Annotated in this window: 43 protein-coding genes (1 of these 43 running past the window's edge); 21 read left to right on the top strand and 22 right to left on the bottom strand. The window is 66.5% G+C overall.

Annotated elements, in window-relative coordinates; translation table 11 throughout:
* Window positions 1–179: 179 nt before the first annotated feature.
* From C6W92_RS07575 to C6W92_RS07540, 8 genes are all read right to left on the bottom strand, one after another.
* Window positions 180–452 carry a hypothetical protein gene (locus C6W92_RS07575; protein WP_129432397.1) on the bottom strand — a complete coding sequence of 91 codons (273 nt, stop codon included), beginning with the start codon at window positions 450–452 and terminating at the stop codon, window positions 180–182.
* Window positions 453–576: 124 nt separating this feature from the next.
* Entirely contained in the window at window positions 577–1,722 is a 1,146-nt protein-coding gene (locus C6W92_RS07570; RefSeq protein ID WP_129432396.1) for an iron-containing alcohol dehydrogenase, read from the bottom strand.
* Window positions 1,719–3,101, bottom strand: coding sequence for an aldehyde dehydrogenase family protein (locus C6W92_RS07565; protein ID WP_129432395.1), 1,383 nt, complete (start codon window positions 3,099–3,101; stop codon window positions 1,719–1,721). Before C6W92_RS07565 ends, C6W92_RS07570 begins: the two co-directional genes overlap by 4 nt.
* Before the next feature lie 10 nt (window positions 3,102–3,111).
* The gene (locus C6W92_RS07560) at window positions 3,112–4,476 is read right to left on the bottom strand and encodes a glutamine synthetase family protein (protein ID WP_129432394.1); all 1,365 of its coding nucleotides are present in this window, start codon (window positions 4,474–4,476) and stop codon (window positions 3,112–3,114) included.
* A 92-nt stretch (window positions 4,477–4,568) separates the two neighbouring features.
* Window positions 4,569–5,606, bottom strand: coding sequence for a TRAP transporter substrate-binding protein (locus C6W92_RS07555; protein WP_129432393.1), 1,038 nt, complete (start codon window positions 5,604–5,606; stop codon window positions 4,569–4,571).
* Window positions 5,607–5,652: 46 nt separating this feature from the next.
* Window positions 5,653–6,975, bottom strand: a complete 1,323-nt coding sequence (locus tag C6W92_RS07550) for a TRAP transporter large permease subunit (protein ID WP_129432392.1) — start codon at window positions 6,973–6,975, stop codon at window positions 5,653–5,655.
* Complete coding sequence (locus tag C6W92_RS07545; protein WP_129432391.1) at window positions 6,975–7,571, bottom strand: TRAP transporter small permease subunit; 597 nt, start codon at window positions 7,569–7,571, stop codon at window positions 6,975–6,977. Before C6W92_RS07545 ends, C6W92_RS07550 begins: the two co-directional genes overlap by 1 nt.
* Entirely contained in the window at window positions 7,564–8,355 is a 792-nt protein-coding gene (locus C6W92_RS07540; protein WP_206735511.1) for an N-formylglutamate amidohydrolase, read from the bottom strand. Before C6W92_RS07540 ends, C6W92_RS07545 begins: the two co-directional genes overlap by 8 nt.
* A gap of 151 nt (window positions 8,356–8,506) precedes the next feature.
* On the opposite strand from C6W92_RS07540, the gene C6W92_RS07535 reads away from it, so the two are divergent.
* Window positions 8,507–9,379, top strand: coding sequence for a MurR/RpiR family transcriptional regulator (locus tag C6W92_RS07535; protein ID WP_129432389.1), 873 nt, complete (start codon window positions 8,507–8,509; stop codon window positions 9,377–9,379).
* 112 nt (window positions 9,380–9,491) lie between these two features.
* Here the strand turns inward: C6W92_RS07535 and C6W92_RS07530 are convergent, their stop codons facing one another.
* Window positions 9,492–10,538, bottom strand: a complete 1,047-nt coding sequence (locus tag C6W92_RS07530) for a glycosyltransferase family 2 protein (RefSeq protein WP_241691099.1) — start codon at window positions 10,536–10,538, stop codon at window positions 9,492–9,494.
* Window positions 10,535–12,385 carry a hypothetical protein gene (locus C6W92_RS07525; RefSeq protein ID WP_129432388.1) on the bottom strand — a complete coding sequence of 617 codons (1,851 nt, stop codon included), beginning with the start codon at window positions 12,383–12,385 and terminating at the stop codon, window positions 10,535–10,537. Before C6W92_RS07525 ends, C6W92_RS07530 begins: the two co-directional genes overlap by 4 nt.
* Window positions 12,386–12,483: 98 nt before the next feature.
* Here C6W92_RS07525 and C6W92_RS07520 point away from each other — a divergent pair, with 98 nt between their 5' ends.
* The gene (locus tag C6W92_RS07520; RefSeq protein WP_129432387.1) at window positions 12,484–14,502 is read left to right on the top strand and encodes a tetratricopeptide repeat protein; all 2,019 of its coding nucleotides are present in this window, start codon (window positions 12,484–12,486) and stop codon (window positions 14,500–14,502) included.
* A gap of 2 nt (window positions 14,503–14,504) precedes the next feature.
* Here the strand turns inward: C6W92_RS07520 and C6W92_RS07515 are convergent, their stop codons facing one another.
* From C6W92_RS07515 to hutI, 6 genes are all read right to left on the bottom strand, one after another.
* Window positions 14,505–15,491 (bottom strand): hypothetical protein, encoded by a 987-nt coding sequence (locus C6W92_RS07515; protein ID WP_129432386.1) that lies wholly within the window; start codon window positions 15,489–15,491, stop codon window positions 14,505–14,507.
* 59 nt (window positions 15,492–15,550) lie between these two features.
* A complete protein-coding gene (locus tag C6W92_RS07510; protein ID WP_129432385.1) occupies window positions 15,551–17,212 on the bottom strand; it encodes a Na/Pi cotransporter family protein in 1,662 nt (553 codons plus the stop codon).
* 127 nt (window positions 17,213–17,339) lie between these two features.
* Window positions 17,340–19,010: a urocanate hydratase gene (hutU, locus tag C6W92_RS07505; RefSeq protein ID WP_129432384.1), complete on the bottom strand. Its 1,671-nt coding sequence runs from the start codon at window positions 19,008–19,010 to the stop codon at window positions 17,340–17,342.
* The gene (gene hutG / locus C6W92_RS07500) at window positions 19,010–19,789 is read right to left on the bottom strand and encodes an N-formylglutamate deformylase (protein ID WP_129432383.1); all 780 of its coding nucleotides are present in this window, start codon (window positions 19,787–19,789) and stop codon (window positions 19,010–19,012) included. The genes hutU and hutG overlap by 1 nt, the downstream gene beginning before the upstream one ends.
* On the bottom strand, window positions 19,786–21,312 hold the full coding sequence (gene hutH / locus C6W92_RS07495) for a histidine ammonia-lyase (protein ID WP_129432382.1): 1,527 nt from the start codon (window positions 21,310–21,312) through the stop codon (window positions 19,786–19,788). The genes hutG and hutH overlap by 4 nt, the downstream gene beginning before the upstream one ends.
* Window positions 21,309–22,511 (bottom strand): imidazolonepropionase, encoded by a 1,203-nt coding sequence (gene hutI, locus C6W92_RS07490; RefSeq protein ID WP_129432381.1) that lies wholly within the window; start codon window positions 22,509–22,511, stop codon window positions 21,309–21,311. Before hutI ends, hutH begins: the two co-directional genes overlap by 4 nt.
* A gap of 72 nt (window positions 22,512–22,583) precedes the next feature.
* Between hutI and C6W92_RS07485 the strand changes: the two genes are divergently transcribed.
* From C6W92_RS07485 to C6W92_RS07425, 13 genes are all read left to right on the top strand, one after another.
* Window positions 22,584–23,954, top strand: coding sequence for a formimidoylglutamate deiminase (locus C6W92_RS07485; protein ID WP_129432380.1), 1,371 nt, complete (start codon window positions 22,584–22,586; stop codon window positions 23,952–23,954).
* Entirely contained in the window at window positions 23,951–24,664 is a 714-nt protein-coding gene (locus tag C6W92_RS07480; RefSeq protein WP_129432379.1) for a GntR family transcriptional regulator, read from the top strand. The genes C6W92_RS07485 and C6W92_RS07480 overlap by 4 nt, the downstream gene beginning before the upstream one ends.
* Window positions 24,665–24,727: 63 nt before the next feature.
* Window positions 24,728–25,642, top strand: a complete 915-nt coding sequence (locus tag C6W92_RS07475; RefSeq protein WP_129432378.1) for a LysR family transcriptional regulator — start codon at window positions 24,728–24,730, stop codon at window positions 25,640–25,642.
* A gap of 86 nt (window positions 25,643–25,728) precedes the next feature.
* The gene (locus C6W92_RS07470) at window positions 25,729–26,550 is read left to right on the top strand and encodes a putative hydro-lyase (RefSeq protein WP_129432377.1); all 822 of its coding nucleotides are present in this window, start codon (window positions 25,729–25,731) and stop codon (window positions 26,548–26,550) included.
* A gap of 61 nt (window positions 26,551–26,611) precedes the next feature.
* Window positions 26,612–27,649: a TRAP transporter substrate-binding protein gene (locus C6W92_RS07465; RefSeq protein WP_129432376.1), complete on the top strand. Its 1,038-nt coding sequence runs from the start codon at window positions 26,612–26,614 to the stop codon at window positions 27,647–27,649.
* Window positions 27,650–27,651: 2 nt separating this feature from the next.
* Window positions 27,652–28,218 (top strand): TRAP transporter small permease subunit, encoded by a 567-nt coding sequence (locus C6W92_RS07460; protein WP_129432375.1) that lies wholly within the window; start codon window positions 27,652–27,654, stop codon window positions 28,216–28,218.
* Window positions 28,215–29,498 (top strand): TRAP transporter large permease, encoded by a 1,284-nt coding sequence (locus C6W92_RS07455; RefSeq protein ID WP_129432374.1) that lies wholly within the window; start codon window positions 28,215–28,217, stop codon window positions 29,496–29,498. The genes C6W92_RS07460 and C6W92_RS07455 overlap by 4 nt, the downstream gene beginning before the upstream one ends.
* Before the next feature lie 33 nt (window positions 29,499–29,531).
* Window positions 29,532–30,290 carry a carboxyltransferase domain-containing protein gene (locus C6W92_RS07450; RefSeq protein WP_129432373.1) on the top strand — a complete coding sequence of 253 codons (759 nt, stop codon included), beginning with the start codon at window positions 29,532–29,534 and terminating at the stop codon, window positions 30,288–30,290.
* Complete coding sequence (locus C6W92_RS07445) at window positions 30,287–31,300, top strand: biotin-dependent carboxyltransferase family protein (protein ID WP_129432372.1); 1,014 nt, start codon at window positions 30,287–30,289, stop codon at window positions 31,298–31,300. The genes C6W92_RS07450 and C6W92_RS07445 overlap by 4 nt, the downstream gene beginning before the upstream one ends.
* Before the next feature lie 3 nt (window positions 31,301–31,303).
* The gene (locus C6W92_RS07440; protein WP_129432371.1) at window positions 31,304–32,077 is read left to right on the top strand and encodes a 5-oxoprolinase subunit PxpA; all 774 of its coding nucleotides are present in this window, start codon (window positions 31,304–31,306) and stop codon (window positions 32,075–32,077) included.
* A 236-nt stretch (window positions 32,078–32,313) separates the two neighbouring features.
* The gene (locus tag C6W92_RS07435; protein ID WP_129432370.1) at window positions 32,314–33,027 is read left to right on the top strand and encodes a class I SAM-dependent methyltransferase; all 714 of its coding nucleotides are present in this window, start codon (window positions 32,314–32,316) and stop codon (window positions 33,025–33,027) included.
* Window positions 33,028–33,075: 48 nt separating this feature from the next.
* A complete protein-coding gene (locus C6W92_RS07430) occupies window positions 33,076–33,879 on the top strand; it encodes a hypothetical protein (protein ID WP_129432369.1) in 804 nt (267 codons plus the stop codon).
* A gap of 21 nt (window positions 33,880–33,900) precedes the next feature.
* Entirely contained in the window at window positions 33,901–34,869 is a 969-nt protein-coding gene (locus C6W92_RS07425) for a glycosyltransferase family 2 protein (RefSeq protein ID WP_241691098.1), read from the top strand.
* Between the two features lie 3 nt (window positions 34,870–34,872).
* On the opposite strand, the gene C6W92_RS07420 is transcribed toward C6W92_RS07425, so the two are convergent.
* The 4 genes from C6W92_RS07420 to C6W92_RS07405 all read right to left on the bottom strand — a co-directional run bounded on the left by C6W92_RS07420 (window position 34,873) and on the right by C6W92_RS07405 (window position 38,756).
* Entirely contained in the window at window positions 34,873–35,475 is a 603-nt protein-coding gene (locus C6W92_RS07420; RefSeq protein ID WP_129432368.1) for a hypothetical protein, read from the bottom strand.
* 220 nt (window positions 35,476–35,695) lie between these two features.
* The gene (locus C6W92_RS07415; RefSeq protein WP_129432367.1) at window positions 35,696–36,094 is read right to left on the bottom strand and encodes a PaaI family thioesterase; all 399 of its coding nucleotides are present in this window, start codon (window positions 36,092–36,094) and stop codon (window positions 35,696–35,698) included.
* On the bottom strand, window positions 36,091–37,116 hold the full coding sequence (locus C6W92_RS07410) for a phosphotransferase family protein (RefSeq protein WP_129432366.1): 1,026 nt from the start codon (window positions 37,114–37,116) through the stop codon (window positions 36,091–36,093). Before C6W92_RS07410 ends, C6W92_RS07415 begins: the two co-directional genes overlap by 4 nt.
* Window positions 37,113–38,756: a long-chain fatty acid--CoA ligase gene (locus tag C6W92_RS07405; RefSeq protein WP_129432365.1), complete on the bottom strand. Its 1,644-nt coding sequence runs from the start codon at window positions 38,754–38,756 to the stop codon at window positions 37,113–37,115. Before C6W92_RS07405 ends, C6W92_RS07410 begins: the two co-directional genes overlap by 4 nt.
* Before the next feature lie 130 nt (window positions 38,757–38,886).
* Here C6W92_RS07405 and rpe point away from each other — a divergent pair, with 130 nt between their 5' ends.
* From rpe to katG, 4 genes are all read left to right on the top strand, one after another.
* A complete protein-coding gene (gene rpe / locus C6W92_RS07400; RefSeq protein ID WP_129432364.1) occupies window positions 38,887–39,588 on the top strand; it encodes a ribulose-phosphate 3-epimerase in 702 nt (233 codons plus the stop codon).
* A complete protein-coding gene (gene gph / locus C6W92_RS07395) occupies window positions 39,585–40,241 on the top strand; it encodes a phosphoglycolate phosphatase (RefSeq protein ID WP_129432363.1) in 657 nt (218 codons plus the stop codon). Before rpe ends, gph begins: the two co-directional genes overlap by 4 nt.
* Window positions 40,238–41,200 (top strand): nitronate monooxygenase, encoded by a 963-nt coding sequence (locus tag C6W92_RS07390; RefSeq protein WP_129432362.1) that lies wholly within the window; start codon window positions 40,238–40,240, stop codon window positions 41,198–41,200. The genes gph and C6W92_RS07390 overlap by 4 nt, the downstream gene beginning before the upstream one ends.
* A gap of 124 nt (window positions 41,201–41,324) precedes the next feature.
* Window positions 41,325–43,490 (top strand): catalase/peroxidase HPI, encoded by a 2,166-nt coding sequence (gene katG, locus C6W92_RS07385; protein WP_129432361.1) that lies wholly within the window; start codon window positions 41,325–41,327, stop codon window positions 43,488–43,490.
* 55 nt (window positions 43,491–43,545) lie between these two features.
* Here the strand turns inward: katG and C6W92_RS07380 are convergent, their stop codons facing one another.
* Together C6W92_RS07380 and C6W92_RS07375 are read right to left on the bottom strand one after the other, a co-directional pair.
* Window positions 43,546–44,466 (bottom strand): glucokinase, encoded by a 921-nt coding sequence (locus tag C6W92_RS07380; RefSeq protein WP_129432360.1) that lies wholly within the window; start codon window positions 44,464–44,466, stop codon window positions 43,546–43,548.
* Window positions 44,459–45,229, bottom strand: coding sequence for an HpcH/HpaI aldolase/citrate lyase family protein (locus C6W92_RS07375; RefSeq protein WP_129432359.1), 771 nt, complete (start codon window positions 45,227–45,229; stop codon window positions 44,459–44,461). The genes C6W92_RS07380 and C6W92_RS07375 overlap by 8 nt, the downstream gene beginning before the upstream one ends.
* Before the next feature lie 119 nt (window positions 45,230–45,348).
* On the opposite strand from C6W92_RS07375, the gene C6W92_RS07370 reads away from it, so the two are divergent.
* On the top strand, window positions 45,349–45,765 hold the full coding sequence (locus tag C6W92_RS07370; RefSeq protein ID WP_129432358.1) for a VOC family protein: 417 nt from the start codon (window positions 45,349–45,351) through the stop codon (window positions 45,763–45,765).
* Window positions 45,762–46,018, top strand: the start of a protein-coding gene (locus C6W92_RS07365; protein WP_129432357.1) for a DMT family transporter. Its footprint extends 643 nt past the window's final position; the window shows 257 of its 900 coding nt (coding positions 1–257); its start codon is at window positions 45,762–45,764; the stop codon falls past the right edge of the window. Before C6W92_RS07370 ends, C6W92_RS07365 begins: the two co-directional genes overlap by 4 nt.

Here is a 46,018-nt window from a genome sequence, read left to right as displayed (position 1 = left end):
CAGAAAAATGAGCCTTCGACCCGGCTGCGGCTCATTTTTCTGAGGGTACGATCATAACACGATTCTTTCACGCTGAAGCAGGTCCGACTGGAAGTCGGAGGGTTTGCTCCAGGGCGTGGATACTGAATTCTGGTGTCAGCCTTTTGTGCTGTGTCCGGCTGGTGTCCGGAATTATTAACTCACTTCTTGTTGCTCGACAGTTCGAAGCTCATACCCTCCGCCATTTTCCGGATCAGGTGTTTGAAGATTTGGCTCAGGATGCCGGTAACGGGGCTGTCCGGGTAAAGTCGTTTTGGGCGCAACAGGCCTGCGCGCGAAAGCGCTTTTGGCTGAACCGACCAGTTTTCGTCGCCCTCCCGCACGCGCTTGCCTTCGGTCGAGATCACCCCGGATGCATACTTCGGTCCGAGGTCGGGGCGCTGGGCACCGACATGATACTGGTTCAACGCCATACCGATGTGCCTATCGCACGGGCGGGCTCCGTGTCGCAGGGCAACGGTCCAGACCACGGCATCACCGGAGCCGTGTCCCTGAGGGGACCTCGAAGGCTTTCGCTCAGACAGGCAATGTTCGGCGTCAGATAACCTTGTCGAACAGCGCCCGCACGTTCTCGCGCGTCAGTGTTACCGGGTTGCCGCCGCAGCTGGGATCCGTCAGCGCCAGGTCGGTCAGATCGTCGATCCGGTCGCGGCCCACGCCCATCTCTGACAGACGGCGGGGCACGTTCAAGCGGTCGTTCAGCCGCTGCACGAAATCGCGGAACCCGTCGAAGCCGCCTTCGATGCCGAGATAGGCGGCGGCCTTGTCGAACCGGTCCGCAATTTCCGTTGCGTTCAGCTCCAGAACCGCCGGCATGCAGACCGCGTTGGTGGTGCCATGATGGGTGCCGTAGATCGCGCCAATCGGGTGACTGAGGGCATGAATCGCGCCCAGGCCCTTCTGAAACGCAGTCGATCCCATCGCCGCTGCGCTCATCATGTGGGCGCGGGCCTCGATATCGGTGCCGTCGGCATAGGCGCGGGGCAGATATTCCTTGACCAGCCGCATCCCCTCGAGCGCGATGCCCTGGCTCATCGGGTGGTAATGCGGGCTGGAGAACGCCTCGACACAATGGGCGAAGGCGTCAAGGCCGGTGCCTGCGGTGATGAATTTGGGCATCCCCACGGTCAGTTCCGGGTCGCAAATCACCACGCGCGGCAGCACCTTCGGGTGAAAGATGATCTTCTTCACGTGGGTTTGCGAATTGGTGATGACGCTCGCTCGCCCGACCTCGGAGCCGGTTCCAGCGGTGGTCGGCACCGCGATGATCGGCGCTATGGCCTCTGCATCGGCGCGGGTCCACCAGTCGCCGATATCCTCGAAATCCCAGACCGGGCGGGTCTGCCCGGCCATGAAGGCGACCATCTTGCCCAGGTCCAGCCCCGAGCCGCCGCCGAAGGCGATCACCCCGTCATGGCCCCCGTCGCGGAACGCCGCGACGCCGTCGGCGAGGTTGATCTCGTTCGGATTGGGATCGACCTGCGCGAACAGCGCCACCTCGATGCCGGCCTGCGTGAGGATATTCAGCGCCTGGCGCGTGATCGGCAGGTCGGCCAACCCCTTGTCGGTGACCAGCAGCGGCCTGGTGATCCCCGCGTCGGCGCAGGCGCCGGGCAGTTCGTCAATGCGGCCGGCGCCGAACTTGATGACGGTGGGATAGGTCCAGTTGCCTGTCAGGTTCATGATGCCCCTTTCTTGAAATGATAGGATTTCGGTCTGGTCAGGTTGTGATAGCCAATCACGCTCAGCCCGCCGCCGCGCCCGGTATTCTTGCAGCCGGTCCAGCACAGCGCGGGATCGAGGTAATCGGCGCGGTTCATGAATACGGTGCCGGTTTGAAGCTGTCGACCGATCCGCGCCGCGCGCCCGGCGTCCGGGGTCCAGAGCGCGGCGGTCAACCCGAACTCGCTGTCGTTCATGAGCGCGATGGCGTGGGCGTCGTCGCGGACCGGCATGATGCCCACGACCGGTCCGAAGCTCTCCTCGCGCATCACGCGCATGTCGTGGGTGACGCCGGTCAATATCTGCGGTGTCAGGTAGGCACCGCCGTCATCCTCGGGGAAGGTGTCGATATGCGCGGTGGCGCCGGCGGCCACGGCCTCGGCGATCTGGGTGCGTACCAGATCGGCAAAGCGGCGGCTGGCCATCGGTCCGATGGTGGTTTCACTGTTCAGCGGATTGCCCAGCTTCATGGTGCGTACGATATCGACCGCTTGCGCGACGAACGCGTCATAAAGGCTTTCATGGACATAAATCCGCTCTATCCCGCAGCAGCACTGTCCCGAATTGAACATCGCCGCATCGATGAGTCCGGCCGCCGCCGCGGCCGGATCGGCGTCTTCCAGCACATAGCCGGGATCCTTGCCGCCCAGCTCCAGCCCCAGCGGGGTGAAGGTGCCCGCCGCGGCCCGTTCCATCGCCTGGCCGCCCCCGACCGAGCCGGTGAAGTTGACGAAGTCGAAGCTGCGCGCGGCAATCAGGGCACTGGTGGTGTCATGGTCGAGAAAGACGTTCTGGAACACGTCGGCAGGCACGCCCGCCTCGACAAAGGCGCGGACCATGCGTTCGCCCACTAGCAGCGTCTGCGTGGCGTGTTTCAGCATCACCGTGTTGCCGGCGATCAGCGCCGGGGCGACGGTGTTGATCGCCGTCATCCAAGGATAGTTCCAGGGGGCGATCACCAGCACCACGCCGTGCGGCTCGCGCTCGATCCGGCGCTCGAAGGCGTCGCTGGATTCGATCACGATGGGCGCCAGCGCCGCCTCGGCGATGTCCGCCATGTGGCTGCCGCGCTCCTCGAAGCCGCCGAATTCGCCGCCGTAGCGGACCGGGCGGCCCATCATCCGGGCCAGTTCCGGCACGATCTCGTCGTTCATCTCGCCCACGCGCGCGATGCCCTTGCGCACTAGGTCGACCCGATCGGCCAGTGGCCAGGCTGCCCAGTCGGCTTGTGCGGCGCGCGCCCGCGCCACCGCGCCGTCCGCCTCTGCGCGGCTCAGGACCGGGCGTTCGGCGAACACCGATCCGTCGATCGGCGAGATGCATGTCAGTGTTTGCGTCATGATATCCTCTTCAGGCGCGCTCAAAGCCGCGGGCGATCTCGTAATCGGTCACCACCCGGTCGAATTCCTCCTGCTCCCAGCGGGCGGCGCGAACATAGTGATCGACAACCGCATCGCCGAAGGCTTCGCGCAGCATGGCCGAGCCCTCCAGCGCGTCGGCGGCGTCGCGAAGGGTGCCGGGAATTTGGTTGCCATCCTTTGCCTCGTAGGCGTCGCCGGACAACGGCGGCTGCAGGTCCATCTCGTCTTCGATCCCCTTGATTCCGGCCGCGATCTGCGCGGCCATCGCGAGATAGGGGTTAAGGTCGGACCCACCGATCCGGCATTCGATCCGCACCGCCTTCGTGCCTTCGCCGCACAGGCGGAACCCGGCGGTGCGGTTGTCCACCGACCAGGCGGCACCGGTGGGGGCGAACGTGCCCTTCTGGAACCGCTTGTAGCTATTCACATAGGGCGCGAGGAACACGGTCATGTCGGGCGCGTGGGCGATCAGCCCGGCCAGGTAGTTGTGCATCAGCTGCGACATGCCATGCGAGCCCTCGGCGTCGTGAAAGGCGTTGTGGCCATCGGCCCACAAGGACTGATGCACATGGCTGGAGCTACCGACCCGGTCGGCGTGCCACTTGGGCAGGAAGCTGGCCGCGTGGCCCTGCGCCCAGGCGATTTCCTTGACCGCGTTCTTGGCGATCGCGTGATAATCGGCGCAGTCCAGCGCCGGGCCGTATTTGATGTTCAGTTCGGCCTGGCCGGTCTCGGCCTCGCCCTTGGTGTTCTCGACCGGAATCCCGGCCGCGCGAAGATGGTTGCGCACCGGGCGCAGCACATGCTCTTCCTTGGTGGTCTGGAGGATGTGGTAGTCCTCGTTATAGGCGCTGATCGGCTCCAGATCGCGAAAGCCCGACTTGCGGATCTCGTCATAGCCTTTCGCGAACAGGAAGAATTCCAGCTCGGTCGCCATCATCGGGGTCAGGCCCATGCCGGCCAGCCGCGCGATCTGGCGCTTGAGAATGGTGCGCGGGCTGTGCGGCACCTCTTCGTGGGTGTGGTGGTCCAGCACGTCGCACAGCACCATCGCCGTTCCCTCCAGCCACGGCACCGGGCGCAGCGTGTCGAGGTCTGGCCTCATCACGTAATCGCCATAGCCCGTGCGCCAGCTGGTGGCGGCATAGCCCTCGACGGTGAACATCTCGAGATCGGTGGCCAGCAGGTAGTTGCAGCAATGGGTTTCCTCCCACGCGCCTTCGATGAAATGCTCGGCCACGAAGCGCTTGCCCATCAGGCGGCCCTGCATGTCCACGAGGCAGACGAGAACGGTGTCGATCTCGCCGTGGGCGGTCTTTTCCTTGAGAGTTTCGAATGTCAGAGGCGCGGGCATGGGTCGGATCCTGTCCTGTCGGGTTCGATCATCTGTGCGGATGCCCCGGCATGGGGCCGGGGCATCCCTGGTTGGTGGGTGGCGCGAGGGCCTCAGCCGTAGCGATACGGCCGGCCGGCGAGGCGCATGACCTCGTTGTACTCGCGGATGATGCCGACCACCTTCTCGCGGACCGGGTCCCCTTCGGTGAGTTCGTTCCAGAACGTCTGGGCGGCGCTTTCCACGGTCTCCCATTCCTCGTCGGGGATCGTGGTCAGCTTCATCTTCTCGCCATTCACGCGAAGCCCTGCCTCGCCGCCCCAATACCACCACTGACGGTAGTAGTGCGACTGCTCCATGCAGACTGTCAGCAGCGTCTTGAGCCGGTCGGGCAGCTCCTCCCAACGCGACATGTTGGCAAAGAAGTGGCCGATCCAGGCCCCCGAGATATTGTTGGTCAGGAAATAATCGGTCACGTCGGCCCAGCCCACCGTGTAGTCCTCGGTGATGCCCGACCAGGCGATACCGTCGAGCTCGCCGGTCTGCACCGCGACCTCGATATCCTCCCATGGCAGGGTGACGGGCACCACGCCGAACTGCGACAGGAAGCGTCCGGCGGTCGGGAAGGTGAAGATGCGCTTGCCCTTCATGTCAGCCAGGCTGTGGATCGGATCCTTGGTCGCGAAATGGCAGGGATCCCAGGACCCGGCCGAGATATGCTTGACCCCGACCTTGGCGTATTCTTCTTCCCAGATTTCCTTCAGGCCATACTGGTTGAACAACACCGGCACATCCAGCGAATAGCGCGTGCCGAAGGGGAAGTAGCCACCGAAGACCCGCACCGCCGTGGGCGAGGCCATCGAATCGTCGTCCGACTGCACCGCGTCGATCGTGCCGCGCTGCATGGCGCTGAACAGCTCGCCCGTGGGCACCAGTTGGTCCGCGAAGTAGAGCTCGATCTGCATCTCGTCGCCGGCGATCGCATTGAACTTGTCGATCGCGGGCTTGACCACATGCTCGGCCAGCGCGGCACCGGCATAGGTCTGCATGCGCCACGTGATCCTGGATTGCGCGATCGCGGGCGCGGCGAGCGAAGCGCCAACCGCACCGGCACCGGCACTCGCGATGAACTTGCGTCTTGTCGTCGTCATTTTCTCTCTCCTATTGGTTGAGGCCCCGTTTTATCGGGGTTCTGGGTTAGTTTCCGTAGACCTGCCCGGGCAGCCACAGCGCGATTTGCGGAAATACCATCACCAGCGCCAGCGCCAGCGCCATCACCAGAACGAACGGAACGATCGAGCGGTAGATGTCCTTGAGGCCGATTTCCGGCGGCGCCATCGCCCGCATCAGGAAAAGATTGTAGCCGAAGGGCGGCGTCATGTAGGCGATCTGCGTGGTGATCGTGTAGAGCACGCCATACCAGATCAGGTCGAAACCGAGTTGATCGACCAGCGGAACATAGAGCGGCGCAACGATGACCAGCATGGCCGTATCGTCGAGGAACGTGCCCATCACGATGAAGCTGAGCTGCATCAGGATCAGGATCCCCCAGGGGCCGAGGCCCAAATTGGTGAACACCCCCTCGATCGCGCGCACCGCGCCCAGCCCGTCAAAGATCGCGCCGAATGCCAGTGCCGCGAGGATGATCCACATGAACATGCAGGATATGGCCAGCGTGCTGCGCACCGAGTTCTCGAAGACCTCGCGCGTCATGCGGCCCTTCACCACCGCTGCCAAGAACGCCGTCATCGCGCCGATGGCCGAGCTTTCGACGAGCGAGGTCCAGCCGTTCACGAAGGGGACCATCATCGTCATGAATATGACCAGCGGCAGGATGCCCGCGCCCAGCAGGCGGATCTTCTCACGCCGGGAAATGCCCTCGCGCTCTGCCGCGGGCAGAACCGGACCCAGCTCCGGCTGAATCCGGCAGCGCAGCGCGATGTAGAGGATGAAGAGGCCCGCCATCATCAGGCCGGGCAGCGCCCCGGCCAGCCACAACTGGCCAACCGGCTGGCGCGCGATCATCGCGTACAGAACCAGCACCACCGAGGGTGGCACGAGGATGCCCAGGCTGGACCCGGCCTGAATTACACCGGTGACCATGGTCTTGTCATAGCCGCGGCGCAGCAACTCGGGCAGGGCGATGGTCGCGCCGATCGCCATGCCGGCCACGGACAGCCCGTTCATCGCCGAGATCAGCACCATCAGCCCGATCGTACCGATCGCCAACCCACCGCGTACCGGCCCCATCCAGACGTGAAACATGCGATAGAGGTCGTCGGCGATGCGGCTTTCCGACAGCACATAGCCCATGAATATGAACATCGGCAGCGTCAGTAGTGGATACCACTTCATCAGCTTCATCGCCGCCGAGAACGGGATCGTGACGCCACCCGTGCCCCACAACAGGACCCCGGCCAGGGCGCCGACGAATCCGATGGCGGCAAAGACCCGCTGCCCGGTCATGAGCATCAGCATCATGCCCGCGAACATCACCAGCGCGATCATCTCGTGCGCCATCAGATTTCTTCTCCGCGAATGCGGCCGATATCACGGAAGAACTCCGCGCTGGCCTGAAGGATCATCATCACGATGCCGATGCACATCACTAGCTTTATGGGCCACAGATAGGGGCGCCAGGCGGTCGGGCTCCGTTCCATGCGGCCCAGCACTTCGCCGACGCCGGACAGCCCGTCGCTGAAGAGGGACGAGATCAGCGCGCCGTAGAATTCCGACGGCGTCATGCCGAAATAGCCCAGGGAATAGGCCATCGATCCGAGGCCGCCGAGCAGTAGAACGACGAGAAAATAGAGCAGGAACAACACCGTGAACGCATCCACCCAGGCCCGCGTGCGGGGCGACCATTGGCCGTAGAAGAGATCCATGCGCACGTTGGAGCCAAGCTGGATCGAGTAGGGGCCGCCGAGGATGTAATACGCCACCATCGTGAACTGGGCCATTTCGAGCGTCCAGAGCGAGGGCAGGAAGAACGTCTTCGAGACCGAGGACCACAACAGGATGCCGATCAGCACGAAGATGAGATACATGGCACACCGGCCAAGCGCCCGGTTCACCCGGTCAACACCGCGGACATAGGTGCGAACAAGTCTAGGCATGGGCTCCCTCCCGCGACCAGACCGATTCGACCATGAGCGCGGGATCGAGCAGGCGCTTCACTTCACTGGCCATCCGTTCCTCGCCGCTTGCGTCGGCCAGCAGGTCGCTGCGAATCTCGATCATCACGTTGGGCAATCCGCGTGCGACGCCGTGCAGCCCGAGGCTGTGGGTCACGTCGTCCCCGGGGCCATAGGGGGCATTGCGCCGGATGTCGCGCCCGGGCAGGATGTCTGCCGCCGCGAGCATGGCATCGGCGAGCCGGCTGTCGCTGTCGTGCAGTATGCCGATTTCCACGTCGCGGGTCTGGCCGTGGAACACCGGCGTAAAGCTGTGGATCGTGACCAGCGCGGTGCGGGCACCGCGCGCGGCGCGGGAATCCAGCACCCGGCTCACCGCCGCGCAGAACGGGCGATACACGGCGGCGAGGCGGTCCGCGCGGGCCGCGGCGTCCAACCCCGCATTCCCGGGAATGTCGCCCCTCTCCGTCTGCGCGGGCATGGCGCTGGGGCTCTCGGGCGCGCGATTGCAATCATAGACCAGCCGCGACACCCGTCCGGCGATCAGCGGCGCGTTCAGCGCCCGCGACAAGTGCCGCGCCACGCCCAGCGCGCCCGGATCCCAGGCGACATGGCTTCCGCGCACCTCGTCGGTCAGGCCAAGACCGTTCAGCGGCGTGGGAATCGCGTTCGAGGCGTGTTCGCAGATCAGCACGACATCGCCCGTGCCATCGGGGTTGATGACATCTGCGGCCGGTCCGAAATTCGCGTTGCTGACAGTGGTCAAGACACCCCCCGAGCTTTGTTCAATTATTTTCTGTATTTTTTTATTCTGTCAATATATCTTCAGAAGAGAATTTCATGGCCGTCCCCGATGCACGAATCTTGTGCGAGGCGCGGGCGCTTTGATTGCATGGGGGCAAGACGGGAACGCCACAATGCCCGAGCCGACCAAGACAGTGCGAGACCTGATCCGCACGGAATACGATCAGCTCACCCAGTCCGAGCGCAAGCTCGCCAATGCGCTGCTCGAGAATTACCCGGCGGCGGGGCTGGCCTCTATCACGATCGTGGCCGCGAATGCCGGCGTTTCGACCCCGACGGTTGCGCGGATGGTCAAGAAGCTGGGTTTCCAGAGCTTTCCGCAGTTCCACCAGGTGCTTCGCGACGAGTTGGAGGCGACGGTCTCGGGCCCGGTGAAGAAGCGCGAGCGCTGGGCATCCGAAGCGCCGGAATCGCATATCCTCAACCGTTTCGCCGATGCGGTGATGCAGAACATGCGCCAGACATTGTCGCATGTGGACACCGGACGCTTCGACGCCGCGGTGCACCGCATGGCCGATTGCGATGGGCAGCTATTCGTGGTCGGCGGTCGGGTGACCCGGGCGCTGGCGGATTACGCCTTCACCCATCTTCAGGCGATTCGCCCACGGGTCACGCATATGACCTCTTCGGCCGCCACCTGGCCGCACTACGTGCTGGACATGACGCACGGCGACGTTCTGTTGATGTTCGATATCCGCCGCTATGAAACGAACCTCCTGCGGCTGGCAGAACTGGCCAAGGATCGCGGCGTGACCGTCATCCTGATCACCGATCAGTGGACCTCGCCGGTGAGCAAGATCGCCGACCAGATATTCAACTGCTGGGGCGAGATTCCGTCGGCCTGGGATTCAAACATCTCCACCATGATGTTGCTGGAGGCGCTGATCGCCGCGGTGCAGGAGACCTCCTGGACCGACACCCGCGCCCGGTTCGAGGAACTGGATGATATCTTCGACCTCACGCGGCTCTACAAGAAATCCACCTGAGCGACCCCGGCTTCGCGGCGTTTGGCGTGCCTTGGGGTTCCGGTTCAGGTTCGATATACAGTCGCGCCGTCGATCCTGGCAGATGCTCGAACGTTCCGAGAGCGTCTCTCGCTCAGTAATCCCTTGTTTTTATGTCACTTGTCGTGACGATCCGGTTCTCGCGCAGCCAGTCGCGGAACTCGTCCCAGCCGGGGCGACCGCGTAATTCGGCGATCTTGGCGCGGTGCCAGTCGCAGGCCTCGGCATGAAGCGGGCCAAGCACCGGATCGGCGCGGAGCGCGTCGAGGATGGGGCGCATCTGTGCGGCATGGGGCGCGATACTGCGATCCTCGGTGCGGTTGACGTTCATGTCGGACCAGTAATGCTCGGTCTGCTCGCGGGCGATGTGGTTGGTGCGCCCGCGGTCGCGCTTCACGAGGAAGCTGTCGATGGAGCGCACCGAATAGTGGTGCAGCCGCGCGAATCGGTGGCTGAAGCCGGGCCAGGCGCGCCATCCCACTTGGCTCATCTCCCGCAGGTTGCCGCCGCAATCGGACCAGCGCACATCCCCCTCGCGATCCTCGGGCACGCCCTTGGGGCGGTGGGGGTTGTACTTGCGGAAAAGCCCGTTGTTGCGGAACAGGGTCTTGAAACCGGTGGCGCGGCCGTTGGCGGGATCGTCCTCGATATCGGCGAGGGTAAACTGCTCGGTCACCGGGCGATCCTCGTAGCCCTCGACCCCGCCGCAGCCAAAGAGCTTCCACGCGAAGGACACCGCATCGCAATCGCCCATGGCGGATATCATTCCCGGCAGGGTCGTCAGACCTTCGCGAAGGTTGATGAACTCGTCCACGTCGAGGCACATCAGCCACTCGGCCTCGCGCACCCAGGGGTGCGCGGTGGCGCGGCGCAACGCCTTGTGCTGCGGCGGCGCGCCGTCCGACACATCGTTGGGCCGGTGGCTGGCATAGCCCAGCTCGGTCAGCCGGTCGGCAATCCGGTCGGTGCCGTCCTCGCAATCATTGGTAAAGATGACCAATCCGGTGAACCCGATGGCGAGGTTGTGTGCCACCCATTCGAGGATGAACGGCCCCTCGTTCTTCATCGTGGTCATTATGACATGGCTGCCGCCGAGGGCGGGCGCGGGAAGCGCGGCTGCGAAATCCTGCGGCGCGGTCATTCGGCGGCCTCACGCTTGATCTTGCGGAAAGCAGGACTGACGATGCGCGCGAGCCGATCGTGCCCGCGCTCCTGAAGGTTGGTCTGCAAGGCCTTGCGGTACCACGGCAGGAGGCGGCGCTCGCGGTAGAGGGTATAGAACACCGAGGGCGTCAGTGTCCCGTCGAGCGCGTGCTGCATGACCGGCTTCAATAGGTTGGCCCGGCGCAGAAAGACCGGCGAGAAATGGCCCGAACACCATGTCTTGAGCGGGGTGACGTTGTCACCCTCCAGCCGCTCGACGTGGCGGCGGTCGGGGGGGAAGAACGGATCGTAGAGCACGAAGACGCGTTCTGCCTCGTCGATCTCGAAGGCGGCATCGGAATGCGGCAGGGACCAGTCGCGCGCGCGCCCCATGCCGAACCGCTCTTCCCACGGCACGAGCGCGTCATCGAGCGTGGTCTGCGGGTTGAAGCTGATGACCGTGGCGCCAGGTGCGAGCGACGAGAAGGCCAGCGCCGCGAAACCGCCCATCGAGGTGCCGGTCAGCCAGACCTTGTCGAACTCCGCGAACAGCCCGTCATCGCTGAGCTTTTCGAGATACGCGATGAGTTGCGGGCAGCGGTACCAGTCCTTGCGCCGCGCCATGACCGACAGGTGCGAGCAGCCGTTTTCTCGCACGAAGCGATAGGCCCAGGGCTCGCGCCCGGGCGAGAGGTCGTTGACATTGGAGAGGTTGTCGAAGGTCACGACAAGCCGCGCGGGATCGCGGCGGATGCACATGACCGCGTGATGTTCGAGCCGGGTGTAAAAGCCCTGTCGGTCGCCGCCGGCATGGATCTCGGCGAACCACTCGGGCAGCGCGGGTTCGGCAGAAGCCGCGTCCTGCGCCTCGCCCGCGCTCTCTGTCTCGGGGGCGAGGCGCTCTGCGGCGGGGGGTGGGGCCGCCGCGGGAAGAATCTTCGCCAGCGTCTCGCGCTCCTCGGCCTCGAGCCCGGCTTGCGCGTCGGCCACCCCGGGCAGCGCCATCACTTCGGCGATCTGCGCCTCCAGCGCCGCGGCGCGTGGCCCGATCGCGTGCGGCGGCCCGTCGATCGCCGCCAGATCGGCGAGGCGGGCGAGCATTGCCTCGGGGCCGGGCTGTTGCTTGGATGGCAGGTGCTGCGCGCGCAGCAGCAGGGTTTCCGAGGTGGGCGCCGCTATGTGCAGGACCGAGGCGCGCGCCATCGCATCGCCATGCCTGGACCGTGCCCAGGCCACGCGGCTATGCGGCTCGGGCAGGGGGCTGCCGTCGCCGTCTACCCATTTGACCGGCCCTCCACCCGTAACCGGCCCCACCGGTACCTCGGGGGTGCGTGCCGAAAAGAGGCCCAGCCGCACCACGCTGCGCAACGGCGCGCCCGGTCCCGGCGCGGCCACCGGGCGCGCCAAGTGCAGCACCGGTCCCGGCGCGTGATGCTCGTGCCCCCCGGTCCCTGCCTCGCAGACCGGCACCGACAGCACGTCCGCACCCCCGGCCCCGTGCATCAGCGAGGGGATGGTCTGTGCCGTGCTGTGGATGCGGAAATACTCGTCCGGCCCGAGAAAGAGGCCATAGCCACCACTCTCCGCGCCTTCGATGCCGCCTGCCCGCAGGGCGGAATTGTGCGGTTCTTCCTTCATGTCGGGATCGACGCCCACCGGTACGATCTGCACCAGTCCTACTGCCTCGAGCGCATTCAAAAGGGGGTGTGCGGTGGCCTGCCTGCGGTCGATCAGCACGTTGACGATGCTTGCCCCCAGCATTCGGTGCCAGGCCAGCCATTCCAGGAAGGCGGAGGTGGGGCGCACCAGAGAGGTGCTCAGCACTAGCCTGGACCCTGCTGGCATGAACCGACCTACTCCTTCGCCACTGCCCGGCAGCGGGAGCGCTTGCGACTGTTTCCCTTGAGTGTATAGAGTTTTCCACAACGGGAAAAGGTTGTTTTATGTCGAATGCTCCCGACAATGCTGCCGATCCGGGCCGCGGCCTGTTTATCGGTTTGCGCAAGGATCAGCTTGGCGCGCGGTTGCTGATGATGCTCAACAGCATCCGTCTGGCCGAGGATTACGGCACCGATTTCCGCATCAACTGGTTCCCGCGCGGGGCGATGGCACCCAAGCTCGACACGCCCGCCGATCTCTTTGCCCCGGACTTCATCGCGAGGCATTTCATCGACAACGCCGATTTCGAGGCGCTGGATGCGCAGACCGAACCGCTCCGAACCTTTCTGAAGGACAGCACGCCCGACCGGCTTGCGGCGCATCTCGCGGGCGGAGGGCATGTGCTGCTCGACGAGGGTTTCGAGATCGTGGAGTTCCCTTGGGAGGACAGCGGCGATCTGCGCGGGCGGTTCCGCGGGTTCATTGCCCGGATCGGGTTCAACCCGGTTGTCGCGCGCCACATGGCGGCGATCGAGGCGGCGATGGCCGCGCAGGGCGGTCGCACCATCGCCTACCACATCCGCCGCGGCGACATCCTCAACGAAGAGCCGTGGAAGCACAAGGAATGGCCCGCCAAGATCGAGCCGGACGAGCTTTACTCGGCCTACCTCGAAAAGAACGCCGATGCCGGCGCGCTGGTCTTCTCCGATCAGCCCGAGAGCATCGCCCGCTTCACCGCCGCGCACGCACAGGTGGCGCGGATCGACAATCTGGTGGACCTCTCCGCCTGCAAGCCGGTGCAGCGCGATTTCCTCGAGCTTTACGCCATGTCCCGCGCCAGCGAGATCGTGGCGCCGCCGATCAGCGCTTTCAGCCGCGCCGCCGCACGCCTGAGCGGGCAGGAGCGCAAGTGCTTTCACGAGGTCATGAGCGTCCCCGAGCGAGAGGCCGCCTACGAGCGGCTGCTGGCGCGGTTCGGTCGCGGCGTGTCGGAATTCATCACCCCGAGCGAGGCCGCGCATGTCTATATCAAGCTGGCCCGCCGGTTGCAGGAATCCGGCCGGGACGAGGCCGCATGGGACATCGGCGAGGCGATCCTCGCAGCGGGGGCCGACAACGCGTTCCTGCCCCTGATGCAGGCGATCTGCGGCATCTACCTGCACCGCTGGGACGAGGCCCTCGCCCATGTCCGCGCCGCCCTTGCCCATCCCAACCAATGGCAGGAAAACACCGTCACCGCGCTCGCGGTGGAGGCGCATATCCTCGGCGCGCAGGGGCGGCGGTATGGGGCGCGGCGGTCCTTTCTGCGGGCGTTCTGGCAAAAACCGATTTTGCCCGACGTGACCGTGATCGGCACTTTCATGATCAAGCGGCGTCGCCTGCGTCCCGGACGTGTGCTGCCCTTCGACCGCGACACGCTCCTGATGCTGCCCATCCCCTACCAGCAGACCAACATCCTCGTGCAGCAGGCGCGCATCCTGCGCCGCCGCGCCTCGGATCTCTCGACCATCGCCATCGAGTGGCCGGATTTCGCTATCGACGGCAAGGTGGTGCGGCTTCTGGACAGCCCCCGCGACCTCGCCGCCCTGCGCGACCGGATCGAGGCCGATCCGCGCTTTGCCCCCGGCACGCTGCCCGACAGTTTCTGCGCGCTTCTCGAGGCGCGGATGGGCCGGATAGAGGCGGCACTGACGCGCAACTCCGAGGCGCGCGCAGCCAACCCCGACGCACCCCTCATTGCCAAGCGGCAGGCGGAAATCCTTTCGCTAGGAGGCGATCACGCGGGTGCGCTCAAGGAAATCGAGGCGTGCCGCGCCATGGCGCCGGATCATGCCTTCTGGCACTACCTGACGGGGCGGATTCACCTCGCGGCGGGCGATGCGGCGGCGGCGCGCGCGGCGATGGAGCGCGCGGCGGAGATGGATGACAGCACCGCCGAATTGCACAGCCGCCTTGCCGATCTCTGCCGCGCGGATGGCGACGAGGCGGCAGCGATCGCCGCCCTCGACCGCGCCGCCGAAATCGCCCCCAACCAGCAACGTTACGCCAACCGGCGCGCACGGCTCATGCGCAACAGCGCCTGACCTCAGGCGTCGCGCGCCAGCCGCAGGATCATGCGCACGGCGTGCTGGAACGCGGCCAGCTCGTCCGGGTGGCCCCGCCCGCGCGCATCGCTGGCATCGGCGGGCGGAAAGAGCCGGTCGCGACCGGGAAAATGCGCCGCGCGAAAGCCCGCGTTGCGCGCCTCGAATGCGTCGTTGACCTTGGCCCGCTCCGACGCCGTCAGCACATCTCCATTGCCATAAAGCCGCGTGTCGCCAGAGGCTTGCAGCAACCGCCCCAGCCGCCGCCGCGCCTTCTTGTCGTATCCTGCCCGCTCGTCGAAAAGCCCCAGCGCCTCGGATGTCACGCGCGACAAGGAGCGGTTGGCGGCGCGTTCGGGCAGGGGCACGTCGTCGGGCGGCACGCCGAAGAGAGACAGGAAATCGGTGATGATATTGTGGCCCGCCATTTCCTCGCGCAGGTAGAGTCGCGGGACGATCCCGGCCCGTGGCACCTGCGCGCGGATGCGCGCGAACGCGGCCCCGAGATCCATGTATTCCGGGTCGGCGGCGATCTTTGCCAGCCGCCCGGCGACAAACCCCTCCGCCCCGTTGGTGGGCAGCCCGTTCTTGGCGCGCTGCTTGTAATCGGCTTCGATGAAATCATCGAAGCGCCGCAGGTAGGCGACGATCCGCACCGGCCCGTCGATGCGCGACAGGTAGCGCTCCTGCAAGGGCGCGAGGTCTCGGCCAAAGAACATCTCGCTCGACAGGATGGTGTGCCCGTCGGCGTGCGCGCGGCATTCTTCGGCCATCGCCCCGGCCTGCGCCTCGGGCGTGCTGCGCCAGGCCCGCGTCATCGCGACGGCCATCGCGTTGTGACAAATGAGCCGCGCGCGCCCGGTGCCCCGGTCGCGGCCCGTGACGAGGTAGCGGATGCCGTGGCGGGCCAGGAAACCGGGATGCGCATGGAGCCATGATTGCAACGCGGTGGTTCCCGTCTTGGGCATCCCGATATGTATCCAGAGCATCGCTCTCCCTCCGCCGTTTGCCCTGTCCTAGGCCAAGTGCGGCGGCGAAACAATCGCGCTCAGGCGCGGCTGGACATGCGGCTCGACAGCAGATCGCCTGTCTCGGTCAGGATCGGGTAGGCCACCATGGTAAAGGCGGTGTTGACCTGCTTGAGCGAGCGCAACGTCTCCTGGTGGATGTTGCTGGTCTCGATGCTTTCGGTCAGCCCCTCGCGAAGCCGCCCAAGATGGGCGCGCTGCAGACGTGCCTCGATATCGCGGATCGTGTCCTTTTCAGCTACGAGATCGCGTGCGTCGTCGGGATGCTGGGACATCATCAACGCCAGCGCCTGCTGCGCGTTGGCCAGCACGCGGTCGTGGAAGTCGCAGATTTCCTCCCAGCCGGGGCGCGAGAAATGCACGCCTTCGCGGTGCAGCCGCTGCGCCAGCCCCAGCATGGAGGTCGCGATCGTGTCGCTCGCGGCTTCGAAATGCGCGGCGATCCCTGACAGGTCCATCGCGCGCTGGCTACGCTCGGCATCGAGGCCCGCGCGGTTGAGCTGCGCGAGGTAGAGCTTGGTCTCGAGGTGGCGCTTGCGCACGCTCTCGGCGCTGTCGGTCACCGCCTGTGCCCCGGCCTCGTCCCAATGCTCGAACAGCTTTGGCACCGGGCGCAGCATCGTCTCGACGGTTTCGCCGATGCGGATCACCTCGCGCATGGCGCACGAGAGGGCGCGGTCCGGCGCGTCGAGCGCGGCGGGGTCGAGCGCGGTCATGTGCACCAGCCCCGATGGCGCGCCCGGGGCGTTGACAAGGTGCCGCGCCAGACGGTCGGCCAGCGTCACCAGCGGCAGGCAGAACAGGAGAAGCCCGAGATTGAACGCGATGTGCAGGTTGATCGCCTGCGTGACCGGCGATGCGCCCAGCCAGTCGAGCGGTGGCTGTAGCGCGGTGAGCACGGCCAGCACGAGGCCGGCCGCCCCGCCCCGCAGTACCAGATTGGCCATGACGACACGGCGCGCCTCCGGCTGTGCGGCCAGCGTCAGCACCACCGCGATCGCCGCGCCGCCCATGTTCGCGCCGAGGATCAGCGCGATCGCCGCCGCGAGCGGCATCAACCCCTGTGCCACCAGCGTCACGAAGAGCAGCACCGCAGCGACCGAGGAATGCACCAGCCATGCGAACAGCGCACCGATCACGAAGGCGGAGAGCGTGTCGCGCGCCAGATACTGCATCGCCGCGCCCGCCGCCGCGCTGTCGAGAAGCGGCGAGGTCGCCATGCGCAGCATGTCCAGGGACACGAAAATCAGCCCCAGCCCGATCAGGATGCGCCCGGTCTGGCGCACGCGCCTCTGTCGCCCACGCAGGAACAGCACAACGCCCACGAGCAACAGCACCGAAATCAGCCAGGACAGCCGTACCATCAGCAGCTTGGCCACCAGCGCCGAGCCAAGATCGGCACCGAGCACCATCGCCAGCCCCGCCGCCGCCGGCACGGCCCCCGCCGCGACGAAATTGGCCACGAGTATGGCAACGGCGGTCGAGCTTTGCAGCGCCATCGCGCAGCCGCCTCCCGTCATTGCTGCGAGCAGGCGGCTCTGCCCCGACCGGCGCAGCCACAGGCGCAACCGCGCCGCGAAGGCACGCTCGACCCCGGTGCGCACCAGACGCACCGACCAGATCAGCAGCGCTGCGGCCCCTGCAATCTGGATAAAGAACACGGTGAGACTGGGGCTATCCAAAGCGACCTTCCATATCGCGTTGATTTGCGCGGAGGCATAACCTGCTCCCTACCGCCGCCGGATGCAATCGGCATTGCACGCGCATCAGGGTAATGTAACGGCGATGTGACAGATTTATGACAGAACCTTACCCAAGGATGCGCGGCAGGCGCAGCCCGTGTTCTCGGGCACAGGCGAGCGCGTCCTCGTAGCCCGCATCCGCGTGCCGCCAGACCCCGCTCGCCGGGTCGTTCCACAACACCCGTTCCAGCCGTTTCGCCGCCTCTGGCGTGCCATCGGCCACCACCACCATGCCCGCGTGCTGCGAAAATCCCATGCCCACGCCGCCGCCATGATGCAGGCTCACCCAGGTCGCGCCCGAGGCGGTGTTCACCAGCGCGTTGAGCAGGGGCCAGTCGGACACGGCATCCGAGCCGTCCTTCATCGCCTCCGTCTCGCGGTTGGGCGAGGCGACCGAGCCGGAATCGAGGTGATCGCGCCCGATCACCACCGGCGCCTTCAACTCGCCACTCGCCACCATCTCGTTGAACGCCAGCCCCGCTCGATGCCGGTCGCCCAGCCCGATCCAGCATATCCGCGCGGGCAAGCCCTGAAAGGCGATCCGCTCGCGCGCCATGTCGAGCCAATTGTGCAGCTTGGTGTTCTCGGGGAACAGCTCCTTCATTTTCGCATCGGTCTTGTAGATATCCTCCGGGTCGCCCGACAGCGCGCACCACCGAAACGGGCCGATGCCCCGGCAGAACAGCGGGCGGATATAGGCGGGCACGAAACCGGGAAAGGCAAAGGCGTTTTCCAGCCCCTCGTCCAGCGCCACCTGCCTGATATTGTTACCGTAATCGAGGGTTGGCACGCCTGCGTTCCAGAAATCCACCATCGCGGCGACATGGGTCTTCATGCTTGCCCGCGCCGCGCGCTCCACCGCCTTCGGGTCGCTCTCGCGCTTCTCGCGCCACTCCGCCATGCTCCAGCCCTGCGGCAGGTAGCCGTTGACCGGATCATGCGCGCTCGTCTGGTCCGTGACGATATCGGGCCGGATGCCGCGCCGGTAAATCTCGGGGAAGACATCGGCGGCGTTGCCGAGAAGGCCCACAGATTTCGCCTCGCCCGCCGCGGTCCAGCGCTCGATCATGGCGAGCGCCTCGTCGAGACTATCGGTCCGCTCATCCACGTATCGCGTGCGCAGGCGGAAATCTATGCTGTCGGGGTTGCACTCCACCGCCAGACAGCAGGCCCCGGCCATCACGGCGGCCAGCGGCTGCGCGCCGCCCATGCCGCCAAGGCCCCCGGTCAGGATCCACTTGCCCGTCAGGTCACCGCCGTAATGCTGCCGCCCGGCCTCGGCAAAGGTCTCGTAGGTGCCCTGCACGATGCCCTGAGACCCGATATAGATCCACGAGCCCGCAGTCATCTGCCCGTACATCATCAGCCCCTTGCGATCCAATTCGCTGAAATGGTCCCAGGTGGCCCAATGCGGCACGAGGTTGGAATTGGCGATCAGCACGCGGGGCGCGTCGACATGTGTCTTGACGATGGCAATCGGCTTGCCCGACTGCACCACCAGCGTCTCGTCGGCCTCGAGGTCCTTCAGGCTCTCGACGATGCAATCGAAATCCGCCCATGTCCGCGCCGCGCGCCCGATGCCGCCATAGACGACTAGCTCGTGCGGGTTCTCGGCCACGTCGGGGTGCAGGTTGTTCATCAGCATCCGCAGCGGCGCCTCGGTCAGCCAGCTCTTGGCGTTCAGTTCGGGGCCGGTGGGGGGATAGACATCGCGGGTGTTCTTGCGGGGATCGGTCATCACGGTCTCCAGTCCGACAGGGTATCAAAGATGGGGCGCAGTGTGGAGCGCAGGCGCTCAGCGCGTGCGTCGTCGTAGGTCCAGGACGGCGCCTCGGTGGCGAGATAGGTGCTCTGCGCAAGCTCCATCTGGATCGCGTGCAGCCCCTCGCCGGGGCGTCCGTAATGGCGCGTCGTCCAGCCGCCCTTGAAGCGGCCATCGGTGACGGTGCTATATCCGCTCGCCTCACAGGGATCGCGCACTGCGTCCGCGATCCCTGGCGCGCAGGTCGAGCCACCGTTGGTTCCGATATTCAGATCGGGCAGCGTGCCCTCAAACAGGAATGGAATACGCGAGCGTATGGAATGGCAATCGTAAAGAATGGCAAAGCCGTGCTGCGCGCGCACCCGCTCCAGTTCCGCCGCAAGCGCGGCGTGATAGGGCCCGTGATACGCCGCACGCCGCGCCTCCACCTCCGCTGCGTCCGGCTCTTCCCCATCCTGCCAGATCGGCAGGCCATCAAAATCGGTCAGCGGCACCAGCCCCGTTGTGTTCTGCCCGGGATAGAGGGTCTCGTCGTCGGGCGCGCGGTTCACGTCGATCACGTAGCGATGCGCGCGCGTGCGCACCGTCGTCACGCCCGCGACCAGCCCATCGTAAAGCCGCTCGATATGCCAATCGGTATCCGCCAGTGCCCGACCCGTCTCATTGAGCCGCGTCTCTATCTCCGGCGGTACATACGTGCCCGTATGCGGCAGGCCCAGCACCAGCGGGCCATCCCCTTGCATCACCTCGATCATAGCGCCAGCTCCAGCCCCGCCGCCCGCACCAGCGCGCCCTCGCGCATCAGCGCGGCGGCCGCCTCCAGATCGGGGGCCATGTAGCGATCCACCCCAAGGCTCGGCACCCGCTCGCGCAGGCAGGCCAGCGCATCCCGCAACGGCTCCGACGTCACCAACGGCGCGCGCGCCTCGATGCCCTGCGCGGCACAGATCGCCTCGACACCCAGGATCACCGACAGGTTCCGCGTCATCCGCCGCAGGCGGTAGGCCGCATGCGCGGCCATGCTCACGTGGTCCTCTTGGTTGGCGGATGTGGGCGTGCTGTCGATGGTGCAGGGATGCGCCAGGTGCTTGTTCTCGCTCATCAGCGCAGCGGTCGTCACCTCGGCGATCATCAGGCCCGAATTCAGCCCCGGATCGGGCGTGAGGAACGGCGGCAAGTCGAAAGACAACGTCGGATCGACCATCAGCGCCACGCGCCGTTGCGCGATGGCCCCCACCTCGGAAATCGCCATCGCCATCGTATCGGCGGCGAATCCCACCGGTTCGGCATGGAAATTCCCGCCCGACAGGATCGCCCCGTCACCGGTCAGCACAAGCGGGTTATCCGTCACCGCGTTGGCCTCCACCTCCAGCGTCCGCGCGGCCCAGCGCATGAGGTCGAGCGCCGCACCCGTCACCTGCGGCTGACAGCGGATGCAATAGGGGTCCTGCACCCGGGTGTCACCCTCGCGGTGGCTCTCGCGGATGATGCTGCCTTCCATCAGCGTGGCCATCGCGGCGGCCACGTTGATCTGCCCGCGATGCCCGCGCAGATCGTGGATCATCGGGTGCAGCGGCGCGGTCGAGCCCATGATCGCGTCCGTGCTGAGCGCCGAGGTCACCACCGCCCCGCGTGTGAGCGTCATCGCCTCGAACAGCCCGCCCAGCGCGCAGGCTGTGGAGAACTGCGTGCCGTTGATCAGCGCCAGCCCCTCCTTGGGGCCGAGCACCACGGGGGCGAGCCCCGCCCGCGACAGCGCCATGCCGCCCGGCAGCGTCTCGCCCTCGTATACCGCCTCGCCTTCGCCGATCATGACCGCCGCCATATGCGCCAGTGGGGCCAGATCGCCCGATGCGCCGACCGAGCCTTGCGCCGGGATAACCGGTACGACACCGGCGGCCAGCATCCCCTCGATCAGCGCGCATATGTCCCACCGCACGCCGGACGCGCCACGCCCCAATGACAATAGCTTCAGCGCCATCATCAGCCGCGTGGTCGGGGTATCCAGCGCCTCGCCCACGCCGCAGCAATGCGACAGGATCAGGTTACGCTGAAGCTGTGTGGTGTCCTCGGGCGCAATCTTGACCGAGGCGAGCTTGCCAAAGCCGGTATTGACGCCGTAAACCGCCGCCTCTCCGTGCGCCGCCGTATGGACAAGCGCGGCGGCGTGATCGACCCCGTCCCGTGACGCCGGGTCGAGCCGTGCGGCACGCCCCTCGCGCCAAAAGATTTCCAGTTGCGCCAGTGTGGTGGCCCCGGGAGTGAGCGTCTCGGTCACGATTGTCCTCCAACGATGCGGGTGTGCAGGGGGTTGGTGCCGATCCGGTAGGAGAGCTCCGCAGGCGTCTCGACATCCCACACCGCCAGATCGGCGCGCAGCCCTGTGCGGATTTCGCCCCGGTCGTGCAACCCGAGTGCGCGGGCCGCGTGCCGCGTGGCGCCGGCGAGCGCCTCTTCCGGCGTCAGGCGAAAGAGGGTGCAGGCCATGTTCATCGCCAGCAGCAGCGAACCCAGAGGCGACGATCCCGGATTCAGGTCGGTGGCCACCGCCATCGGCACCCCCGCCTCGCGGAATGCCTGCACCGGCGGGATTTGCGTCTCGCGCAGGGTATAGAACGCGCCGGGCAACAGCACGGCAACCGTTCCTGCCCGCGCCAGCGCCTCGGCATCCGCCACCGTCGCATATTCGACGTGATCCACCGAGAGCGCGCCGTAGCGCGCAGCAAGCGCCGCGCCGCCCATATGGCTCAACTGCTCGGCATGGAGCTTTACCGGCAGGCCCAGCGCCCGCGCGCGCTCAAAGACCCGCGCGATCTGCGCCGCGTCAAAGGCGATCCCCTCGCAGAACCCGTCCACCGCATCGACGAGGCCCTCGGCGTGCGCCGCCTCCAGCGCGGGCAGGCATACCTCGTCGATATAGCGGTCGGCATCCTCACCGGCGGGCACCGCGTGCGCGCCCAGAAAGCTCGTGACCACGGTCACGGGCCGCGTCTCGCCGATCCGCCGCGCAACGCGCAGCATCCGCAGTTCGGTCTCGCGATCAAGGCCATAGCCCGACTTGATCTCGAATGTCGCCACGCCCTCGGCGATCAACGCATCGACGCGGGTCAGCGCCTCGGCGAGCAATGTCGCCTCATCCGCATCCCGCGTGGCACTCACCGTAGAGACGATACCGCCCCCGGCACGCGCGATCTCTTCATAGCTCGCCCCCTCCAGCCGCATCTCGAACTCGCGGGCGCGGTTGCCGCCATGCACGATATGGGTGTGACAATCGATCAGCGCGGGCGTGACCAGCCGACCTCCAAGGCTGCGCGTGGGCCAGCCTGCCATGTCGCCAGGCAGGTCGCGCGCCGCGCCCACCCAGCGGATCGCGCCGCCGTCGATGGCGATGGCCGCCTCGTCGATCAGGCCGTAGGCGGCACCGCCCGGCGACAGTGTGGCGGCGCGAAGATCGGTGAGCAGAAGGGGCGCGGTCATGACACCTGTCCTTGATTATCAACGTATTTAACAGTAATATGTACGCACATATTTTGTCAACGGAGTCGCGCCATGCAAATTCTCACGGCGAGTCAGGCCCTTATGTCGGACGGCTGGCAGCGGGACGTGGAAATCCGGGTCGGTGACGATGGGCGGATCGAGTCGGCAGGCCCCATGACCGCGCGCGCCACGCATCACCTCGACATGCTCCTGCCCGCGCCGCTCAACCTGCATAGCCATGCGTTTCAGCGGGCGATCTCGGGGCTGACCGAGGCGCGCGGCCCCGACCCGACGGACACGTTCTGGACATGGCGGCAGCAGATGTACCGCTTTCTGGGCGGGCTCGATCCCGACCGGGTGGAGGCCATCGCGGCGATGGTGTTCATGGAGATGCTCGAGGCGGGCTATGGCGCGGTGGCCGAGTTTCACTACCTCCACCACGCCGCCGGGGGGCAGCCCCATGACGATCCCGCCGAGATGTCGGCACGGATCGTCGCGGCGGCGCAGGAGGCCGGGATCGGTCTCACGCTCCTGCCGGTGCTCTACCAATGGGGTGGCTGCGACGCGCGCCCGCTCGCGGGCGGGCAGCGAAGGTTCGGCAACGACCCGGACCGCTTCGCGCGGCTGCATGCGAGCGCGGCGCGGCACGTCGCCACTCATGGCCATGCCGATGACCGGATCGGCGTGGCCCCGCATTCGCTGCGCGCGGTGGACGCGGGTGGCATGGCGGCGGCGCTGGCGCTGGCAGGCGACGGGCCCGTCCACATGCACCTGGCAGAGCAGGTCGCCGAGGTGGAAGAGGTGCAGGCCCACCGGGGCGCGCGACCCGTGACATGGCTGCTCGACAATCACGCGGTGGACGCGCGCTGGTGCCTCATCCACTGCACGCAGATGACGCCGGAGGAAACTACCCGCCTCGCCGCCACCGGCGCGGTGGCCGGGCTCTGCCCGATCACCGAATCCAATCTCGGCGACGGGGTTTTCGATGGGGTGCGCCACCTTGGGGCAGGGGGGCACGCCGGGATCGGTTCCGACTCCAACGTCCATATCTCCCTCTTCGACGAGTTGCGCACACTGGAATATTCCCAACGCCTGCGCGACCGCAGCCGCGCCGCGCTTGCCATGCAAGGGGTGTCCACCGGTCGGCGGCTCTATGACATGGCGCGCGCGGGTGGGGCGCAGGCGGGCGGGCGCAACGCGGGGCGGATCGCACCGGGGGCGTTGGCCGACCTCGTGGCGCTCGCCACCGACAACGAATGGCTCTGCAACCGCACCGGCGATACCGCGCTCGACGCCGCCATCTTTGGCGGCCACGGTGCGGCCTGCGTCACGGATGTCTGGAGCGGCGGCCGCCACGTCGTGCGAGAGGGGCGCCACATCAGGCGCGACACGATCCGCGCGCGGTTCCGTGCGGTTATGGCCGAATTGGAGGCCCGGGCATGAGCGCCCCGGATAAAGGTAGCGACCGGCAGGGCTGGCGCGCGCTGCGAGAGATCATCCACGAGCGCATCTTGTCGGGGGCCTATCCGCCCGGTGCGCGGCTGCCGCGCGACGCCGACCTGGCAGAGCAACTGGGCTGCGCCCGCGCCACCGTGCAGCGCGCCATGCGCGCACTGGCCGACGACGGGCTGATAGAGCGCAAGCGCAAAGGCGGGAGCCGGGTACTGGCGCGGCCCGTCACCCGCGCCACCTTTGACATCCCCGTCGCGCGCGAGGAGGTCGAGGCGACCGGGCGCGCATATGGCTATCAGCTCGTGGCGCGCGAGATTGTGCAGACGCCGCATTCGGTCGCCGCCGCGATGGGGCTGGCAGCGCCAGAGCAGATGCTGCGCGCGCAGGCGCTGCACCTCGCCGACCGCCGACCCTTCATGTACGAGGACCGCTGGATCAGTCTCGCCACCGTGCCCGAAATCGTGGACGTGGACCTCACACGTGAGAGCGCCAATGAATGGCTGCTCGCCCACCGCCCCTATAGCCGCTGCACGCTGCGTTTCTCGGCGGCGAACGCCACCGATGCACAGGCCGAATTGCTGGGTACGCGGGCGGGCGACGCGCTCTTCGTCATCGAGCGCGGCACCTGGCTGGGCATTGCGCCGATCACCTGCGTCACCGCGCTCGCCCCCCCCGGCTACGCGCTCTCCACCGAGGCGTGAGAGCCGTGGCATGGCGCGCGCGCAGGGGCTAGGGTGGCCACGCGACAGCACAGGACACCGCGCATGACCCCGCTCAACCTTGCCCACCTGCACACGTTTCTTGCCGTCGTCCGGACCGGGGGCGTTCGTCGCGCGGCGGTCAGCCTGAACCTCACGCAACCCGCCGTGACCGCCCGCATCCGCAATCTCGAGGACAGCCTGCAAGGCACGCTGTTCGACCGCGAGGCCGGTGGCATGACGCTGACCAAACAGGGCGAGCGGCTGCTGGTCTACGCTGAAAAGTTCGAGCGATTGCAGGAGATGATCGAGAAGGACGTGATCGACCCCGAGGCGCTGGAACGGCATCTGCGGATCGGCGTGTCAGAGACCATCGCGCAATGCTGGTTGCCCGATCTGATCTCTCGCCTGCACCGCCGGTTTCCCCGGCTGGAGATCGAGTTCAACGTGGATATCTCGCTCGATCTGCGCGAGCGCCTGTTGGGCCGCGAGATCGACCTGGCGATCCTGCTGGGACCGATTTCCGAGTACACCGTGGACAATATCGAGCTGCCGGGCTTCGATCTCGCATGGTATGTCGCCGCTTCTGCAGCGATCGAGAAAGACCCGGGCGCCTATCTCACCCGTCCGGTGCTGACCTATGCGCGCAACACCCGCCCCTACCGCGAGCTGCGTGAACTGCTCTACGAGCATGTCGGCCCCGACGTGTCGATCTTTCCCTCCTCGTCGCTCTCGGCCTGTTTCCGGCTGGTCGAGGCCGATCTGGGCATTGCCGCCCTGCCGCGCGCGCTGGGCGCGGATTACGTCGCGGCGGGACGCATCCGCGAGTTTAATCCCGGCTGGGTGCCGCCGCCCTTGCGCTTTACGGCCTCATGGCTGGCCGAGCCGCGAAGCCACATGGTTGAATTCGCGGCACATGCAGCCCGCGACGTGGCACAAGAGTATCGCGCGACGCTCGATGACAGGATGCCCGATAGATAGTTTCTATACCATCCGACAAATTTATTCGATTTGATTTTATACTTCGACACGGTCACCGTGGTGGGGTCGCTCAAGGAGGCGCCCCTGTGACCACCAATTTCGATCATCTGAGACGGACCGATCTGCCCACCCTTCGCGGTGCGATCCGCACCGGGCGCTATGCCGGGCACACCGCCGGGCTCGGGCGCGGGTATCTGCAGGCCAATCTCGTGATCCTGCCCGCCGACATGGCGCTCGATTTCATGCGGTTCTGCCAGCGCAATCCCAAGCCTTGCCCGCTGGTGGGCGTGTCGGACACCGGTGATGCGATGATGCGCACGCTGGGTCGCGACATCGACATCCGCAGCGACGTGCCCGCCTACAACATCTATCGCCACGGGCGGCTTGAGCGCTCGGTGACCGACATCGCCGATCTGTGGAGCGACGACATGGTGGCCTTCGCGCTTGGCTGTTCCTTTACCTTCGAGCACGCGCTGATGCAGGCGGGCATCCCGCTCTGGCATGTCGAGAATGACACCACCGTGCCGATGTTCCGCACCGACCGCGCATGTGTGCCCGCCGGGCCGTTCTCGGCGCGGATGGTGGTCAGCATGCGCGCCCTGCCGCCTGATCGCGTGGACGAGGCAGTGGCACTGTCGCGCCGCTACCCGCTCGCGCATGGCGCGCCGGTGCATGTGGGCGACCCGGCGGAAATCGGTATCACCGACATCACGCGCCCCGATTGGGGCGATCCCGCACCGGTCGCGGGCGATCATGTGCCGGTGTTCTGGGCTTGCGGGGTGACGCCGCAAGTGGCGATCGAGGCCGCCGCGCCGCCGCTCTGCATCACCCACCGCCCCGGCCACATGCTGATCACCGACATTCCCGAAGAGGCCGAAGTGCCCGTACTGGCACCGCAGGCCGCGTAACCTGAAAGACCCGCCAGAATACCGACGGAATACCGACAATAAACCGACAAGGAGAGAGACCATGAAATTCACCGCAATCCTCACCGCCACCACCATCCTCGCCACGCCGCTCGCGGCGCAGGAGCTGTCCGTCGTTGGAAGCTGGTCGAGCCTGCCGCTCCACAAGCAATACGAGGCGCCGTTCTGGACCGAGACGCTGCCCGAAGCCTCGAACGGCGAGATCAGCGTCTCGCTCACCACCCACAACCAGATGAATCTCGGGGTAGGCGACGTGTTCCGCCTGCTGGGCCAGGGCGTCTATGACGTGGGCATGACCGTGGCCGATTACGCCGTCGCCGATGCGCCCGAGCTTGAAGGGCTCGACGTGCCGCTGCTGGCGCTGACGGCCGAGGAGGCGCGCGCGATGGTCGATGCCGCGCGCCCGATGGTCGAGGACATCTTCAACGACCGGTTCAACTCCCACGTTCTCGCCATCGCGCCCTACCCGCCGCAGGTGGTGTTCTGCAACGCGCCTGTGACGCAACTGTCTGATCTTGAGGGGCTCAAGGTCCGCGCCTCGGGCCGGATGACTGCGCAATTTCTCGAGGCGCTGGGCGCCGAGGGCATCAACGTCAGCTTCGGCGAAGTGCCCGGCGCGCTGCAGAACGGCGTGGTGGATTGCGCCGTCACCGGCGCCGGCTCGGGCTATAGCGCCGGTTGGTGGGAGGTCTCCACCCACCTGCTGCCCATCCCCCTTGGCGGCTGGGACAGCGTGGTAACGGCGATGAATCTTGACCGCTGGAACAGCCTCGATTCCGAGACGCAATCGCTGATCGAATCGCAGATCGAGACCGAGTTCGAGGATCCCGCGTGGGCCACGGCGCAGGATGCGCTGGTCAACGATATCGCCTGCCTCACTGGCAACGGCGAGTGCCCCTCGGGCGAGGCCCGCGACATGACACTTGTCGAGGTCTCCGACGCCGATTTCGAGCGCGCCCGCGAAGTGCTGGTGAATACCGTGCTGCCCGACTGGGCCGAGCGCGCCGGTGACGAATGGGCGCAGCGCTGGAATGCCAGCGTGGGCGAAACCGTCGGCGTCACCATCCCCGGGGTGAACTAAGCATGACCGGCGCAGCGGACCGGGCAGAGGCCCTCCTCGGCGCGCTGCGCCGGATCAACCGCGCGGTCGCGGTGATGGTGGGTGCGGGCCTGATGGCCTGCGCCGCGCTGGTGCTGTCTGACATCGCGCTGCGCCGGGTTCACGCATCCTTTGGCGGCACCGACGAGATCAGCGGCTATGTCATGGCAATCGCCACCGCCTGGGGCATGGGCTATGCGCTGACGGAGCTGGGCCATGTGCGCATCGACATCCTGCGCACGCGCGGCGGCGCGGGCGTGCGGGCGATGTTCGACCTCTTTGCGGCGCTGGTGCTGGCGGGCACGGTGAGCCTCGTGGCGATCAAGGCGTGGCCGGTGGTCGCTCGCTCGCTCGCCAATTCCTCGCGCGCCAACACCCCTCTGGAGACGCCGCTCGCACTGGTGCAACTGCCGTGGTTCGCGGGCTGGATCTGGTTCGCTCTGATGGCGTGGCTCACCTTTGCGGCGGCGCTCGTGCTGGTGCTGCAAGGCCGCTTCGATGCCGCCGACCGCGCCATCGGCGTGGTGGGTGAGGGGGAGGCCCCGCAATGATCGCCTATGCCACGTTCGGCCTTCTTGGCCTGCTCAGCCTTTCGATCCCGGTGGGCATCGTGCTCTTCCTGCTGGGCTTTGGCCTCGACATCTTCTTCACGCCCTTCCCGCTGATCCGGGGCCTCGGCAATCTTGTCTGGTCGACCTCCAACAACCCTACGCTCATCGCCATCCCCTTCTTCGTGCTCCTGGGCGAAATCCTCGTGCGCTCCGGCATCGCCACGCGCACCTACGCCGCGCTCGACCGCTGGGTGAGCTGGCTGCCCGGCGGCCTCGTCCATGCCAACGTGGCCACGGCGACCATGTTCTCGGCCACCTCCGGCAGTTCGGTGGCCACCGCCGCTACCGTCGCCACCGTCGCCATGCCGCAGGCGGAAAAGCTGGGCTACGACCCGCGGCTGTTCTCCGGCGCGATCGCGGCGGGCGGCACGCTGGGCATCATGATCCCACCCTCGATCAACCTCATCGTCTACGGCTTCCTCACCCAAAGCTCGATCCCCAAGCTGTTTCTCGCGGGGCTCGTCCCCGGCGTGGCCCTCGCGCTCGCCTTCATGGTGGTCACCGTGCTCATATGCATCGTGCGCCCCTCCCTTGGCGGCACGCGGCGCATCTTTCCGCTGGCCGAGATGCTGCGCGCGCTCGTCCAACTGATCCCGATCATCCTGCTCTTCGCCGCGATCATCGGTTCGATCTACAAGGGCTGGGCGACGCCGACCGAGGCGGCCTCGGTGGGCGTCGCCGGCGCGCTGCTCATTGCCGCGCTCCTCGGCACCCTCAACCGCGACGTGCTGGGCCAGAGCCTCTTGGGCACCGTCAAGATCACCGCCATGATCATGCTCGTGGTCATCGGCGCGTCGTTCCTGAACTTCACCCTCGCCGCCGCCGGGCTGGGCAACGAACTCCAATCCATGCTGGGCAATCTCGGCCTCTCGCCCCTGGGCACGATCCTCGTCATCGTCGGAATCTACATCGTGCTCGGCTTCTTCATCGAGACGCTGTCGCTCATGGTCGTCACCATCCCCATCGTCGTGCCGCTCGTCGTCGCGCAGGGGTTCGACCCGATCTGGTTCGGCATCCTGATGATCGTGCTGATCGAGATGGCGCTCATCACCCCGCCCGTTGGCCTAAACCTCTACGTCGTGCAGGGCGCGCGGCAGGGCGGGCGCATGTCAGAGGTGATGGTGGGCGCGGCACCCTACGCACTGACCATGCTGGTGATGGCGGGGCTGCTGATCGCCTTTCCGCAGATCGCCCTGTTTTTGCCGAACGCGGTGCAGTAGACCAAGGCGCGACAAGGCAAGGACAGGATTGACGTGACCGATACGGAGCGCTCCAACGGCAAGGCCGCCTTCCCCCGCATCGGGCGGGTGGGGCTGGACGGGCTGCTTGTCTCCTTTGGTGACCGGCTGAGCGAGGCGGGCAACCGCGCGGCGCTCGCCTTTCGCGCGGCGGTGGAGCGGGAAAGCCCCGAGGGCGTGGCGGAGACCTCTACATCCCTGGTCTCCACCTTCCTGCGCCTCGATGCGCTGCACGCCGATCCGGACGCCGTGGCGCGCGAGATGCAGGTGCTTCTCGACAGCCGCGATTGGTACAGTGCCGATCTGCCGCAGGGTCGCCGCCTCTGGCGCATCCCCACCATCTACGGCACCGATCTCGCCCCGCAACTCGAGGAGGCCGCAGGCGAGGCGGGCCTCTCACCCGAGGCCGCCGCGCGGGAAATCGCTGGCACGCGCGTGCGGGTGCAGACCATCGGCTTCGCCCCCGGACAGCCCTATCTGGGCGAGTTGCCGGAACATTGGAACATCCCGCGCCAGCAGGCGCTGACAGAGCGGGTTCCAGTGGGCGCACTGGTGCTGGCGATCCGGCAGCTTGTGCTGTTTTCGGTCTCGACGCCGACCGGCTGGCGGCACATCGGGCAGACGGGGTTTCGCCTCTTTCGCCCCGAGGCAGAGGAGCCTTTCGTGCTGCGCCCCGGCGACGAAGTGATTTTTGATTCGGTGGAGCGCGAGGCCTATGACCGCCTGTGCGGCGCGGGCCCCGATGGCGGCGCCACTTGCGAGCCGATCCGATGACCCGCGCGCTGATCGTGCATCAGGCCGGGCCAGGCGTCACCGTGCAGGATCTCGGGCGACCGGGATACCTGGCCTATGGCCTCTCGCGCGGCGGCGCTGCGGACCGGTTGGCGCTTTACGAGGGCGCGGCGCTTCTGGGGCAGGCGGTTGACAGCGCCGCGCTGGAAATGGCGGGGATGGGCGGCACGTTCGAGGCGACCGAGGACATGCGCATCGCCCTCACCGGCGCGCCCATGCGCGCGAGCATCGACGGCGCGGCTTTGGCGTGGAACGCCTCTCATCCGCTGCACGCCGGTGCCCGGCTCACCATTGGCCCGGCCACCGCCGGGGTCTATGGCTATCTGCATGTGGGCGGCGGGATCGCCACGCAGGAAATTCTCGGCGCACGCTCCGCCCATCTCGCCGCCGGGATCGGCGCGGCGCTCGCGGCAGGCGATACCCTGCCCGTGGGGCCGGACCGGGGCAGAGAAACTGGCCTTGTCCTCGACGCAGACGACCGGTTTTCGGGCGGCGAGGTCCGCGTGGTGGCGGGCTACCAGACCGGGATGTTTCCCGACGAGGAGGTGGCGCGGTTCGAGGAGACGCGCTTCACCCGTGACGCGCGCGGCAACCGCATGGGCGTGCGCCTCGCCCCCGACGGCAGGGGCTTTGCCAGCCGCGCGGGCCTCACCGTGCTGTCCGAGGCGATCGTTCCGGGCGATATCCAGGTCACCGGCGACGGCGCGCCCTTCGTGCTGATGTCCGAGTGCCAGACGACGGGTGGTTATCCGCGTATCGGGGCGGTGCTGCCCTGCGACCTGCCCCGCGTGGCGCAGGCAGCCCCCGGCACGGCGCTGCGCCTGCGCTTCGTCCCCTCGGACGAGGCATTGGCCGCCGAGCGCCGCGCGGCAGAGGCGCGTGACGGGCTGCGCCGCCGCCTCACGCACCTCACGCGCGACCCCCACGACATCCGCGATCTTTTGTCCTATCAACTCATCAGCGGCGTCATCGCCGGGAACGAGGAGGAATGAGCCATGCAGGAAAGTATCGACCTCAATGCCGACATGGGCGAAAGCTTCGGGCCGTGGAAGATGGGCGACGATGCCGCGCTTCTGGACGTGGTCAGCTCCGCCAATATCGCCTGCGGCTTTCACGCGGGCGACGCCGACGTGATGGCCGCGACGATGGCGCGCGCGGTGGCCAATGATGTTGGCATCGGCGCGCATCCCGGCTTCCGCGATCTTCAGGGCTTTGGCCGCCGCCGCATGGACGTGCCCCATGCCACGCTCGCCAATCAGGTCCGCTACCAGGTGGGCGCGGCGCAAGGCATGGCCCGCGCGGCGGGCGGCGCTGTGCGGCATCTGAAACTCCACGGGGCATTGGCCAACATGGCGTCCGAGAACGAAAACCTCGCCCGCGCGTGTTACGAGGCAGCGCTGTCGGTCGATCCCGACATCATCATCATGGTGCTCGCGGGCACCGCGCAGGAGGCGGCGGCGCGCTCCCTCGGCGCGCGCATGGCCTGCGAGATATTCGCCGACCGCGCCTACAATGCCGATTGCACGCTCGTGGACCGGCGACAGCCCGGCGCGGTGATCCACGACGCCGACCGCGCCGCCGCCCGCATCCTGGAGATGCTGCGCGCAGGCGCGATCATTGCCGAGGACGGCACGCATATCCCCACGCGCATCGACACCATCTGCCTGCATGGCGACACGCCCGAGGCGGTGGGCATCGCCAAGTCCTTGCGCGCCGGGCTCGAAGCGGCGGGGGTGCGGGTTGCCCGGTTCGAGGGGGCACGCGGCTAGGTGATCGCGGTGGATATATCCGCCCGCTCGCCATGTCCCCGCTCTCTGCCCGGCAAGACGCCGTCCTTATTCGCAAACGCCAGCATTCCGCCCTTGGCGGCAAGCCGCCAGCCGTGGTCTATTGTCAGGGAAACGACAACATGCAATCGGGCCAGCAGGAACGCCGCCTAGCTCAAGAATTTGACCGCCCGCAACTCCTGTTCAACCAATAGGAGGCAATTTCAAGAGACTGAGATATGGAGCTGAAACTGGCTTACGAGAGCTACGATGATTTGATGAACGCGCAAGACTGGCATGACAAGCTTGCGGATTTGAACGAAACAATTTCCGACTGTCTTCGGAAAATCGACGAACCTGTCAGGATGAACGGGAACCTGTTCTATCGTCACAAGCAAATCGACTTCTACAACCAACCTTTTGTGCCGGACTTCGATCCCAAGCGCAGAAACTTTTTTACCCTCGCGCAACGTTCGACAAAACTGTTCGAAATCGGCGTGAACGGGGGGCACAGAATGCTCCTGGCGCTGATGGCCAATCCCGATTTGCAATGCGTCGGTGTTGATGTGTGCGCGCAGCTTGAGCCAAGCTGGGCCCGCGTTGATATTTATGTGCCCGCTGCCTTTCGGTGGCTCGAAAACAACTTTCCCGGAAGAGTCGAGACAATAGTCGGAAACTCGCTTGTTGTCGCTCCTCAGTATGCCCTGGACCATCCTGATGCCGGGATTGATTTTCTTCATCTTGACGGCGCGAAAAACACGCATTTGCGCGAAGTTCTTGGCCTGCGGGACGCGATGAAGAGTGGGGCATATGTCGTCCACGACGATTTCAACGCGCGGCCCGTCAGACTGTCAGACCGTCAGCTTCGCCGCATCAGGATCACGCAGGAGATCGACTTTGACGAATTGGGGCTTGTCGAAAACCGCTGGCACACCGTGCGCCGTCTGACCTAGGTTTCGACAGATCGGGCCTGGTCTGGCAATAGTTGAAGGGGCGTAAACATGACACTTGCCACCATCGCCATGTTCTGGGACGGCCCGCCGCTCGGCTTCATCGAGCGGCTCTGCGTGCAGTCCTTCGTGGATGCGGGTCACCCGGTCGTGATGTTCTCATACGGCCCGGTTGAAGGTCTGCCCGCCGGGGTCGAGGCGGCGCCGGCCACCGATATCCTGCCCAACCCGAAAACCATGATCCGTCACGCGCGCACCGGCAGTCCCGCACCCTATAGCGACAAGTTTCGCTATCACCTTCTGGCGCGGCATGACGGCATCATCTGGTCAGATACGGATGCGTACTGTTTGCGTCCGTTCGAGCCGCGCGCAGGCTATTTCTTCGGTCGCGAGAACGACGCGGTGGTCGCCAATGGCGTGCTGGCACTGCCCGCCGCCTCGCCCACCCTGAAATCTCTCATCGCGTTTTGCGATGACGAATACGCTATTCCCGTTTGGATGGGACACAGGCATCTTGCCGAGATCGAGCGCCGCGCTGCAGAGTCTGATCCGATGCATGTCTCGGAAATGCCGTGGGGTGTGTGGGGGCCGCGCGCGCTGTCGCATTTTCTCAAGGAACATGACGAGTTTCGCCACGCCCTGCCGCCGCATGTGCTCTACCCGGTGTCGTTCGGCGATCGGCAGCTCTATTTTCGCAAGGCGGCGATGACGTGGGGCCGCGTGCGCGAGGATACGGTGTCGATCCATTTCTACGGGCGGCGTTGCCGACGGCGGCTGGAATTGCGCCATGACGGGGTGCCGCCGCCGGGGTCGATCCTCGCGGAACTGGCCGAACGCCACGGCGTGACCGCCTGAAGCCGACGAGAGGAGGGCCGCATGAACCGATTTGTCATCGTCACACCGATGAAGAACGAGGGGCCGTTCATACTTGAATGGGTGGCGCACAATCTCGCCATTGGCGCGGATGTGATCGCGATCTTCTCGAATGACTGTACGGATGGTTCCGACGCGCTGCTTGATCGCCTGGACGAGATGGGCAAGCTGCGCCATTTCGATAACAGCTCGAAAAAGCCCGCCCCGCAGCGCCGCGCCTATCGCCGGTTTCTCAAGATGGACCTCGCTGGGCCGGCAGACTGGGTCATTCCCATCGATGCCGACGAGTTCATCAACGTCAAGACCGGTGATCACACCCTGCGCGCGCTCACCGATGCCGTGCCGGAGGCACGCACCCTCTCGATGACCTGGCGTCTCTTCGGCAATGCCGGGGTCACCGCTTATGACGAGGGGTTCCTCACCGATCAGTTCCGCATGGCTGCGGCCGACATGACCCGCCGTCCCCCGCAGGCATGGGGGCTCAAGACCATGTTCCATCGCGGTCTTTGGGGGCATATCGGTGTGCACCGGCCCAAGCGGCCCACCGTCGATACATTTGCCGAAACGCGTTGGTATAATGGCTCGGGCCAGCCGATGCCCGACCGCTACATGGAGGGCAGTTGGCGTTCGGGGCCCGACTCGCTTGGCTACGACCTCGTGCAACTCAACCACTATGCTCTAAAATCCTGCGAATCCTATCTCGTGAAAAAGGCGCGCGGACGCGCCCATCACGGTGGCGAGGCGCTTGGCCTCGACTACTGGCAAAAGATGAATCACAACCGGATCGAAGATCGCAGCATCAACGCGATCCGTCCGCGCAAGGCGGAAATCTTCGAGGATTTGCTCGCCGATCCCGAGCTGCGCCGCCTGCACGAGGCGTGCTGCTCCCGCCACCGCGAGATGATCGCGGAACTACGCGCGCGCCCCGATTTCGATGCCCTGATGCGGGCGCTCCTGCCCGAGGCCGCGTGAAGCTCAGAATGCGTTGGTGAATGCGCCGACGATCTGCGTAAGCGCCTCGCGCGGCAGGGCACGTTTTCTCAGCACGAATTTCGCCATGCGTCCGCGCATCTCGACCGGCTCTGCAAAGCGTTCCACCGCGTGATAACGCGGTCGGTCGCCGTAGTCGTCAAACAGCACCACGGTCTTGCGGGTGCTGCGCAGCATCACTGCGTAAAAACACGCCTCGCGAAAGCGACCGTCGATCAGCACGGTATCGGGAGCAATGAAATCGGGACGGTCCCAGACCTCGAGCGGATAGCGGTGGTAGCGGCGATAGCCCGAATGATCCACCGGACGCCCCCATTTCCCGGTCTTGCCGATCGCGCTGTGGTGCAGATGCACCTCGGAGGCTGTCCCCGCCTGATCGAGATATGCTTGCAGGTTTCGCGTCCACTGCCTGTCGCTCTCCACAGAGAACACCGTCTTTCCCGGCATCTCCGAGGCGAGCACCGTCGAGCCGCCGCTGCCATATTCGAGGATGACGCGCGCCCTGGCATAGGTATCGCGGACAAGGTCGGCCACCTCGGGCGAAAATGTCAGTTCCGGTTTCGCCATGCTCTCCTGATCCATGCTCATGTTTTTATCTCCGGCAATTTTCGCCCCAAATCGCTTCACGGCAATGTCGAGCCGCGTGTCGGTCTCATACGGCGTCGATCTTCGCCACCGCCTGCCTGTCGGTCACGGTCCGGGCTGCGTTCGCGTTGACAGCCATGGTGCGGCTCCTGCGTCGGGCGCGGTTGATCCGGTTTCCCGATCGCTAGCACAGGGGCGGCGCGATGGGCAGGGTTCTTCACCGTCAGCCGCTCCGGCGATAGCGGAACACCCCGGTGCCGGTGGCGACGGCCGTGCCGGTTTCGTCACGCACCGTGGCTTCGGCGAAATAGGTGCTCTTGCCGCCCCCTGTCCGGTGCGCCTCGACAATGAGCCGGTCGCCCTGTGCTTGCCCCAGAAAGTTAACCGTGAGTGAAAGCGTCAGCGCCATCTGACGTCGGTCAGGATCGCCGGTGTAGCACCCGGCGAACCCCATCGCCGTGTCCAGCAGCGTTGCGTGGATGCCGCCATGCGGCAGCCCCTGCCGGTTCATCACGTGCGGTGCGAGGGGCAATTCCACCCGCGCGAAATCGCGTTCCCATGCGGTTAGTTCATATCCCAGGTGCGTCTGAATACCCGAGGGCGGTTCCTGCCAGCCGGTCATGCCCGCCCCTCCTGCGCCGCCGCCAGCCCGGCGCGTGCAAACTCGGGTACGTATTCACCCAGCCGCAGCCCGCGCTCAGGGTCAGCGGCGTTTCCGTCCATCGCGCGTTTCTTCACCCCTTGAAGGATTGCCGCCATGCGGAAATGGGCAAAGGCGAGGTAAAAGCCGAAATCCGCGATCGGCGCGATGCCCCGCCGTTCGCAATAGCGTGCGACGAATGCCTCGTCGGACCAAAGCCCAAGCGCCGCGCGATCCACGCCCGCCAGCCCGCGCCCCTCGGTGGTCGCGGGCATGGCCCATTGCATCAGCACGGCAGCGAGATCGGCATAGGGGTGCCCGGTTGTCGAGAGCTCCCAGTCGATCACCGCGCGGATCTCCGGGGCATCGGGGGCAAAGATCAGGTTGTCGAGACGGTAGTCGCCATGCACCAGACAGCGTTGCCCGTCGTCTTCGGGCAAGTTGCTGGTCAGCCAATGTGTGAGTTGCTCCATCTCGGGCAGGTCATCGGTGGCGGTGGCGCGGTATTGCGCGGTCCAGCGATCGCATTGGCGGGCATAGTAGTTGCCGCCGGGGCCGTAATCGTCGAGCCCCGCCGCCACCAGATCCACATCGTGGATCGCGGCCAACACCCGGTTCATCGCGTCGATGATCGCGCCGCGCTCGGGCGGCGCGAGGCCGGGCATGGCGGGCGCGTCGAAGATGCGGCCAGTGATTTCCTCCATGATGTAGAAAGGGGTGCCGATCACGGTCTCGTCCTCGCACAGGACGTGGACCTTTGCCACCGGCACGTCCGTTCCGGCCAGCGCGCGCTGCACGCGGAACTCGCGCTCGACGGCGTGGGCGGACTTGAGCAGCACGCCGGGTGGCTTGCGGCGCAGCACGAACCTCCCGGTTGGCGTGCTCAACCTGTAGGTTGGATTGGACTGCCCGCCGCTGAATTTCTCAGCCTCCACCGGCCCCGTGATCCCCGGCATGTGATCTTCCAACCAAGTCGCCAGCGCGGCAGTATCCAGCCCGCTCATGCCGCGCCCCCGCGCAGCTCGGGCAGCACGTAATCGGCCATACGCTGTCGTAGGGTGAGCTTCGATATCTTGCCGGTGGCGGTCAACGGCAATTCCTCCACCCAGACCAGATCGTCGGGCAGTTGCCAGTGCGCGAAATGGCCGGCCATGTGGGCGTGCATCTCCTCGAGGGCGGGCCGCTCCGCGCCCGACGCCACCGCGACCAGCACGGGGCGCTCGTCCCATTTCGGGTGCGGCATCGCCACCACGGCGCAGGCGGCGATGGCGGGATGCGACAGGGCGGCGTTTTCCAGATCAATCGAACTGATCCATTCGCCGCCGGATTTAACGAGGTCCTTGGCACGGTCGCGGATCACCAGTCGTCCCTCGGAATCGACGGAAGCGACATCGCCGGTGCCGAACCAGCCCTCGGCATCCATCGCCATGCGCGTGGCGTCCTCGTTTTCAAAGTAGCCCGAGATCACGGTGCTGCCGCGCACGTACAGCTCGCCCGTGGCGTCGCCGTCATGGGGCAGGCGGGTGCCGTCGTCGTCCACGATCTTGAAATCCAGCCCGAAAATACGCCGCCCTGCGCAGCACTTGGCGGTGATGCGGTCCTCGTCGTCCGCGCCGTCATAGCGTGGCGGCAGCACGCCATGGCTGCCGATGGGGCTCATCTCGGTCATGCCCCAGGCCTGTGCCACGTTGACGCCGCGCGCCTCGTAGGCCTCGATCATGACGCGCGGGGCGGCGGACCCGCCGACCACCAAATCGCCGAAGCCCTGCGGGATCCGTCCCTGCGCGTCGATCTCCGAGAGAAGCCCGGCCCAGACCGTGGGCACGCCCCAGGCCGACCAGACGCCCTCGCCATCCATCAGGCGGAACAGGCTCGGCCCGTCGAGGTTTGGCCCCGGCATGACCAGCGTCATGCCCGTGAGCGGCGCGGTGTAGGGCAGACCCCACGCGTTGACATGGAACATCGGCACCACCGGCAGCACGCAGTGCCCGGCGCGGAAACTGCTGGTCTGGCACAGTGGCACCTGCATCGCGTGCAGCACGGTAGACCGGTGCGAGTAGAGGGCGCCCTTGGGATGCCCGGTGGTGCCAGAGGTGTAGCAGAGGCCCGATGCCGTGTCCTCGGGAAGGTCGGGCCAGTCATAGGTGGCGGGCTGTCCTGCGATCAGTTCCTCGTAGCAGAGTGCCCCGTGCGGGGTTTCGGGCATGCGCGCGCGGTCGGTGAGAACGACGAGGCGCAGGCCCTCGGGCAGGTCGGGCAGCAGGTCCACGACCAGAGGCACGAGATCGGCATCGACGAACAGTAGCCGGTCATCCGCGTGGGCGATGATGTAGAGTAGTTGCTCGCGTGCGAGGCGCGGGTTGAGCGTGTGGCACACCGCCCCGATCCCGGCGACGGCGTAGTAAAGCTCGAAATGCCGGTGCCCGTTCCATGCCAGCGTCGCCACCCGGTCGCCGGTCTTTACGCCGAGGCCAGTCAGCGCATGGGCAAGCTGCGCCACGCGGCCAAGCGTCTGCGGATAGCTCTGGCGGTGCAGGTCGCCCTCTACCCGCGCCGAGACGATCCCCGCGTCCCCATGCGCCTCGGCGGCATGGCGCAGGATGTCGATGATCCGCAGGTCACGGTGCATCATGAGACCCTGCATCGCGCTCCTCCCTTCGGTTTTGACCAGACGGTTACACGAATGACCGGGGGGATCAATCGCGGTGCGCGGGGCTTGACCTTCGCCGCCCGAGCGCGCATTTCCATCGCATCCCCGCCGCAGGAGAGCTGCCATGCCCCATGACCGTTCCATCAAGATCGCCCCGTCGATCCTGTCGGCCGATTTCGCCAATTTCGGTGCCGAGATCAGGGCCATCGAGGACCAGGGCTGCGATTGGGTGCATGTCGATGTGATGGATGGGCATTTCGTGCCGAACCTGACCTTCGGCCCGCCGCTCTGTGCCGCCATTCGCCCGCATATCAAGACGGTGATGGACGTGCACCTGATGATCGCGCCGGTCGATTCCTATATCGACGCCTTCGCGCAGGGAGGCGCCGATGTGCTCACCGCGCACATGGAGGCCGGCCCGCATATCCACCGCACGCTGCAGGCCATTCGCGGCGCCGGCTGCAAGGCGGGGCTGGCGCTCAACCCCGGCACCGGGCTCGATGGCGTCGAGAACCTGCTCGACATGATCGACCTCGTTTGCGTGATGACGGTCAATCCCGGATTTGGCGGTCAGAAATTCATCCACAGCCAGATCGACAAGGTGAAGCGCCTGCGTGCCATGATCGGTGACCGGCCCATTCATATCGAGATCGACGGCGGCATCACGCCGGAAACCGCGCCGCTCATGGCCGCCGCGGGGGCCGATGTGCTGGTCGCCGGGTCGGCGGTGTTCAAGGGCGGCAGCGTCGCGAATCCGGCGCCCTATGGTGACAACATCCGCGCCATCCGCCGGGCGGCAGAGGCCGCGACCGGCGCCATGGCATGAGCCGGGCGGTTATTTTCGATCTCGACGGGACGCTCATCGACAGCGCGCCCGACATCCACGCCGCCGCCAATAGCCTGATGGACCGGCATGGGTTGGCGCCGTTCCCCCCTGAGGAAACGCGCAGCTTTATCGGCAGCGGAGTGCCGCATTTCATAACCTGCTGCCTGCGCGCGCGGGGAGAGGCCGGCAACGCGGCGCTGCGCACTCAGATGATCGCGGAGTTCATCGACCTTTACGAGACGGCGGTGACGCTGACGCGGGTTTATCCCGGCGCGGCCGAGGCGCTGACGGCACTCGCCTCCGGGCCATATGCGCTCGGGCTGTGCACCAACAAGCCCGTCATACCTGCCCGCGCGGTGCTGGCACATCTGGGGCTCGACGTGCATTTCCCGGTGGTGATAGGCGGCGACAGCCTGACCACGCGCAAGCCCGATCCCGCGCCATTGCAAGCGGCGGTGGCCGGTCTGGGCGCGCGGGACGCGGTCTTTGTCGGCGACAGCGAGGTGGATGCCGAGACGGCGGCGCGGGCGGGACTGCCCTTTGCGCTCTACACCGAGGGGTATCGCAAGGGCGCGGTGGCGGACTTGCCCCATGCCCGCGCATTCGCGGATTTCGCCGATCTGCCGGGGATCGTGGCGGAGATTCTGTCATGAGGACGCGGCTTACCGATGCATTTGACCTTGAGCATCCCATCGTGTCGGCTCCGATGGCTATGGCCGCTGGTGGCAGGCTGGCGGCGGCCGTGAGCCATGCCGGGGGGCTGGGCCTGATCGGCGGAGGCTATGGCGATTCGGATTGGATCGAGGGCGCCTTTGCCGAGGCGGGGAACACGCGGGTGGGCTGCGGCTTTATCACCTGGAAGATGGCGGAGAACCCGGCGGTGCTGGACCAGGTGCTGGCGCGTGATCCGGCGGCGCTGTGCCTGTCGTTTGGCGATCCGGCCCCGTTCGCGCCGCGCATCCATGATGCGGGTGTGCCGTTGATCTGTCAGGTGCAAACGCTTCGCGACGCGCAGCGCGCCGCCGAGTGCGGCGCCCGGGTGATCGTGGCGCAAGGGTCCGAGGCCGGGGGGCATGGCGAGCGGCGCGGCACGATCACGCTGGTGCCTGAAGTGGCCGATTGGCTGGCGGGCCATGCGCCCGACGTGCTGCTGCTCGCGGCGGGCGGGATCGCCGATGGGCGGGGGCTTGCCGCCGCGTTGATGCTAGGGGCGGATGGAGTGCTTGTCGGCTCTCGGCTCTGGGCCGCGCGCGAGGCGCAGGTCAGCGATGCGATGACCGATGCCGCCATCGCCGCCACCGGCGACGAGACCATCCGCTCGACGGTGATGGATGCCGCGCGCGGCCTGCGCTGGCCTGCGCGCTATACCGCGCGGGTGCTGCGTAATCCGGTGACCGAGCGGTGGCACGATGACCCCGAGGGCCTGCGCGCCGACGGGGAGGCACAGGCGGAGTGGGTCGCGGGCTGGACGGAGGGCGATCCCGCGCGCGCCAACACCTTCGTGGGAGAGGCCGCGGGCCTCATCCATGACCGCCCGCCGGTGGCCGATATCATCACGCGCATGACTGCCGAGGCGGAGGCGCTGCTGCGGCAGGGTGCGACGCATAATTAAAACCTATAGAAATGATCTAAAAAGAGAATTTTACCTAATTCTCTTGATTTGTTAGAACCATTCCAGATTCGCGCCGTGCAATCCGTGCGGCGTGCGAGAGACGCAAACCGAACCGGAGGAAAAGATGGACGGCAACGACATAGGCAAATGCCCCGTGATGCATGGCGGACAGACCGAGAGCGGCAAGAGCGTCACCGACTGGTGGCCCAAGATGCTCAACCTCGACATCCTGCACCAGCATGACACCAAGACCGATCCGCTGGGCCAGGAGTTCGACTATCGTGACGCGGTTCGTGGCCTCGATGTCGAAGCGGTCAAGGATGACCTCAAGGCGCTGATGACCGAGAGCCAGGAGTGGTGGCCGGCCGATTGGGGCCATTACGGCGGTTTGATGATCCGGCTGGCATGGCACGCGGCGGGCAGCTATCGCCTCGCCGACGGGCGCGGCGGCGCGGGCACTGGCAACATTCGTTTCGCGCCGCTCAACTCGTGGCCTGACAACGGCAACCTCGACAAGGCACGCCGCATCCTGTGGCCGATCAAGAAGAAATACGGCAACCGGCTGAGCTGGGCCGATCTCATCATCCTCGCGGGCAACATGGCCTATGAATCGATGGGGCTCAAAACGTTCGGCTTTTCCTTCGGACGCGAGGATATCTGGCACCCCGAGAAGGACACCTACTGGGGCGCCGAGCGCGAGTGGCTCGCACCGTCGGACAGCCGCTACGAGGATGTGGGCAAGCCCGACACGATGGAGAACCCGCTCGCCGCCGTGCAGATGGGTCTCATCTACGTCAACCCCGAGGGCGTCAACGGCCAGCCCGACCCGCTCAAGACCGCCGGCCAGGTGCGCGAGACCTTTGCCCGGATGGCGATGGACGACGAGGAGACCGCGGCGCTGACCTGTGGCGGGCACACCGTCGGCAAATGCCACGGCAACGGCGATGCCGAGGCGCTTGGACCCGAGCCCGAGGGCGCGGATGTCGAGACGCAGGGGCTTGGCTGGATCAACCCCAACCTGAAGGGTGCGGCCACCAACGCCATCACCTCGGGCATCGAGGGCGCATGGACGACCAACCCGACGCAGTGGGACATGGGCTATTTCAAGCTGCTCTTCGGCTATGAATGGGAGCTGACCAAATCCCCTGCAGGTGCCAACCAGTGGCAGCCGGTCGACATCCGTGAAGAGGACATGCCGGTGGACCCCACCGATCCCTCGAAGCGCGTTATGCCGGTCATGACCGATGCCGACATGGCGATGAAGATGGACCCGAGCTATCGCGCCATCTGCGAGAAGTTCATGCAGGACGATGCGTATTTCGCCGATACCTTCGCGCGGGCATGGTTCAAGCTGACCCACCGCGATCTCGGGCCGCAGACGCGTTATATCGGCCCCGATGCGCCCGACGAAGAGCTGATCTGGCAGGATCCGGTCCCGGCGGGCACCGTCGATTACGATATCGGCAAGGCCAAGCGCCTGATCGCGGAAAGCGGGCTGCCGGTGTCGGACATGGTGGCGACTGCGTGGGATTCGGCGCGCACCTTCCGGCAGTCGGATTTCCGCGGCGGCGCCAACGGCGCGCGCATCCGCCTCGCCCCGCAGAAGGACTGGGAGGGCAACGAGCCCGACCGTCTGGCGCGCGTGCTGAGCGTGCTGGAGCCGATCGCGGACGAGGTCGGCGCGAGCGTGGCCGACATCATCGTGCTGGCGGGGAACGTGGGTGTCGAGCAGGCCGCCAGGGCCGCCGGGTTCGACATCGAGGTGCCGTTCGCGCCCGGTCGCGGGGATGCCACCGACGAGATGACCGACGCGGATTCGTTTGCCGTGCTGGAGCCGCTCGCCGACGGTTTCCGCAACTGGATGAAGAAGGACTACATCGTCACCTCCGAGGAGATGCTCCTCGACAGGGCGCAGCTCATGGGCCTCACCGGGCCCGAGATGACCTGCCTGATCGGGGGGATGCGGGCGATGGGTGCCAATCACGGCGGCACGGCGCATGGCGTCTTTACCGACCGGGTGGGCGCGCTGACGACCGATTTCTTCACCACGCTCACCGACATGGGCCTGAAGTGGGAGCCCGCGGGCAACGGTGTCTACAACATCGTGGACCGCAAGACCGGCAAGACCCGCCACACCGCGACGCGGGTCGATCTGGTATTCGGCTCGAACTCGATCCTTCGCGCCTATTCGGAGGTCTACGCACAGGACGATGCCGCCGAGCGGTTCGTCTACGACTTTGTCTCTGCGTGGACCAAGGTGATGGAGGCCGACCGCTACGATCTGGGCTGATCGCGGCCTGGGCGAATGACAAGGGGCGGCGCCGGGACGATCCGGCGCCGCCTTTTTACGTGCGCTGCCGCAGCGCCCGCCAGCAACCGCGAAGCGCGGCCATGTCGTCGGTGATAAGCGTGACCGGCATTGCCTGCATGATCCCGGCATAGGGGCCGCGCGCGGTGAAGGTCGAGGCGAAATCCGTCCCGGTCAGGTGTGGGGCGACCGCCCGCGCGGTACCGCCGATGAGGTACACACCGCCGGTGGCCATGTGGGTGAGCGCGAGGTTGCCCGCCACTGCGCCCAGAAGCCGCGCGAAGAACGCCAGCGTGTCGCGCGCCGCGCCACCGTCGCTCGCCGCCGCGACGATCGCGGGTGCGTCGCGCGTCTCGCCGGTGCGCAGCCGGTGCAGCCGCGCCAGCCCCGGCCCCGAGAGAAGCGCCTCGTAGGGCTTGTGCGCCACCTCGCGGCCCAGGGCCGCGATCACGGCATTCGCGGCCTCATCCAGATGCGGCAGACCGGAATGCCCCGCCTCGGCGGGCGGCACGAAGAGGCGGTCGCCCACGCGGTATGCCACCGCGATGTTGCTGCCGGTGCCGAGGCCCAGCACCATGCGCGCGCCGTCGGGGTCGGGCGTGCCGGGCAGGATGGGGACGAGATGGCCCTGATCGATATCGTCGAGCGACATCGCCTGTGCCTGCAGATCGTTCATCAGGTGAACGCGCACCGCGCCGGTGAGGCGGGCGAGCCCCTCACTGTCGATCCGCCAGTCCCGGTTGGTCAACTGCGCCGCCCCGCAGTGCACTGGCCCTGCCACGCCCGCGCAGAGCGCCGAGACCTGCGCACCGCCCAGATAGGCCGCGACCAGCGCCTCTGGCGTGGCGAAATCGGCATTGGTCAGCCGCTGCGCGGTTTCCGGGCGCAGCCCGTCTGCGGTGGCCAGTGCCAGCCGGGTGTGGCTTGCGCCGATATCGGCCAGCACCCACTCAGCCATCGCGCCAGCGTGCGGCCAGCGCCCGCGCCGCCTCGGCCAGCAGGACCACGTCGATCCCCACGGCGACGAAGCGCGCGCCCCAGTCACGGTAGCGCGTAGCCGTTTCCGGGTCGAGCGCGAGGATGCCGGGCGCGCGCCCAGCCGCCGCGATCCGCCCCAGCGCGCCCTTGATTGCCTCTTGCACCTCGGGGACCGAGGCATCGCCGAGATGGCCCATGTCGGCGGCAAGGTCCGAGGGGCCGATAAAGATCACGTCCACCCCCTCGACGGCGAGGATCTCGTCAAGCGCGGCGAGCCCTGCGCGCGTCTCGACCTGCACCATCAGGCATGTCTGCGCATTGGCCGTGCGGATGTAATCAGGAATGCCGGAGAACCGTGAGGCGCGCGCCAATGCCGCGCCCGATCCGCGCACGCCCTCGGGCGGGTAGCGCATGGCGCGCACGAGGCCCTCCGCCTGCGCCGCGCTCTCGACCATCGGGATGAGTAGCGTCTGCGCACCCGCGTCCAGCACCTGCTTGATCGCCCATGTCTCGCCCATGGGCAGGCGCACAACCGGCTGCGTTTTCGCGCCGCGCAGCACACCAAGCTGCGCCGAAATCGTGCGCAGGTCGTTGGGCGCGTGCTCGGCGTCGATCACCAGCCAGTCGAAGCCGGCCTCGGCCAGCACCTCGGTCGGGTAGGGCGCGGCAAAGCCAGCCCAGCAGCCATAGAGTGTCTCGCCGCGCGCAAGCGCGGATTTCAGGCGGTTTTCGGGGGCGGGCATGGTTCTCTCCTATCAGGTGGTCGGGGCCAGCATAGACCGCGGTGGCCGTGGCTGGCGAGGGGGTGCATGGACAATCCGGTGTGTGCGTGCTTCGGTCTCTCCACGTCAGGGAGGGAGCCATGAAACTCACGCTGCACCACGTCAATCTGGCCACGGACCGGGTCGGGGAAATGGCCGTTTTCTACCGCGATGTGCTTGGCCTCGAGGTGCCCGAGTGCGACGTTCCGGTGCTGGAAAAGGAGCGGGGCTATTCCGGCGACGTGGCCTTTGTCACCGATGGGCGCATTCAGACCCATCTCGCGCGTCGCGACCCGCAGGCCGGGTTCCGCGCCGGGCAGATCGTCAATCCGGTGGCGAGCGGCCATATCGCGTACCGCACCGACGATATCGCCACCTTTCGCGCGCATCTCGAGGCGCAGGGCATTCCCTATTCGGATTGGGGTAACCGGGCGGTGGCGGGGTGGCACCAGATATTCTTCTATGATCCGGACGACAACGTGATCGAGGTTCACCAGAAAGCGGATGGTGCGCCGTGACCGATCATCTCAAGGGCCTTCTCATCACCGCGACCGGCGTGTTGTTCATCGTGCCGGACTCGCTGTTCGTGCGGCTGATCGAGGGCGACGCTGCGTCGATCACCTTCTGGCGCGGGATCACCGCAGGCAGCGTGATCCTGATCGGCGTGCTGCTCACCCGTGGGCCGACAGGCTTTCGCGAGGTGGCGGCGACGGGGGGGCGCGGCGCGCTCTATACGATGCTGCTGGGCATGTCCCTGTCGGGCTTTGTGCT

Source organism: Roseovarius sp. A46 (genome assembly GCF_004126395.1).
Taxonomy (GTDB): domain Bacteria; phylum Pseudomonadota; class Alphaproteobacteria; order Rhodobacterales; family Rhodobacteraceae; genus Roseovarius; species Roseovarius nitratireducens.
This window is presented reverse-complemented; position numbering and strand designations above follow the sequence as displayed.

Excerpts from the sequence above, each read along its gene's own strand:
- C6W92_RS07575 (WP_129432397.1), bottom strand. The coding sequence starts at position 452 with ATGGCGTTGAACCAGTATCATGTCGGTGCCCAGCGCCCCGACCTCGGA.
- C6W92_RS07570 (WP_129432396.1), bottom strand. The coding sequence starts at position 1,722 with ATGAACCTGACAGGCAACTGGACCTATCCCACCGTCATCAAGTTCGGC.
- C6W92_RS07565 (WP_129432395.1), bottom strand. The coding sequence starts at position 3,101 with ATGACGCAAACACTGACATGCATCTCGCCGATCGACGGATCGGTGTTC.
- C6W92_RS07560 (WP_129432394.1), bottom strand. The coding sequence starts at position 4,476 with ATGCCCGCGCCTCTGACATTCGAAACTCTCAAGGAAAAGACCGCCCAC.
- C6W92_RS07555 (WP_129432393.1), bottom strand. The coding sequence starts at position 5,606 with ATGACGACGACAAGACGCAAGTTCATCGCGAGTGCCGGTGCCGGTGCG.
- C6W92_RS07550 (WP_129432392.1), bottom strand. The coding sequence starts at position 6,975 with ATGGCGCACGAGATGATCGCGCTGGTGATGTTCGCGGGCATGATGCTG.
- C6W92_RS07545 (WP_129432391.1), bottom strand. The coding sequence starts at position 7,571 with ATGCCTAGACTTGTTCGCACCTATGTCCGCGGTGTTGACCGGGTGAAC.
- C6W92_RS07535 (WP_129432389.1), top strand. The coding sequence starts at position 8,507 with ATGCCCGAGCCGACCAAGACAGTGCGAGACCTGATCCGCACGGAATAC.
- C6W92_RS07530 (WP_241691099.1), bottom strand. The coding sequence starts at position 10,538 with ATGACCGCGCCGCAGGATTTCGCAGCCGCGCTTCCCGCGCCCGCCCTC.
- C6W92_RS07525 (WP_129432388.1), bottom strand. The coding sequence starts at position 12,385 with ATGCCAGCAGGGTCCAGGCTAGTGCTGAGCACCTCTCTGGTGCGCCCC.
- C6W92_RS07520 (WP_129432387.1), top strand. The coding sequence starts at position 12,484 with ATGTCGAATGCTCCCGACAATGCTGCCGATCCGGGCCGCGGCCTGTTT.
- C6W92_RS07515 (WP_129432386.1), bottom strand. The coding sequence starts at position 15,491 with ATGCTCTGGATACATATCGGGATGCCCAAGACGGGAACCACCGCGTTG.
- hutU (WP_129432384.1), bottom strand. The coding sequence starts at position 19,010 with ATGACCGATCCCCGCAAGAACACCCGCGATGTCTATCCCCCCACCGGC.
- hutG (WP_129432383.1), bottom strand. The coding sequence starts at position 19,789 with ATGATCGAGGTGATGCAAGGGGATGGCCCGCTGGTGCTGGGCCTGCCG.
- hutI (WP_129432381.1), bottom strand. The coding sequence starts at position 22,511 with ATGACCGCGCCCCTTCTGCTCACCGATCTTCGCGCCGCCACACTGTCG.
- C6W92_RS07485 (WP_129432380.1), top strand. The coding sequence starts at position 22,584 with ATGCAAATTCTCACGGCGAGTCAGGCCCTTATGTCGGACGGCTGGCAG.
- C6W92_RS07480 (WP_129432379.1), top strand. The coding sequence starts at position 23,951 with ATGAGCGCCCCGGATAAAGGTAGCGACCGGCAGGGCTGGCGCGCGCTG.
- C6W92_RS07475 (WP_129432378.1), top strand. The coding sequence starts at position 24,728 with ATGACCCCGCTCAACCTTGCCCACCTGCACACGTTTCTTGCCGTCGTC.
- C6W92_RS07465 (WP_129432376.1), top strand. The coding sequence starts at position 26,612 with ATGAAATTCACCGCAATCCTCACCGCCACCACCATCCTCGCCACGCCG.
- C6W92_RS07460 (WP_129432375.1), top strand. The coding sequence starts at position 27,652 with ATGACCGGCGCAGCGGACCGGGCAGAGGCCCTCCTCGGCGCGCTGCGC.
- C6W92_RS07455 (WP_129432374.1), top strand. The coding sequence starts at position 28,215 with ATGATCGCCTATGCCACGTTCGGCCTTCTTGGCCTGCTCAGCCTTTCG.
- C6W92_RS07445 (WP_129432372.1), top strand. The coding sequence starts at position 30,287 with ATGACCCGCGCGCTGATCGTGCATCAGGCCGGGCCAGGCGTCACCGTG.
- C6W92_RS07440 (WP_129432371.1), top strand. The coding sequence starts at position 31,304 with ATGCAGGAAAGTATCGACCTCAATGCCGACATGGGCGAAAGCTTCGGG.
- C6W92_RS07435 (WP_129432370.1), top strand. The coding sequence starts at position 32,314 with ATGGAGCTGAAACTGGCTTACGAGAGCTACGATGATTTGATGAACGCG.
- C6W92_RS07430 (WP_129432369.1), top strand. The coding sequence starts at position 33,076 with ATGACACTTGCCACCATCGCCATGTTCTGGGACGGCCCGCCGCTCGGC.
- C6W92_RS07425 (WP_241691098.1), top strand. The coding sequence starts at position 33,901 with ATGAACCGATTTGTCATCGTCACACCGATGAAGAACGAGGGGCCGTTC.
- C6W92_RS07420 (WP_129432368.1), bottom strand. The coding sequence starts at position 35,475 with ATGAGCATGGATCAGGAGAGCATGGCGAAACCGGAACTGACATTTTCG.
- C6W92_RS07415 (WP_129432367.1), bottom strand. The coding sequence starts at position 36,094 with ATGACCGGCTGGCAGGAACCGCCCTCGGGTATTCAGACGCACCTGGGA.
- C6W92_RS07410 (WP_129432366.1), bottom strand. The coding sequence starts at position 37,116 with ATGAGCGGGCTGGATACTGCCGCGCTGGCGACTTGGTTGGAAGATCAC.
- C6W92_RS07405 (WP_129432365.1), bottom strand. The coding sequence starts at position 38,756 with ATGCAGGGTCTCATGATGCACCGTGACCTGCGGATCATCGACATCCTG.
- rpe (WP_129432364.1), top strand. The coding sequence starts at position 38,887 with ATGCCCCATGACCGTTCCATCAAGATCGCCCCGTCGATCCTGTCGGCC.
- gph (WP_129432363.1), top strand. The coding sequence starts at position 39,585 with ATGAGCCGGGCGGTTATTTTCGATCTCGACGGGACGCTCATCGACAGC.
- C6W92_RS07390 (WP_129432362.1), top strand. The coding sequence starts at position 40,238 with ATGAGGACGCGGCTTACCGATGCATTTGACCTTGAGCATCCCATCGTG.
- katG (WP_129432361.1), top strand. The coding sequence starts at position 41,325 with ATGGACGGCAACGACATAGGCAAATGCCCCGTGATGCATGGCGGACAG.
- C6W92_RS07380 (WP_129432360.1), bottom strand. The coding sequence starts at position 44,466 with ATGGCTGAGTGGGTGCTGGCCGATATCGGCGCAAGCCACACCCGGCTG.
- C6W92_RS07375 (WP_129432359.1), bottom strand. The coding sequence starts at position 45,229 with ATGCCCGCCCCCGAAAACCGCCTGAAATCCGCGCTTGCGCGCGGCGAG.
- C6W92_RS07370 (WP_129432358.1), top strand. The coding sequence starts at position 45,349 with ATGAAACTCACGCTGCACCACGTCAATCTGGCCACGGACCGGGTCGGG.